Raw genomic sequence first — 57671 nt, 5'->3', positions numbered from 1 at the left:
TATATAGATACTGTCCTCAAGCATACTATAACAAGTTTTACGGAAAACGTACAGTACAATGTACTGTGATTTTTCATTAAGCTATGTGCGATTTGCTCACAATATTTGCGAATTTTCATGCTTTATCTGCGAATTTCCCTAAGATATCTGCGCTTTCTCACGAGTTATCTGCGAATTTCTCAGGATATCTGCGCTTCTCATGAGTTATTTGCGAATTCTCCAAGATATCTGCGCTTTCTCACGGGTTATCTGCGAATTTCTCAGGATATCTGCGCTTCTCATGAGTTATTTGCGAGTTCTCCGAGATATCTGCGCTTTTTCACGAGTTATCTGCGAATTTCTCAGGATATCTGCGCTTCTCATGAGTTATTTGCGAATTCTCCAATATATCTGCGCTTTCTCATGAGTTATCTGCGAATTTCTCAGGATATCTGCGCTTCTCACACTTTATCTGCGAGTTCTCCAAGATATCTACGCTTTTTCACGCTTTATTTGCGAGTTCTCCAGGATATCTGCGCTTTTTCACGATTTATTTGCGCTTTTCTCAGGATATCTGCGCTTTCTCACGAGTTATCTGCGAATTATTGTACCTCTATATCCGCAGAGTAAACACTTTTAATTTCGCCATTTGCTGTGCGAATTTCAAGGACGCCTGTTTCTGTAATACCAACCGCTTCGCCTTCAATCACTTCGCGCAATGTAGTTGCACGTACATGCTTGCCAATTGTGCTAGAAGCTTCCTCCCACAATTTTTTAATTGGCCCGAAGCCTTCCTTAACATATATGTCGCCAAATTGCTCTAAATAGCCAAGGTATTTTGCAACGAATATGGCACGGTCAATTTTTTCTCCTTCTTCAATTGCCATGGATGTCGCAATGCTATGTAGCTCCTCTGGGAAATCAGCTTGCTGCTGGTTAACATTAATTCCTGTACCAATTAACAATGCTTGTATGCGATCTGCCTCTGCCACCATTTCCGTTAAAATACCAGCACATTTTTTGCCGTTAATTAAAATATCATTTGGCCATTTAATGGATGGCTTAAAATTATAACAGACATCACTCATTGCATGAACAAGAGCCACAGCCGTTACAAGTGTGAATTGTGGTGCTTGATGTGGCAATATATTTGGACGAACGATCGTTGTCATCCAAACACCCTGTCCTTGTGCTGAATCCCAAGGACGTTGCATACGTCCACGCCCTGCTGTTTGTGTCTCAGCAATAACAACCGTACCATCTGCTGCACCATTGCGAATTAATTCATGTGCAACAAGCTGTGTCGAGTCTACTTCATCGTAATGATAAATTTTATGCCCATAGCGAGCTGTTGCCAAATGTGTGGCAATTTGCATTTCATCGAGCTTGTTTGATTTGGCAATGAGGCGATAGCCCTTTTTCTTCACTGTATCAAATGTGTAGCCATCTTGCTGAAGTGCTTGCATATGCTTCCAAATAGCCGTTCTGGAAACATGCAGCTCATCCGCTAATTGCTGCCCACTAATCGGCTCACCGTTTGCAGTTAAAAAGCGCTGCAATATTTTATCCTTGATAGATGTCATGAAACCATTCCTTTAATTGGTCTTTATTATTTTCCACTTGCTTCGTTAATACAGCGAGCAGCGCTGCATGTAATGCTTCTTTCAGCCATGCACCGCCCTTTGCCTGTGACCATTGCATCAAGTCATGTCCACTGATTGCAAGCTGCTGTATTGTAGCAATTGGCAATGCTGTCTTGTTAGCTGCAATTTCTTGCTTAGAAAACGCGATATCATCGCCTCGCCATAATGCAATATCATAGGCCGCTTCTAATACTTCAAGCGCACAGTAAAAATAATCTAGCACTTGCCAGCCCTCGTGTAGCTTACGATAAGCCTGTGCTACTTGCTTGGCAAATACCTTTTCCTTATTTGAGCATTTATAATAGGCAAAAAAGGACTCTTCCTCGTTTAAAATATAAAAATAAGCCCAGCCAACGAGCTGATTGTCTGTTTGGAATTGGTTCCAATCACTTGCTGTAAATGAGCCTTGCAAATAATTGCTCAATGTTGTTTGCTCAAGCATCGCAATGCCCTGTGCTGGAAAAGGGCTTACCCACATTTTATTGAATTCTGCGTGAATGCGCTCCTTTGCTACATATTGAATTTGCTGTGCTAACGATTTAATCGCTGCCATCGTGTCAGGCTCAATCGTAAAGCCGAGCTGTGCGCTAAAGCGAATTGCACGAATCATCCGCAGTGCATCCTCTTGGAAGCGCTGCTCTGCATGCCCAACAGCGCGAATTACTTTATGTTGAATATCCTGCTGCCCATTATATAAATCAATAATCTTACCAGTATGTGTCATCGCCATGGCATTCATCGTAAAATCACGACGTGCCAAATCCTCTGCTAAAGTGCGGACAAATTGGACCTCATCTGGTCTACGATGGTCTGTATAAAGCCCGTCTGTTCGATAGGTCGTCACCTCAATTGGCTCACCTTCATCAAGTACCAACACTGTACCATGCTCAATACCTACATCGATTGTCTGCTGAAAAATAGCCTTTACTTCTGCTGGCAAGGCACTTGTCGCTACATCAACATCATTGCTTTGTTTGCCGATTATAAAATCGCGTACGACACCACCTACAAAAACTGCTTCAAAGCCTGCCTGCTCTATTTTTTCAATTACTCTCTTTGCCGCTTGCCACATCATATTGTCATTCCTAATAAACGCGCATATAAGTCCTCATATTGCGCAATAATCTTTTCAGATTGGAATTTGACCTGTGCTGTGGCTATTGCAGCAGTGCGGAATTGCTGTAGCTTATCGTCATCCTGTAATAATGTTAAGGCATACGCAGCGACTGCATCCGTATCATGCAAATCAACGATATAGCCGTTTATACCATGCTCAATAACCTCAGGTATACCACCGATTGCTGTACCAATACCTGGAACACCACATGCCATCGCTTCAAGTAACACTAAGCCAAATGATTCTTTTTCTGATAATAAAAGCTTTAAATCACTAATGGCATATAACTCAGCGATATTTTCCTGCTTCCCTAAAAACAAAATGTCTGCACTATATGGTGAGCATTTTACTCGCTCCATTACGCGATGCTTTTCAGGACCATCCCCTACAAGAATCAGCTTTGCTTCCATTTGTGCACGCACCTTCATAAATGAATCGATGACATCTGGCAAATTTTTAATCTTTCTAAAGTTTGACACATGAATCAATACTTTTTCATGTGGCTGGATGCCAAACTGTGCCTTTAAGTATTCAGCATTTAATGGCTTAAAAACTGCCTCGTCAACAAAGTTATACACCGTTTCAATCGGCTTTGTCGTCTCAATTAGCTCATACGTTTGCTCTTTTAATGCATCAGAAACAGCCGTGACAATATCCGATTGCTCAATGCCATATTTAATTGCCTGTGTTAAGCCAGAATCTTGCCCTAAAACTGTTATGTCCGTTCCATGCAATGTTGTAATAATGCGTACATCTCTTTTTGACATCGCTTTTGCTAGCACTGCACAAACCGCATGTGGAACAGCATAATGGACATGTAAAATATCCAATTCTTCATTTTGTATGACATCAGCCATTTTACTTGCTAATGCAATATCATATGGTGGATATTGAAAAACAGAGTAATTGCTTACTTCCACTTCATGAAAGAAAATATTTGAATAAATTTTATTTAAACGAAAAGGTACGCTCGATGTAATAAAATGAATTTCATGGCCACGCTCCGCTAACATTTTCCCAAGCTCTGTTGCGATAACACCAGAACCACCGACTGTCGGATAACATGTAATACCAATTTTTAGCTTTTTCATTGTACCCCTCCATAACTTCTTTACTGCCTGCGCTCCGCAATCAAGCGCCAATCAACTAGACCTTCTTGCAAGCCCTTTAATAAAATTTCAGCAGTGCCCATATTCGTTGCGAGTGGAATATGATAGACATCACATAAGCGAACGAGTGCTGTTACATCAGGTTCATGTGGCTGTGCTGTTAATGGATCACGGAAGAAAAACACCATATCCATATCATTATTTGCAATCATCGCCCCTATTTGTTGGTCGCCACCTAAAGGACCTGAGCGAAAGCGTGTAATCGCTAAACCTGTTGCCTCCTCTACGCGTGAGCCTGTTGTTCCAGTCGCGTATAAATCGTGCTGTGCGAATATATCTTGGTAAGCAATAGCAAACTGAACTAAATCGTCCTTTTTACGGTCATGCGCAATTAATGCTATTTTCATCACATGTCAGTCCATTTCTAAAGTATATTTTCAAGTCCATACACAAGATGCTCAATACCGACTACCGTTTCTATACAAAATACAATACCGCTCATAAATGATTCTCGATTTAATGAGTCATGACGAATTGTCAAAAGCTGTCCTTCCCCACCAAATAGCACTTGCTGATGTGCTACAAGGCCTGGCAAGCGGACAGAGTGAATACGCATCCCGTCGAAGTCGCCTCCACGTGAGCCTGTAATTGTTTCATGCTCCTCTGGATGGCCTTGCCCTTTTGCTTGGCGTACTTCCGCTATCATCTGCGCTGTTTTCACACCTGTACCACTCGGTGCATCCAATTTTTTATCATGATGCATTTCGATAATTTCAACATCGCTAAAGTATTTCGCTGCCTCCTTCGCAAATTTCATCATCAACACAGCACCTAACGCAAAGTTTGGTGCGATAATGCAGCCAATTTGTTGTTCCTGTGCAAGCTGTGTTAACTCCTCTAGTTGCTCCTCTGTAAAGCCTGTCGTTCCAATAACCGGTCGTACTTTATGTAATAATGCTTGCTTAGTATGCTCATATACGGATTGTGGGTTCGTTAAATCAATTAAAACATCTGGCTGTGTTTGTGCAACAAGCTCATCAAAGCTTGTAAAAATAGGCACTTGATAATCGTTAGGAAATTGTTCTAGCTCGCCCAGTGTTGCAGCTATTTCCTTATAATCAAGCACTGCTACAAGCGCTAAGCCTTCACGCTTCATTACGGTATGTACAGCCTCAATTCCCATTTTTCCACGTGCACCTGCAATTGCTACTTTAATCATCCTTCCCCGTCCTTTCTCGTCCAGCGATCTTTATCGCGTGTTTCGAATTTCTGAAGCACGCGTAAAAGTGCTTCGTCTAGCTTAATCCCTTGTGCATTGGCAAAGCATACAAGCACGAAGAAAAAGTCTCCAAGCTCTTCTTCAATGCTACCTATATCCTCTGTTGCTTTCTTCTTTTTCTGTCCGTAAACATCTTGGACTTCGCGTGATAGCTCACCTAATTCCTCTGTTAATCGCGCTAATAGCTCAAAAGGAGGGAAATAGCCTTCCTTGAATTGTCCAATATAATCGTCCACACGTTGCTGCAATTGCTGCATTGTTATTTCTGTTGTCATCCTATCACTCCTTATCTTTAATTTATAGATTTCACTGCGTATTGTCAAAACATCAAAAATGAAACATAATAAAAGGCGTGGAGAAAATGCAAATTTTTGTGCGTGAAGTAGAAAATTCACGCATGTAATGGAGGAACAGGATGAAAGGCATCAAAATTCGCAACATCATCGGTATACTAATTGGAACAGCTATTTTTAGCTTCGGCTTTGTCCACTTTAATATGCAAAACCAATTAGGTGAGGGTGGCTTTAGCGGTATTACACTTATTTTATATTTTACACTACATTGGGACCCAGCCTTATTAAACTTGCTATTAAACATTCCGATGTTTATTATTGGCTGGCGCTTACTCGGAAAAAAATCTTTAATTTATACGTTAATCGGAACTACATCTGTTTCGCTGTTTCTAAAGATTTTCCAGCTATATGAATTTCAAATGAATTTGCAGGATGATTTACTGCTCGTCTCACTTTTTGCGGGAGTATTTGTTGGGCTTGGATTAGGAATTGTTTTTCGTTTCGGTGGGACAACAGGAGGCGTCGATATTGTCGCAAGGCTACTTCATAAATATGTTGGCTGGTCTATGGGAAAAACGATGTTCGCCTTTGATGCAGTCGTTATTTTATTATCATGGCTGACGTTTTTAGATGCTCGCTCTATGATGTATACGCTTGTAGCAGTTTATGTCGGTGGACGAGTTATTGATTTTGTGCAGGACGGCGCCTATTCGGCAAAAGGGGCAATCATTATTTCTCCTCATACAAATGCGATTGCAGCAATTATTGCGGAAAAAATGGAGCGTGGCATTACGCTTCTTGAAGGGCATGGCTATTTCACAAAAGAGCAAAAGGATGTAATTTATTGTGTCGTTGGGCGCAATGAAATTGTGCGTTTAAAATCGATTATTCATGAAGTCGACCCACACGCATTCGTTTCCATTTTAGATGTACGTGATGTGGCTGGTGAAGGCTTTACTTTAGATGATAAAAAGCAGCCGATTCATTAACGATAAAGGCTAATGGTAAGTTTGGCAATGTTATCAGATACTTGCTATTAAAACATAAAAAATGTAGGTGCAAAAACGCACCTACATTTTTTACTAATCATCTGAGCGCATACCTGTGTAAATTAATACTAAACGTAATAGCTCTAACACTGCTACAGCTGCTGCTGCTACGTATGTCATAGCGGCTGCATTTAATACTTTTTTCGCAGAGCGTTCTTCGTTATTTCCGATAATACCAAGTGAAACGACTTCATTCATTGCGCGCTTCGATGCATCAAACTCTACTGGTAATGTTATGATTTGGAACACAACACCAGCAGCTAATAATACGATCCCCAATAATAATAAATTTGGTTGTGATGCGATAACACCAATTAATACAAATATCCATGAAGCATTTGAAGAAATATTTGCTACTGGTACTAGCTTTGAACGCAATGTTAAAAATGAATAAGCTTCTTTATGTTGAATTGCGTGACCTACTTCGTGTGCCGCAACTGCTGTACCAGCAATTGACGTATTGTAGTAGTTATCCTCAGATAATGCTACTGTTTTTGTTGCTGGGTTATAATGGTCAGATAAAAACCCTTGCGTTGGTACAACACGAACATCAGTCAATCCATGCTGATCTAAAATCATACGTGCTACTTGAGCACCAGACATTCCTTTAGCAGCTGGTACTTGCGCAAACTTTTTATAGGTGCTTTTTACTTTCATTTGTGCATAGATTGGTAAAATTAACACAATCGCAAAATAAATAATGTACATTGCCATATTTTCTGCTCTCTTCCCCTCTATCTTTAGTTCCAACTACTATTTTAAATAGTTTTGACAACTCATGCAAACAATTACCTCTTTTTATTACACATTGGCTCATCACCATCAGTTGCGGTTGACAAGCTAAATGGCGTATGGTGGTGTCTAATCTTTATAAAAGACTGAAAATATCGCTGATTTCCGCTATGGGGAGCTTTTCACAGGCGCGGGCTCCGCTATAATCAACTTAGATTCAATAAAAGCAGCTACATTGAAAATAAGCCTTAAAAATCCGATTCCCTTATTGGTTGAAGCTTCCCTTTATATGTAAAGTAAGCAATTACAATACATACTATAGATAACCAAAATGTGAAATAACCGATTTGGCTAGCAAATTGATCTAAAATACGGTAGTAAGGCATTTGACCAAATACATAATCAATGACATCATTATGCAATGTCCAAATTGCTGCTACAGCAACATGCCAAAATTGGAAGCGATACTTTGGTATGTACAGCACAGCTTGTACCGCCATCATGAAATGTGAAAACACAAGCATCCAGCCCATCCAGCCAATATAGCCTGTTTCAACAAGCGTTAATAAATTCATTACAACCGCCCACAGACCATATTTCACTAATGTCACCAAGGCTAATACTTCCATCAATTTAAAATGCTTGCCTAATAACCAGCCAATAATAGCAAAGCAGAAAAATAAGCTAGCGGTTGGACTATCAGGAACAAAAATATAAAAAATAGGCTCCGTTGTTGCTAGCTGAGCGCCATACCAATAGTATCCGTAAATTGTTCCAAGAATATTAATAATCAGCAATAAAATTAAAAATGCTTTATTTGTCAGTATATGCCAACATTGAAAAATTAGTTGCTGCATAGCAAATTCCTTTCTTCTATCACATTGAAAAAAAGAGAGTCAGTACACTGACTCTCTTTTAAAATTATTCCGCTTCTTTTAGGCTAGCAATAAACTCTGCTAACTGATCAAGTTCTTCTTCTGTACCGTCAAATGCGCCACCTGGCATACCGCCACGACCATTTATTACGATCTCTTTTACTTCCTCAGCTGTTAATTCATTACCTAAAAGCATAGGTGCACCTGTTCCACCAGTTAAGTCACCACCGTGACAACCAATACAAGATGCTTGCGATTGGAAAATTTCATAACCTGGAGAGCTTTCATCAATCTCTACATCAGGTAGTAATCCTAAATCTTTATCCGTAATCACACCTTGAGCTTTAGCAGCTTCCCAGTCATGATTTGCAACAGATTCCCAAGTTAAATAAATCATTGAAGCGATAGCTAATAACATGAATGCTGTTGGCAATGGACGTTTAATCGGACGACGCTCTGGCGTTGTATCTAAGAATGGTACAAGCGCTAAAGCACCAAACGCTAAACCTGGAATAACGATAGCTCCAATCACATTATATGGACCTGAAGCAAAAGTATATTTTAATAATTGGTACATGAATAAGAAGTACCAGTCCGGTAACGGAATATAAGAAGCATTTGTTGGATCTGCCGGACCTTCAAGTGGTGAAGGGTGAGCGACAGTTAATAATAGGTACCCGATTAAGAATAAAGCACCTACCATCCATTCTTTTAATAAGAAATCAGGCCAAAAGGCTTCTGTTTTTCCTGGATACTCGGAATAATCTTTAGGCTTGTTCGGCATACGGTTAGTCGCTTTAATACGCGAATCGCCTACGAACTTCATACCTTTTCCGCGTTGCATAGTGTCCCCTCCTTAAAAAATCATTCAAACATTGTTAAATCAAAGTGGTCCTGAAATACCTTGACGACGAATCATGATAAAGTGTGCTGCAAGTAAAGCAAATAATGCAGCTGGTAAGAAGAATACATGAATCGCGAAGAAACGTGTTAACGTTGCTGCACCTAGAATTTCAGCATCACCTGCTAATAAAACTTTAATCATTTCACCAATAAATGGTACAGATGCTGCGATTTCAATACCTACTTTTGTTGCAAACAATGCTTTCATGTCCCAAGGAAGTAAATAACCTGTGAAACCTAACCCAAGCATTACACCAAAAATACCTACACCAACAATCCAGTTTAGTTCACGAGGCTTTTTATAAGAGCCTGTGAAGAATACACGAAGCGTATGTAAGAACATCATTACGATAACTAATGAAGCTCCCCAGTGGTGCATACCACGAACGATTTCACCAAATGCTACTTCGTTTTGTAAATAATAAACTGATTTCCATGCATTTTCTACGTCCGGTACATAATACATTGTTAAGAACATACCAGATAAAACTTGAATTACTGTAATGAAGAAAGTTAATCCACCGAAACAGTAAACAAATGCTGAAAAGTGATGGGCAGGGTTTACGTGCTCTGGCACTTCGTGGTCGGCAATATCACGCCAAATAGGTGTAATATCTAAGCGCTCATCGACCCAATCATAAATTTTATTTAGCACTTGATTAGTACCCCCTAACTAAATTAACTAAAAGTATTCGGGACTTTTTTCCCGATCATTAAGAAACCATCTTTTTCTGCCACTTCATATTGGTCTAATGGGCCAAGAGGTGGTGTACCTGCTACGTTTTGACCGTTCTTCTCATAACGGCCAAGGTGACATGGACAGAAGAACTGCTCCGGATGCTCTGAATCTCCAGCCCAGTTTACAGTACAGCCTAAATGCTTACATACAGGTGAAAGTGCGACAATTTGATCACCGCTCTTATATACCCATGCTGCTTCTGTTACATCCGATTTATACCAAGCATCCACCTGCTCGAATGTAAAGTTTACGCTAATAGGTTCTTCTGTAATATCTGCAACCTTTTGACTTGTTAAAATAAAGTCGCCTTCTGCTTTTGTTTGTAATACTGGATCAATAGCAAAACGCACCATTGGCATTAACATTCCCGCCGCCATAAATCCACCAACACCAGTTAAAGTGTAGTTTAAAAATTGACGTCGCGTTACTCGATTATTACTCACTCTTTTCCCCCCTCTAACTAAAAGGTCAATACTTTTACAAATAGTAATACTAGGACATATCTATGATATATCAATAAAATAAGTTGGTCAATACGACATTCGGTCGTTTTCGACACTTTGTGAACATTTCATGAAGCTATTTGACTACTTTGCCCATTGCGCTGTTAACTTTGGAATAATCATCTTTAATTGGTCTTCTAAAATTTTTTGCTTCATGCTTGCATCCATGGATTCTAATGGAATTGCTGGAAGCCAAATGATATTGTAGTCTGCCTCAAAGCTTGTCCAATGATGATCGCAAGTGACAAAGAAAATATGTTTGAAGCCTGCGTTTGTTAGCGCCTCTGTCCAAGCAGCAAGGTCAACTTGCTGTGGCGTTTGCTCCAAATAGGCAATTGGCGGAACGAGCATTAGTCTGCCTCGAAATTGCTGTTCAATAAAGGAAGTTAACGACATTAAAAACTCTACTTGTGAACTACTATGCCTTATTTTTGGCTGCTCTAAACCTATATTTAATAATGGGACAACTGCTGTATCAATAAATTGCTGCTGCGCTTGAAATTGTTCTACATCTTTTGCATTAAAAAACATGATGCTTCCTCCTAAATTGAATCATGATAAAGAGCTGTCGGAAAAGTCATCTCTTTTCCGACAGCTAAGGCCCTACAAGTGAAACATGTACTGTTTCCTATTTTTGCACATGCTGTAATGCCTGTAATAAGCTCGATAGCTCAAAAAAGCGAGTTTTATCGCCTTGATCTAACGCCTCATCAATTTCCTTCAACAGCTTCTCCTCTTGAAAGGCGCGCATGCTATCTTTTAACAATTGCTCGGCTAAAATTCGATCTTTTTCGCTAATATGCAAATATTTCGGCATATAAGGGTTTTCCTCCAACACCGCTAAATATACTTGGTTCGGTGGTATATTTGGAAAGTTTATTTGAATATACATCATTTCATCTGGGTTTAACCTTAAATCGTGAAATGATTTTTCCGCATCTGCCGTCATAATATTGCCTTTATAAAAGCGAAATGGTACACCATTACTTTCAACAGAGGACATGACAATTGCGCGCGGGCAGTAATGTGCTTCTTCTACAAAGCATACATTTTCTAGCAACTTTTCATCGCTTAATAGGTAATTTAAAATCCATACACATTCCCTACGCTTCAATTGGTAATTTTTCAAAAACCATCGCACAAATATCTTTTTCTCTGCAATTGGGACGGATGATGCCATGCTACAATGCCCCCTTTACTCAAAGCTCTCGTATAAATCAATCCATTGTTGCTCTGTCGGCTGTAGTGTCATTAACCTCTTCACAACTTCCTTCGCTTCATCACGTTTGCCATCTTCAATTAGAAAATAACTATACGCTTCTAAAAATACTTCATCATCCTTAAAATCATTATATGCTTTCTTGTAAATAACGTATGCTTTTTCGAACTGTTCATCCTGATTATACGCTTCTGCAACAAATGGCGCTAAAGCCGTCCAACCAAATTGCTCCTTCTCCAGCTGCTCATACAATTCAATAATTGCCTCATATTGTTCTTCTTTACTGTAAATCGACATCAGCACTAAAATTGCTTCCATATACTCAGGGTCCAGCGCAACCGCTTGCTGCAAATGTTCAACTGCCTCATTTGGCAAGTTATTTTTCAACGCCATTTTTCCTGCAAATAAATACAGCGCCTTGTCATATTCGTCGCGTGCTAGCCCTTCCTGAATCGCTTGATACGCGCGCTTATTATCTTCCAGCATCGCATAGCTTTCTGCGAGCAATAAATAGGCAGAAAAATAATCGGGATCCAGCTCTTTTAAATCTTCAAGCTGCTTTGTGGCAAGCTCATATTTTTCGGTTTGAAATGCTGCATATGCTGAACCAAATAACATATCTGGCGACACTTCATCCTCTAACGCTTCCATATAATAGTCAAGCGCTTTTTCATAGCCTGCCCCTGCACGATACACTTCAGCTAAGCGCGCAGCTAATGAAACACCTGCAAAATTTTTATCGAGCGTATATAATTCATCATAAATGCGCGCTGCCTCTGTAAAGCGTCCCGTTTCAAACAAAAGCTCTGCCTTGGCAAATTGCAATAACGGTTCATTCGGCAAAAGCTCTACCGCCTCATTGATACGCTTTTCTGCTACTTCAAATAAGCCTTGCATTTGATAATAATCTGCTAATGCGAGCAATGCTTGCGGGTATTCTGGCGACTCTGTATCAACGGATAAAAGTAGCTCTAATGCCTCATCCTCCTCACCAATTTCCATCATCACATTTGCTCGATCGATGATGAGCTGCGCTTCTTCCGGAAATAGGAACTGCAAATGCTCTAACGTTCTGTTAGCTTGCTGTAAATAGCCATAATGCATAAACGACTCCGCTATTTCATATTGTGCATTCGGCTCTGCATTCATTAAAAACGGCTCCAACAGCTGGTCTATTTTTTGCAAATCTCCATCCTGCATTGCTTGTTGTAATTGTTTGATATTTGCCACAATATTTCACCTTTTCTTTCTTAAGTCATTCCCTATGCTACATGACAACTAGCTATCTAACAAGAAAAAATGCTTACGATAAAGAAAGAAATGCAGCAAGCTTTCAAAACCTTTTCCTATAGCATTCCCATTCCTTGTGGTTTCTAAAAAACTTTCAAGAAATAACAACAAAACAGCAACAGCTGCCTGAAAAGTAGTATGTTCGCCTACTTTCCAGACAGCTGCTTCGTTTATTTTTGGCTTAATGTTTCTACATGCTCAAAAAACGTTGGATAGGATACCGCAATACACTCGGCATCATCTAGCACTACTTCACCTTCTGTAATCAGTGCAGCAATAGCTGCCATCATGCCGATGCGATGGTCACCATAGGATTGTAAAGCCGCCCCATGTAGCACTGTTGGCCCGTGAATAATCATGCCATCATCCGTTGCCTCAATATTTGCACCAAGCTTTTTCAACTCTGTTACAACCGCTGTAATGCGATCTGTTTCTTTTACTTTTAGTTCCTCGGCATTTTTAATGATTGTTGTTCCTTGGGCCTGTGTTGCAAGCAAAGCTATAATGGGAATTTCGTCAATTAAACGCGGAATAAGTGCACCTTCAATTGTAATTCCTTTTAGCGCAGAACTTTGAATCGTTACTTCTGCAGTTGGCTCTGCTGCTAATTCATCTTCTACCTTGAGCGTCATATTTGCACCCATTTCTGCTAAAACGCTAATAATGCCATCACGTGTTGGGTTAATGCCAACATTTTTCAGCACAATATGGCTATCTTTTGTAATAGCTCCTGCTACAAGGAAAAAGGCTGCTGAGGAAATATCGCCAGGCACTTTGACATGTGTTGCTGTCAGCTTTTGTCCACCAGCAAATGATACAACGCCATCCTCTACATCCACTTGTGCACCAAATTGACGCAACATGCGCTCTGTATGGTCGCGAGAAACCTCACTTTCTCGTACAACTGTTGTGCCTTGTGCACGCAAGCCAGCTAATAAGATAGCAGATTTTACTTGGGCACTTGCAACAGGCATCGTGTAATCAATAGCTGTCAGCTCCTTGCCTTGAATAGCAACTGGTGTGTATTGTCCATTTTCACGCCCTGTAATGTGTGCACCCATTAAGCGCAACGGATCTGCCACACGGCGCATTGGACGCTTTGCAATAGAAGCATCGCCTGTCATCACTGTATGTAGCTTTGTCCCTGCTAATAAACCAATCATCAGACGAGTTGTTGTACCTGAATTGCCTGTGTACAACACTTCTGTCGGCTCCTGCCATGCATCGATGCCATTGCTTGTAATCGTTACATTTGTGCCATCTACATCGATTTGTACACCAAGCTTACGGAAGCAATCAATCGTGCTTAAGCAATCTTCTCCTAATAAAAAGCCTTCAACCGTTGTCGTTCCCTCTGCAATTGCTCCAAACATCACAGAGCGATGTGATACCGACTTATCGCCCGGTACAGTAATTGTTCCTTGTAGGCTTGGCTTTTTATAATGTAATTTTGTTGCCTCCATATAAAGCACTCCTTTATTTTTCATTTATTTGAAAAAGGCAAAAAGTGCATATTGCACTTTTTGCTTATGAAATATACGTTTCAAAGCTTGCCTTGCGGGCAATGCATTTTACTGCACGCTCACGGTCTTCAGCATTTTGAAAGCTAATCACTAAAATACCGAATAAATCTTCACGTGCCTCAACGATACGAATATTTGTAATGCTAATATTGTCCTCTGCTAAATAGCCAGTGATTTCAGAAATAACCCCTGGATAGTCTGGCACATCAACATATAAGTCAAAGGATGTGTAAAAGGCGCCTGCTGAAATTGGCAGCTCATCACGCACTTCCTTCGCCATTGCAAAATATTGCTCAATTAAAGAAATATCTCCATCTTGCAACAAGCTTTTCACCGCATCCATTTCCTTTAACCATTGCTCAAGCTGTCCAATTAGCTCCTCGCGATTTTGCACAGTAATATCACGCCATAGCAACGGATTGCTTGAAGCAATGCGGGTAATATCACGGAAACCTCCCGCCGCAATAGAGCTTGTCATTGGAAACTGCGCATTTTCCTGATAAAGCTGATGTACAAGTGAAGCTGCAACAATATGCGGAAAATGGCTGACAACAGCTGTCATATGATCATGCTCCTGCGCATCTACTCGCGTTAATTTGCCGTGTGTATATTTTAATAAAGCTTCAAGCTTTTCAATATTCACCTCTAGCTCTTCAGCATGTGGTGTGAGCATATAATACGCATTTTCAAATAAATGTGGCTTTGCTGCTGTAATACCACTTTTATGCGAGCCTGCCATCGGATGTCCACCGATAAATGTAATGCCCTTTGCTCGTAGCTCTTCAGCTTTTGCCATAATCATGCTTTTCGTACTACCCGTATCTGTCACAATAACGTCTTTTTTCAGCGCCCATGCTTGCATCTTGTCCATCCAGTCAAGCGTTGCGTTGACTGGTGTGCCAAAAATAATGAAATCAGCCTTTTCTGCTGCAGCTTCTGGATGATCCACGACCTCATGAACAACTTGCAGTGTTTTTGCCATTGCGCGTGTTTGAATAAAGGCATCATAGCCAATGACTTTTACTTGCGGCGCTTTTTGCAGCGCTAATGCTACAGAGCCACCAATCAACCCAAGTCCAATCACTAATACATTTTTTGTCACACTAATACACCTTGCTCTTGTAAAACTTCCTCAAGCAATGCTAAAAATTTGGCGTTTTGCTCCTCCGTGCCAATTGTTACACGAATATAGCCTGGTGCGCCAAGCGCTGCCCCACTACGAATAATAAAGCCTCGCTTCATCATTTCTTGGAATATAACGTTACTATCGACCTTCACCTCAAATAAAATAAAGTTCGTTTGTGTTGGGTAATAATTTAAATTATGGCGCTCGCAAAACGCTACATATTGTGCCTTGCCTTTTTCATTTGCCACTCGACATTGTTCAATGAATGCTTGATCTTGTAAAGCGATTGCTGCTACCTCTTGGCTGAGCACAGTATTATTAAACGGTCCACGCACTGCATCTAGCTTTGCAATAATATCCGCCTGCGCAATACCATAGCCAACACGGAATGCAGCCAAACCATAAGCCTTTGAAAATGTGCGCAGCAAAATGACATTATCATATTGACGGAAATAAGGTAAAGTATCTTTATGCGCTGGATCTGTTATATATTCAATATATGCCTCATCTAGCACAACAAGCACATGTGCTGGTACTTGTGCTAAAAACTGCTGCAATTCCTCGTCTGTCACAAGCGTTCCTGTTGGATTATTTGGGCTACAAATCCAAACAACCGATGTTTGTTCATCAATTTGGGCAAGCATTGCAGGCAAATCGTGGCGACCATTTACAGTAGGTACTTTGCGCACTTCAGCACCTTCAATATCCGCATTATGCCAATATTGCGAGAACGATGGGTCTGCCATTACTGTATTCACACCTGGATATAATAAGGCACGTGTAATAATGGCAATTAAATCATCTGAGCCATTACCAAAAATTAGTTCTGTTTCCTCAACGCCTAAATGTTTTGCAACAGCCGTACGCAAATTTTGCGCATAACCGTCTGGATAAATAGCATAGTTTGTATTTGTTGCCTTCAAAAATTCTGCTACTTTCGGTGAGCTTCCAAATGGATTTTCATTGGAGGCTAGCTTCACTACTTCCTCTAACCCAAACTCTCTTTGCACTTCATCTATTGGCTTACCTGGTTGGTATGCCTTCATACTATAAATTTGCTGTTTCCACTTCATCCTAATAGTGCCCCTTTCTATCGTACTAAATCTGGACGTAAACTCACTGCATCATTCAAATAAATATGCTGTACATCGGCTTGCTTCACATCTGTATTCACAAGCATGAGCACACGAATGCATAACGGTAATGCCCCCGCTACATTCATTTCGTGTGTACACATAATAGGCACATATTGCCAGCCCTCTAATGTACGTACGGCTTTTGCTGGAAAAGCTGACGTTATATCTGGTGTTGTTGATACAGTAACAGAGGCAATATGCTCAATCTCAATATTGTTAGCCTTTACCATTTCCTGTACGAGCTGTGCTGTAGCTCCCCATACAAGCTCCTGCTCATCTACTGCAATTGTTGTTGCTCCTCTTACTCCACGAATCATGAGACTACCTCCGCTATTAAATTTCTCAACTCTGCATCTACCTCTTGGCAAACAGCTAACTCTACTTTTTGTACGAATGGCTCACCAATTGCTTTTAATAAAACAAATTGTAGCTCGCCATATTCGGCCTTTTTATCTTTTACTAAATATGTTGTTAACTCATCAAATGAATAATCGTTTACGGCGGAGAATGGATAACCATTTGCTACAACGAAATGGAAAAAGCGCTTCGTAAATCCACGCGTTATTTGACCATAGCGCTCACTAAGCAATAAAGAATAAACTAAGCCAATCATTACCGCTTCGCCATGCGCTAATCGCCCATAGCCTGCTGCTGCTTCAATTGCATGACCATATGTGTGACCTAAGTTTAAATATTTGCGAACAGATTGCTCCGTTTCATCCTGCTCTACAATATTCGCTTTAACACGTATACCTAAAGCTAAATACTGTGCTAACAATTGCTCAGGAAGATGAACTAAATTTCCTTGTAGTATTTCCTCAAGCCACTGCGCATCCGAAATCATCGCATGCTTCACTACTTCTGCCATTCCTGATAGCACTTCACGCTCCGGCAAGCTTGCAAGCAGTACTGTATCATAGAGCACTGCTTGCGGCTGGTAAAATGAACCAATCATATTTTTACCTAGTTTATGATTGATAGCTGTTTTACCACCAACAGCTGAATCATGTGCTAATATTGTTGTTGGCACTTGGATAAATGGAATACCACGCATATATGTTGCGGCTACAAAGCCTGCTAAATCGCCAACAGCTCCGCCACCAAATGCGATAATAAGCGATTTTCTTGTACATTGCTGTTCAAGCAAAAATGTTTGTACTGCCTCATAGTTTTCAAAGCTTTTACAGCTTTCACCCGCTGGCATAATAAACGTTTTAAATGCAAAGAAGCTACTATCTGTAAAATATGTTGCCTGTGCCTGCCAAACATGCTCATCCGTTAAAACAATAATTTGATCCGCTTTTTCGAACAATGGCGCATAGTTCGTAAAGGCCTGTGCTAAAATACCTTGCCCAATCATGACTTCATACGTATGTGATGCTGTTTTGACAGAAATATTCATCTTAAAACTCCTTTGTATAACGGCGCATTTCATCAAGCTGTGCTTGTAATTGTGGTAGCTGATCACTATGGAATTGCTCTACAATTACCTTCGCTATTTCCCAAGCAATAACATGCTCTGCTACAATGGAAGCAGCGGGTACAGCACAGCTGTCCGAACGCTCAACGCTCGCTTTAAATGGCTCTTTTGTTTCTATATCTACACTTTGCAGTGGTTTATATAAAGTTGGAATTGGCTTCATCACACCGCGCACTACGATTGGCATTCCTGTTGACATACCACCCTCTAAGCCACCTAAGCGGTTTGTTGCACGCGTATAACCATTGTCCTCATCCCATAAAATTTCATCATGCACTTGTGAGCCAGGTAATCGAGCAGCCTCAAAGCCTATGCCGAACTCTACACCTTTAAAGGCATTAATTGATAGCATTGCAGCAGCTAGTTTCCCATCGAGCTTACGGTCATAATGTACATAAGAGCCAATGCCTGCTGGTAAGCCCTCAACGATAACTTCAACAACGCCACCAATTGAATCGCCCGCTTTTTTTGTCTCATCAATGATTTCCACCATTTTTGCTGATGCTACTGGGTCTATACAATAGCAAGCATCCACTTCAACGATTGTGCGAATTTCATCAGCTGTTTTGCCTTCAAGTAAGGAAGTATCTGCTTTAATACCTGCAATTTCTGTTACATGGGCAACAATGGAGATGCCTAATTCCTTTAATAGCGCTTTTGCCACAGAGCCTGCTGCTACACGTACAGTTGTTTCACGTGCGCTTGAACGCTCTAAAACATTGCGTAAGTCGCGATGACCATATTTCATACCTCCAACTAAATCAGCATGTCCTGGACGTGGACGTGAAATTTGACGCTTAATTTCATCTGGATCAACATCTTCTGCTAATGGCTCTGCCCCCATAATTTTCGTCCAATGCTTCCAATCATCATTTGTTACAATTAATGCTACTGGTGAACCAAGCGTTTTACCGTGACGTACACCTGCAACAATTTCCACTGTATCTGTTTCAATTTGCATGCGACGACCGCGACCATGCCCACCTTGACGTCGTTTTAAATCATGGTTAATTTGCTCTGCTGTCAATGGCAACAATGATGGCAACCCTTCAATAATTGTTGTTAATTGTGGTCCATGTGACTCTCCTGCTGTTAAATAACGCATAACACACTTTCTCCCTTCAACTCGCTAAAGTATATGTATTTTTCACTATAACATATTTTTCATAAAAAAAAAGGCCGTTTTCCGAAGTAAGCCTTTTCATTGAAAATTCGGAATGTTTTTTTGGCACGAATATGTCTTTTTTGACCATTCATTGCATCACCTATAGTGGTGGGCGTTTTCTACTGAATCATCATACAAAAATACGCTTTTCGCTTAATGCACGAAAAGCGTTGTCTTTCACTCTAATTGGTTACGCTAGTACATTATCAAGCTACAGTCCCCATATGTACCTTCACCTGATTGCTATTTTTTACGATAAAAGAATGTGTCCTCAACCTCAAAATCATAACGTGCTGGATTAAATATTTGCTCTGTTGAGCCGACAAATAAAATACCACCTGGACGCAATGCTTTACTAAAGTTCATATAAATCTCATCTTTTGCTTCTTCAGTGAAATAAATCATGACATTGCGGCAAACAATCAAATCAAAATTTGCATCGTACTTGTCCTTCAGCAAATTATGCTTCTTAAATGTGACTGTTCGCTTAATTTCATCTTTTACTTTATAGAATTGACCTTCTTTTTCAAAATATTTTGCTTGTACATCTTTGGGTACCTCTGCTAATGAACGCTCTGGATATAGGCCTAGCTTCGCCTTTTGTATAACATTTTCATCTAAGTCTGTCGCTAATATACCAATTTGTGATAATGGGATATGATGTGATAATACCATTGCTAAGCTATAAGGTTCTTCACCTGTTGAACAGGCAGCACTCCATACTTTTGGACGCTTGCTCGTTTGTAGGAGCATTGGGAAAATTTTATTTTGCAATACTTCCCAGCGTTTCCCGTTGCGGTAAAATTCAGAAACATTAATCGTCATACGATCCAAAAACTCATTCATTAAATCTCGGTCTTTTTCTAATGCTTGGAAAAATTCCACAAAATTGCGATATCCTTTTTTCTCATATAAAGATGTGAGACGACGCTTCATTTGCGCTTCTTTATAAAGCGCTAAATCAATACCTGTCTTTCGCTTCACTCCATCTATAAATTGCTCATAATCCGTCATCGCTGCATCGCCCTCCAAAAACCTTTGTGCACTATATTATAGCTGAATTTTTATACAACTGAAATAGAAATTGTAAAACTATTTAGAACTATGCTGTGAAAGGCGATGATTTTGTTCCATTTCAAGTAAAGCCTGCTTTTCCTGTGCCAATTCTAAACGGAGCTTTTCCGTTTCGATTGCATAGCTTTCCACTTTCAGTTTTTCAAGCTCCGCTTCTGTTTCCATCATTTTAATTTGTAGTTTCATCGAAGAACGCTTATGCGCTGTAAGAATGGCAGCTAATGGGATTGACGTTAGTAACCCCATCGTTCCTAATGTAATAATAATCGCTATCATAAAGCATTCACTTACCTTTCCTTATTTTCCATTTCTAATAATACTTGCTTTTCTTGTTGTAGCTCTAAACGAAGCTTTTGCGTTTCAATTTCATAGCTTTCCATTTTTAATTTTTCGAGCTCTGTTTCCTTTTCAATCATTTGGATTTGCAGTTTCATGGCAGCTCGTTTATGTGCTGTTAAAATAGCAGTTATTGGAATTGCAAGACCTCCCCCAACAGCCAAAAAACCAATGAGCAATCGCATTTCTTCAACCAAACTTATACCTCCTTATTTTTTTCGTATTGCATTTCTAAAAGCGCTTGTTTTTCTTGCTGCAATTCTAGCTTTAATTTTTCCGTTTCTCTTTCAAATGTTTCAAGACGTAATTTTTCAAGCTCTATTTCCTTGTCGATTCTTTTTAAATCCATTTTTTTATTTTTTAAAAATGTATCTGTTAATATTCCTATTCCAACGATGATCACAATTCCAAGCCACATAGTTGCCCTCTCCTTCTTCCTAATTCTATTCCTAAGAAAATCTCTTTATTTGATTATACGTTATTTTCGCAATAACGTTTCATTTTTACAGAAATTTGTTAGATTTGCGCAAACATTATGAACAAATATATCGAAAAAAATAGCTGACATCAAAAGCATGAGGAAATCCCCCTACTTTTAATGCCAGCTGTTGCTTGGTTAGATTATACTAACTCACCGTCAAACCAAAGCTCGATTTCGCGCTCTGCTGAAGCAAGTGAGTCTGAACCGTGAATTACGTTGTGTGATACTGTTACTGCGTAGTCACCACGGATTGTACCTGGTTGAGATTCAGATGGTTTTGTTGCACCAATCATAATACGTGCTAAAGAAATTACTGACTCGCCTTCCCACACCATTGCGAATACTGGACCAGAAGTGATGAAGTCTACTAATTCGCCAAAGAATGGGCGCTCTGCATGCTCTGCGTAATGCTTTTCAGCTAACTCACGAGATACATTCATTAATTTAGCGCCTTTTAATTCAAAGCCGCGACGCTCAAAGCGGTCCATAATATCGCCGATTACTTGACGTTCAACGCCATCAGGTTTAACCATTAAAAAAGTTTTTTCGATTGCCATTAATAAAACACTCCTTAAATTTGAGTAAAACAGGTTTGCACCTACCGTAAAAATAGTACCAAAATCAGCTTGTAAACGCAACTATTTCTAGAATTTACGCTTACCAATAAATAAGGCTACATCACGCAGCTTCTTTTTCATCGGATGGTTCGGCAATGCCTCTACTTCCTTCAATGCCTTTTGTAAATATTTATCGCTAATGGCTGTTGCTTCTTTGATGGCAGTTGAGCGACGAACATACTGTAGCATTTTCAGACGCTCTTCCTCAGTTAGTGTGCCTGCAATAACTTTATCAAGATATGGCTGCATAGCTATATCATCTTTTAACAACAGCATCGGCAGCGTTATATTCCCTTGCAATAAATCGCTACCAGCAGGCTTACCAAGCTCTTTATCTGTCGCAGTAAAATCCAAAATATCATCAATAATTTGAAAGCTCATGCCAACAAAATAGCCGTAGCGCTTTAAACGGCGAATATTTTGCTCATCGACACCACCAACAACAGCACCAAGCTCACAGCTCGATTCGATTAATAGCGCTGTTTTTCGTTTAATGCGTTTGAAATAATCTTTTATATGTTGATCCATGCGGAATTTGTCTTCGATTTGAATAATTTCACCGTTACAAATTTCTACCATTGTGCGTGCCAATATTTGATGTGCACGTGGATTGTCAATTACCGTTACATACTCTAGCGCACGGGCAAAAATAAAATCGCCAGTAAACATCGCCACACGATTGTTCCACTGCGCCTTCACAGTATGTCTACCTCTTCTCATATTTGAATCATCGATGACATCATCATGAACAAGTGAGGCCATATGAATTAACTCCAATGGTACAGCGATATGCTTCATCCGCTCAATTTGATAATCGCCAAATTTCGCGCTAAGCAATACAAATACTGGACGGATGCGTTTCCCTCCCGCCTGCAGCAAATGTAGTGAAGCCTCGTTTAACAAGTGAGAAGACGAGTTCAACGCTTTTTCTAATTCTGTTTCGATGATTTCTATATCCGACTTCAAATCAGCATAGAGTAATTTTAACTTCATCTTTTCCACTTGAACAAACCTTCTCCCACTAAATTTCTTTTTTCAAGCCTTTATGCATCGCCGCTGCGCCACCGCTATAGCCTTTGTACTCAATGCGATCAAATCCCGCGCTTCTGAACATGAATGCAAGCTGCCTCATTCCAGGAAAGTCATTTGCGGATTCCTGTAGCCATGAATACTCTTTATAGCTTTTTGCAAATAGCTTGCCGAACATTGGCATAATGTATTTGAAATAGAAACGGAAAAGTTGACGATAACCTGGAATTTCAGGCTGTGAGGTTTCTAAGCAAACCGCCATACCGCCAGGCTTTAAAACGCGATTCATTTCTCGCAACACTTGCATATAGTCAGGTACATTGCGCAGGCCAAAGCCAATTGTTACGTAATCGAATGTATTATCTTCAAATGGTAGCTCCATCGCATTGCCTTGTAGTAGCTCTATTTGTGGATATGGCTTAACCTTTTCAGCACCAACTTTTAGCATATTTTCACTAAAATCTAAGCCTTTGACGATGCCATTTTCTCCAACAGCCTCTGCCAAAGCAATTGTCCAATCCGCTGTCCCACAACAAACGTCTAAGCATTTTGCACTGGGCTTGACGTTCATTCGTCTCATTGTGTCCTTGCGCCAGCTTCTATGCATTTGAAAGCTAATAACAGAGTTCATTTTATCATAGCCATCAGAAATGCTTTCAAAAACTTCGTGTACACGTTCCTCTTTCGATTTTGTCATTTTTTCAAAACCTTCCTATCTCGTTTCAACTTTTACAATACGCCAAATGAATTGCTGTAATTCATCCGATAATTGTAACGTAGCAAGCTCTGCTATTAATGTTTTACGTTGTGCTTCAATTGCCTCTGCCAATAAATGCTTTAGTTCGTCTGCTCCAAAGCATTTTTCCATCGCTCGTCCTACCACTGTTGACACATGCTGAGAGCATCCATCCAGCTCATTTTGCAAGCGCTGAATCGTTAAAATATGCATCATTGTTGCACTGTATTTGTCAAAGCAATGCGCTTCATAAAATTTGCGTATAATCGCCGTTTCAATCACGCATAAATTCTCAACCCATTGCTCCATTGTTCGATATGTATGCTCATATGCAGCAATCTCCTGCTCACAGCGCTCAACAATTCCTTGTGCTAACTTTTGAATGAGCACGATATTTCCTGTGCGAGCTAGTATTTCATAATAGCGTCCGCTGTAATAATCGCCCGATAATACCGTTAATTGCTGCTCCTTGGAAGTTGCTTCTTTTTCTTTAATTTTATCATGCTCAAACAGAGAGGCTTGAATGATACCTACAGTTGTTGCACCTTCCTGTATGCCTTCATTCCATGATTCTCCGTTTAAAAATGGTAAAAGCAAGAAAAATAGCTGATTTTCATCGATGCTTGGGGCCTCTATATATTGCAGTAAGGCTCTATGACGAACACGCACGAAAATAGACTCTTTTAATTGTTGTATTGCTTGTTGAATAGTTGTTGCATGCATAGATCTCTTACTCCATTTCATTAAAGTAACTAAGCCCCGCTCTCGATAAACGGAACCTATTATTTTTTTGAGCCACTCTCAATCGTTCCATGTGCGGAGTGGATTTTTGCTTTCCCTCGAATTTTCATTGCAGACGTATGCTCTGTAAATTGAGCAATCATTACTTCTCCTGCATCAAGCTTTTCTGAATGATGAAACTTTGTATCAGAGCCACGTGTTAAACCAATTACATGAACACCGTCCTCTTGTGCCTCAATCACAATATATTCTGGTTGTGTCATTTGTTTTTCCCCCACCCGAGATTTTCTTTTTCTATCATATCATAAAATGACAGAAATTAAGACATTTGAATAAACGAAATAACCTCTCTACGTTTCACTTCATCTTCCTCATAAATTCCACGTGCAACAGATGTCACTGTTTTTGAGCCTGGTTTTTTTAAGCCACGCATCGTCATACACATATGCTCTGCCTCAATGACAACATACACACCTTTAGGCTCCAGCATTTCCATCATCGTCTCTGCTACTGTTGACGTAATACGCTCTTGTAGCTGCGGTCTGCGAGCAACCGTTTCTACACAACGTCCTAATTTACTAAGCCCCGCTACTTTTCCGTCCTTTGGTATGTATGCAATATGCGCCTTGCCGTAAAATGGTACAAGATGATGCTCACACATTGAGTAAAATGGAATATCCTTTACAAGCACTAGCTCCTCATGCTCCTCATGAAATACAGTGCTAAAATATTCACGCGGATCTTGTTGTAAGCCGCTAAACATTTCTGCATACATTTTTGCTACACGTTTTGGCGTATCAAGAAGCCCTTCACGTTCTACATCTTCTCCAACTGCCTCTAAAATCATTTTTACTGCTTCTTCAATTTTATTTAAATCAACCTTCGACATATATAGCCTCCATCATCAAGTCCATTGAGATTTCTAACAAATGAATCGTAGCATATCCGCACAATAAGTTCAAAGGGCACTTATCGAAATAGATGAATACGATGAAAAAAGAGCAGCCTTCAGTTTAAACTGAAGGCTGCTCTATGTAACTGCAAGACGTGGAAATTATTTCACAGCGTCTTTAAGCGCTTTACCTGGTTTAAACGCAGGCACTTTGCTTGCAGCGATTTCGATTTCTTTACCAGTTTGTGGGTTACGACCTTTACGAGCCGCACGCTCACGTACTTCAAAGTTACCAAAACCGATTAATTGTACTTTGTCACCCTTTGCAAGAGCACCTTGAATTGTATCAAATACAGCTTCAACCGCTTTAGAAGCGTCTTTTTTAGAAAGACCTGCAGCTTCAGCAACAGAGTTTACTAATTCTGTTTTATTCACACCATTCACCTCCTCTCAAAGGGTCATGAACCTAAATCATGTAAAAAGAGTAACACATCGAAAACCGCTACGCAACTTAATTTAGCTATGTTTGTCCGAATAATAGCGTTTTTTTTTAATAAAATGCAAATAACAGGACAAAACGCCTAAAAATAGCGTTGTCCTGTTATAAAAAAGGAGTTTTTTACCACTAAATAATAAATGTAATTAACCCTCTATCGCCTTCATTCACCATACGTTCAATTGTTTGACGCATTCTCTTTTTAGCAGTTTTTGGTACAGTATTCATTTTATAACGAATACTTTCCTTCAATACTTCATGAAGTGGTGTGCCAAATAATTGTGTTTGCCATAAAGCTTCTCGATCATTTTCAAAGGCATACTGTAAATCCTTTAATAATTGCTGACTATGGAATTCTGAGCCAATTAATGGTGCAAACTCCGATTCCATATCAACACGGATAATATGGTAAGATGGCGCTGTTGCCTTCATCCGAACACCATAGAAATTATTTTGCTTAATTAGCTCTGGTTCATTCGGCTCAAATTCATCAATTGTTGGCAGCGTTAAGCCATAGCCTTCAATGCGTGCTTGCTCAATGGCCTCTCGGAAGCGAGCCTGCGCTCTTTTTGCCTCAGACGCCTCTTTAACAAACAATAACCAGTCTTTTTTCGTTTCGATTGGCTGCTCTAACCATTCGTTACATATCGCTTTATAAATGTCATTTTGTATCGTTAAACGCACTGTTACAACGCCGAGACCTGCATCAACACGTTCAACCTCACAATTTTCTACGAAATCTAAGGCCTTCAAAAAATTCGTTGCCTTTTCAACATCGCGAATTTTTTCAACATGCCCAATCATTTCATGTGATGCAACAGCAAGTGATTCATTAACATAGTGTGTACTATCAAGCACATCTACCCAATCAGGCTTTTCTACTTCGATATATTCAATCGGAAACTCATACAATGCCTCCTGCAAAATATAGGCAATATCAGATGTTGTCAGCTGATCAATAGATGTTGCAATAACAGGAACTTCATACGTTTCAAATAATTCATTGCGCAAATTGCGCGTTTCCTCGCGCGCCGGCATTGTGCTATTAATAACGATGACGAAAGGTTTACCAATTTCCTTTAATTGCTCAATAATCGCCCTTTCTGCCACAGCTGCGGCTTGTCGCTCAATTCCATTGACGGTGCCATCTGTCGTCACAACTACACCGATATTGGCATGGTCACGTATTACTTTATCTGTGCCAATTTTCGCAGCATCCTGAAACGGAATCGCTTCTGTATGCCAAGGTGTATGCACATATTTAGGGCCGTTTTCATCCTCATAGCCCTTCGCTCCATCAATAATATAGCCAACGCAATCAGCAAGGCGAATGCGGAAGCTTAAGCCGTCATCACCTATAGAAATGGGTGCAGCATTGGCAGGAACAAACTTCGGCTCTGCCGTCATAATAACGGGACCTGGTGAGCTTTGTGGCAGCTCGTCCAAGGCACGCTTACGATCGTCTTCATTCATAATATTCGGCAAGACAAGCGACTCCATTACTTTTTTGACGAATGTCGATTTTCCTACTCGGACAGGGCCAACAACCCCAATATACACATCACCATTTGTTCGTTCTGCAAGCTGTTGAAAAATTTGTTCGCTAATAGGCGCTCCTCCTTTACTTAATTTAAATCTATGCCTACATGTTTGCAAATATGCGAAGGGGGCGTCCGAAAAGTCATTTTGGGACGCCCCCTTTGCGACGAGGATGGTGACAATTGATTGTGACCACCGCAGGAGCACAGTTTTAATCAAAAATTGACTATGTAAAATAGCGGAGCCGTCCAGAAAGTGAACTTTCTGGACGGCCCCTTAAAATTCGTATGTTATTTTGTTGGCTCATACATAAAAATCGGCTCATTATTTTCATCTACTGTATATGGTAATGAGTATGCAGGAACGACAGGATAATGCTCTGCTAGCAACATGCGAATATCTTCACCTGGCTCTGGCTTTACTTGCTGTTCTTGAATAAATTGATACAAGTCCATTGAATAATCTACATATAATTCTCCAGCCGTCGAAACGATAACAGGTAATTGATTGTTAGAATATGGACTTGCTACTGTAACTTCTTCCTTATAACCGATATTTTTAAAATTAATTGTATAAATATACGGCGTAATACTTTCTTGATATTGCGGATATTTCTTGCTCATAAAGCGTATTTTTACTTCTCTCAGCTTTTCAGGCACACGTAAATCAACCAGCTTTATCGTGGGATTTTCTTCTGGATTCCAAATAACATATTGGAAAATCCCACCTTTTTCAAATGAATTCGCTGGTGGTGAAGCTAAATATTTTGGAATCAGCTTCTCAAAATCAACTAAATATTTAATAAATATATCTGTATCCATATCGCGTGTTTTGATTGGTAAAACACCTGTATCTGCTTGATACTCCGAAATGGCACGCTGTACAGCTGCCAATTGGTCTACATCGGGCACTTGGTTTTCAGCCTTGCGCTCCTCCGGGTACATACATGCTGCTAGAAAGAACGTACAGAAAAAAACTGTAGCAAGCATTGTCCATCTTGTTTTCATCTTCATTTTCTCCTTCTACCTTATTTTAATTCGGCCATGTAGCGACAATGAGCACCATTAAAAATGCGCCAGTAGCTAACATAATATAAGCGATTAGCTTGAATATAAAAGACAAAAAGACATTATTTACCCATTTGCGTGTCGCTGAAATAATAACTACCGAAAAGAATAATAAGCCAATCGCATAAAACGATATCCACATCACATCAAGTGCAGGTATATGTGCTAATGGACCACGCGCTGTATTTAATAATAAGCTGTCCAATATTTGATTGTTCACGAATTAAAACCGCCTTTCTATATAGCTATGTAGTCTTGTTTATACCATTGTAAATTATATAATTTCTACAAACAAAATAATAGGGCTGTTAGATTACCTTACAAGCAATGCATGCGACTGCTTTTCAGATAATCTCAACAACCCATTCTTTTTAGAAGCTTGCGCTATTTGTGGAGAATTTATGACACTTTACTGGAACTCATCAATTTCGGGCTTTTTCATGCGAATCATTAATTCATCCACCGCTTCTTTCGGTGTTTTATCACTAAATAGCACATCATAAAGTGCCGCTGTAATCGGCATTGCCACATCATATTTTTGTGCAAGCTGATGTGCCGCCTTCGTTGTACGTATACCTTCCACAACCATGCCCATTTGCTCTAACACTTCTTCAAGCGGTAAGCCTTTTCCAAGCATATTACCTGCACGCCAGTTACGTGAGTGTACACTTGTACATGTTACGATTAAGTCACCCATTCCTGTTAATCCAGCGAATGTAAATGGATTGCCCCCCATTTTGACACCGAGGCGAGTGATTTCTGCTAAGCCGCGCGTAATTAAGGCTGCCTTCGCATTATCACCATAAGTTAGGCCATCTGTAATACCGGCTGCTAATGCAATGACATTTTTCAATGCCCCACCAATTTCAACACCCGTCACATCCTCGCTTGTATAAACACGCAAATACCCATTCATAAACATGTCTTGTACTTTTTCTGCTGCAGCAATATTTTCACAGGCTGCTGTAACAGTTGTCGGATGCTGCAAAACAACTTCCTCCGCATGGCTTGGACCTGATAATACAACAATGTCCTCAATTAAATCAGTGCCTAGACTTTCTCGCATTAACTCAGAAATACGTAATAAAGTGTCTGGTTCTATCCCTTTTGACACATGGACAAACAACGCTTTTTCTTGTCGTAATTGTGCTAAATTGCCACATACTTCTCTGATTGCCTTTGTCGGCACTGCAACAACAATTGTTGTTGCGTGCTGTGCAGCTTTGGCAAGATTTGCTGTGGCAACAAGATTTGCTGGAAGCGTTGTATCTGGCAAATATTTTTTATTCGTATGCTGGTTATTAATTTCGTCTGCTTGGTTTTGTCGATGTGTCCATAGCAGCGTATCATGCCCGTTTTCTGCAAGCACAATCGCAAGCGCAGTTCCCCAAGAGCCAGCACCTAAAACAGTTATTCTCTCCATCTTTTCCCCTCCATAACTAATCGCGTGCGCGAGTAATTAAGCGAATCGGCGTTCCTTCGAAATCAAATGTTTCACGAATGCGGTTTTCAAGGAAACGCTCATATGAAAAGTGCATTAATTCTGGATCATTGACAAATACAACAAATGTTGGCGGCTGAATTGCCACTTGTGTTGCATAGTAAATACGTAAGCGACGCCCTTTATCAGCAGGTGCTGGATTGCGCGCTACGGAATCTTCAATCACTTCATTTAAAATAGATGATTGAATACGCATTGCATGGTTTTCACTTACACGTTGGACAATTGCTAAAATTTGATGTACACGCTGCTTCGTTTTTGCTGACACGAAAATAATCGGTGCATAATCTAAAAATAAGAAATGCTCACGAATTTGCTGCGTATAGAAATTCATTGTTTTATCGTCTTTTTCAACAGCATCCCATTTATTAACAACGATAATTACTGCCTTACCAGCCTCATGTGCATAGCCTGCAATTTTTTTATCTTGTTCTTGGATACCCTCGTCCGCATTTAACACGACTAAGACAACGTCAGAGCGTTCGATTGCTCGCAGTGCACGAAGTACAGAATATTTTTCCGTCGTTTCATACACCTTTCCTTTTTTACGCATACCTGCTGTATCAATGATGACATATTCCTGCCCATCATACGTATATGGTGTATCAATAGCATCACGTGTTGTGCCTGCAATATCGCTGACAATCACTCGATCATTACCTAAAAAGGCATTTACTAAAGAAGATTTCCCGACATTTGGACGTCCAATTAATGAGAATTTAATCACATCATCGCCGTATTGTGCTTCGTCCTCTTGTGGGAAATGCTTTGCACATTCATCCAGTAAGTCCCCTAAGCCTAAGCCGTGTGAGCCAGAAATTGGCCAAGGCTCACCAAAGCCTAATGAATAAAAATCATAAATCATTTCACGCATATCTGGGTTATCAATTTTATTAACTGCTAATACAACAGGCTTTTTCGTTTTGTATAAAATTTTTGCTACTTGCTCATCAGCCGCTGTAACACCTTCACGTCCATTTGTCATGAAAATAATAACGTCTGCCTCATCAATGGCGATTTCTGCTTGCTGACGAATTTGCTCTAAAAAAGGCTCATCGCCAATATCAATACCACCTGTATCAATAATATTAAAATCATGCGTTAGCCATTCAGCCGAACTATAAATACGATCACGTGTAACACCTGGAATATCTTCCACAATGGAAACACGTTCTCCAACAATACGGTTAAAAATTGTTGATTTCCCTACGTTCGGACGTCCTACAATGGCGATTACTGGTTTTGTCATTTTGTACTTCATCCTTCCAACTTTCGAATCTCTACGTAATTATACACGAATTTTTTCATTATAGCATGTAATGCGGTAAAGTGATGATTTTTCTTCACTGCATTGATTTTAATGACATAAAAAATAAAACGAATAATTCCAACAAAATGTAGGAATTACTCGTTCAATTTTCATCATTATTTTGTTAAATTATAGTCAACTGAAATTTCCCCTGCTAAGAAATCTTCAAAATTCATGGAGATTGTATAATCGCCATCTGTATATGTGTGTGTGCCGAAATCTTCATCTAAAGCTTTGTCAGATTCCGCTTCATATAAATCGATATTTAGGCCCAATACTTCTATAAGTGCTGCTATAGCAGTAAAGACCTCTACTAAATCATCCCCTTCTTCACTTAGCATGTTTAGTCCTTCTGCTTTTAAGCTGTACCCCGTAATCCTTTTCTCTGCATCATATTTACTATTAATCACATAGTGCCCGTCATATCCTAAAACATCTGCATCTAGCAGCGTTTGAGAAAATCCGTTGTCTTCCACTGTTAATTCATTTGTAAGTGGCTCTGACATGCTTGCAATTTCGATAGGCTCTTCTTCATCTTGCTTCATGAATTCAACCATTGTATTGTACTTTTTCACAAGTTTTTCTACAGTTGCTTTCGAGCCAGCATCGATATTTTCAAATGTGACAACTTCCTCAGTCTCCTGTTCTTGAACAGCTTCTTTTTCTACTGGTTCTTCTTTTGGCTTTTCCACTTTGCCGCTACATCCTGCTAATAACAGGGCACCAAAGCAAGCTGATAGTAATAACTTTTTCATTGTAATACCTCTTTCGTCTATTAAATTATGTAATTACACAAGACCCAATAATATATTCATTTTACTTAAAAGTCAATAGTTTACAGGTAAAAAATACTTTAAATAATCGCTACTTACTTTTAAGCTAATTTAACCAATTATTTGATTTATCATCCTAATTTTGAGGTAGCAAAATGGAAAATTATTTTTTGAAGGAGATGAATAGCCTTGCTAGTTGATTGAAATGGAGGAAGCATTCACTTATCTGAATAAAATCAAAAACGATAGGAAGAGCAGTTACCTACTTTTCCTATCGTTTTGCAAGCTTATTCTTTTGTAAAGCCTTTTAATTGATCGCCAATCACATCGCTAAACGAAAAGCCTGTGTTTTCTTCTGGTAATTCGTAATCGAATTCTTCCTCTTTATCTGGGTTTTCCACAAGGTCTTTAATGCTTAATGATAAACGCTTCTCGGCAGCGTTCACATCCAGCACCTTCACCTGCACCTCTTGCCCTTCTTTTAACGCTTCATGAGGTGTGTTAATATGCTTATGCGAAATTTGTGAAATATGCACAAGTCCTTCTACATTCGGGAATACCTCCACGAAAGCACCGAACGTTACAAGACGGCGAACAGTTCCTGTTAACACAGCGCCTTTTGCTGCACGTTCCTCAATATTTTCCCACGGTCCAGGTAACGTGTCTTTAATTGATAATGAAATACGCTCATTATCCGGATCAACAGAAAGCACTTTTACTTTCACTGCTTGCCCTTCTGTTAGTACAGATGATACATCCTCTACATGGTCATGTGACACTTGCGAAATATGCACAAGTCCATCAACACCACCAAGGTCAATAAATGCACCGAATGTTGCTAAGCGCTGTACTTTGCCTTCTAACACATCACCTTGCTTTATATTGCCAATCACTTGCTTTTTTTGCTCTGCCTTTTCTTGCTCTACAACGGCTCTGTGCGATAAAATTAAACGGCCCTTTTCTTGATCTAGCTCCGTAATTTTAAAGAGCATCGTTTTGCCACGATAGTCTTCGAAATCTTCAACGAAATGATCCTCTACTAGCGATGCTGGCACAAAGCCGCGCACGCCTAAATCTACAACTAGACCGCCTTTAACAACATCCTTCACTTCGGCTTCAAACACTTCGCCTGATTCAAATTTTGCGATTAAACCATCCCATGCTTTCAATGCATCAACTTTACGTTTCGATAACACATATGCTTCATCTTCTACTTTCGTAATCATTAGCTCAAGCACATCGCCCACTGAAACGGCATCAGACGCCTTCTCAATGTGTAGACTAGAAAGCTCACTAATTGGGATAATCCCTTCAAATGGAGCTCCCTCAATTGAAACAGTTACAGATTTATCATCAACCTGCTCCGCGGTACCTTTCACAATATCTCCTTCATGAAATTCCTTTTCTAATCCTAAGTTCATTTCTTCAGACATATGTAACCCTCCTTCGCATGTTCCACTTTTATTTTATTCGAAATAATGAATAAAAACAAAAATTTCCCCTTTTGTCATAAAAAAATCTTTTGCATACTGCTTACATAACGTCATATGCTAACTTCAAAATTGCCTCTGCTGCTTCATCAATCGTTAAATTCGTCGTATCTAAATATACCGCATCTGCAGCCTGAATTAACGGTGAAGCCTCTCGCTCGCTATCCAACTTGTCACGAAGCGCAATTTCCTCTTGTAAACGCTCGATGGATGATTGAATACCACGACGTTCATTATCAAGATAACGACGACGAGCACGCTCCTCTACAGAAGCGGACATAAATACTTTTAATTCTGCATTTGTTAAAACATGTGTCGCAATATCTCGTCCATCCATTACGACAGCACCACCTGCCGCTAATTGCTGCTGCATTGCCACTAACACTTCACGTATATTCGCATGTGCTGCTACTTGTGAAACATTTGCCGTTACTTCATTTGAACGGATGACCTCCGAAACATTCACACCATCTACATAAACAAGTTGTCCATTAATAGACGGTTCTAACTCGATTTTTGTTGCATGCAACATTTTTTCAAGCGCTTCTCTATCATCTAATTGTATGCCTAGTTGCATCGCTTTATGCGTAACAGCACGATACATCGCACCAGTATCGATGTATGTAAAATTTAACTTTTCTGCAACGATTTTTGCAATTGTACTTTTCCCCGCTCCGGCAGGACCATCAATTGCAATTTGAATTTGCTTTGCCATTATTTATCCCTACTTTCCTTACCACTACATTATATATGAAAAATGAGCGAGGTAGTTAACTAAATCACTCAAAAATAGGCTGTAAAGAAAGGCAATGATTATCACGCTTTCCTTACAGCCTTCACTTTATCCTACATGAATCTACATTTGTTAAATGACCGCATCTTTTACAATTCATTCAGCTCTTTTTTACGTTGTAATAATTGACGCTCAAAGCATAGACGTACAATATGCTGTTTATCCACATCATCAGTATCTGTCAATTGCATGGAAGCGATTGTTCGTTCATTTTCATCGAATATGCGAACGATGCGTGCGTCTGTTTGAACATATTTAATCTCACTATTCACAAAAGGAAGAACAATTGTTAGCTGAACCGTATCGCCCTCTTTAAAGTTAACCGCCCCTATTAAACGTACAGACAGCCCTCCTGCACTGATATCCTGTGCAATAAATTGGTAGATAGAGCCATTAAATTCAATAGCTACATCAATCGATGTTTCGACACGAACAAACTCCCTGCGCTGAATTTTTATAAATTGGTCTTCTGGCGGACATGATAGCACCACCATCGGTATACGGTCATTTTTACGCCCGAGTACTTGCGTTATAAAGCTGTAACTATTTCCATCTGTGTAGAACACTGCATGCAGCTCTGTTCCATCAAGCAAAAATGCTGTTTTTTTCGTGAAATCATTAATTGGATAATCCACATAAATGACGCCATCTTCTTTTTCTACGACTTTACATCTAAACTTTTCCATGCCATCTGTGCCTTCTGGCTCTAACATTAACATCGTTCCAATTTTCAATTCCATGATTTTCTCCTCGTGCATTGAAATTTTCTATGTCTATTATCGCACGGAGGTTATAATTTATCTATAACTATTATCAGGCTAATGTATCAATTTGAATCACATCATGGGTCGTTGCATCGACAACTACACGGAATGTATCATATTGTTTATCCGGTAGCCTTGCCATTACCTCATAGCATAAGCGCAGTTCATAGGCATCATTTTCTGTATAAATTTTCTTTTCATCCTCTATGACAACACCTTCGCCAAAAAATGTTGACCAATCAATCGGCTTTAGCTCCTGCTCTTTAATCGTTTCCTTTTGAATGTATTCCATCGCATTAATACCTAACACCTCGCCGCTATCCTTGGCAACTTTCACTTGAATACTATCAGGATAAACGAGTGCATCGTTTACTTTACGTGTAAAAACAAAATGCCATGCAATATGATTTTCACGCATTTCTGTCATAACCGTATCGTCATAGCCAGCATCTGCCATAATCTTTTCAGCTGCTTGTAACACTTCCTCATGTGGCAGCGCTGTTTTTTTCATCGGTCGCTCTAGCAGGAATGACAAAATATGCCCACCTTTCTCCGTAATATCTGCATAGCCAATACGCGAGCCACGAACAAATTGAATGTGATAAAACGGATACGGCGCATCGTCTCTACTTTTCGTTACCGTCATTGTTGCATCACTAATTAAAGGGAATACGGTTTGCAGGCGCTGCAATGCTTGTGCCTTCGTTAATGGCTCGTCCATTAAATGTTGCAATTCTCGCTTTTTTTGGTAGTCGCTCTCACTCGCTGTTAAAGGAAAATCCGTTTCATTAAAGCTTTTTAAATCTGCCGATACTTTCGCAAAGGATGAATCCCCTACCTCGTCAGCTGTTATTTTTGACCATTTTTGATAATCGCCATCTTGTTGAAAATAATTTGTTGTCGCAACAGTCCATTCCTCTGTTAGCGCATGTAAATTGCCATTGACTGTCTCCATTTTATCTTGCCATTCTGTCGCATCTTGAGAAGCCGCAGCACGCTTTGCCTCATCACCTATACGACCTAAATAACGCATCCAATCATTTGCTACCTCTTGATGTAAAGGCAGACGTGACACTGCATTACGCATATCGCTACTCACGCGCCAAATCGTATCCAGCTCTTTATGCAATGCTTTCTCATCTTGAAATAGCATCGATTTAGCAATGGATGAATGTAATAAGGATAGCTTTTCCGAGGCATTTGTTAGCTCGTTTGTATAATGGGCATGTACTGCCCTTTCCATTGAACGCTGTTTTGTCGTCACATCATACGCATAAACAGCTAAAATCAACACAACAATGCTTAATAAATATACTGCATTTTTCATAGTTCACCTCTAATAGCAGAAAATATGCTGCCCAATCTGCTTTATTTGTGGACGTGTCCAAATCCATTTGCTTGTTGCTGTTTTAGGGTTGAAATAATATAGCGCGTTCTCTGTTGGATCCCAGCCATTCATCGCATCCAAAACAGCTTGCTTTGCTCGTTCATTTGGCGTCAACCAAATTTGACCATCGGCTACTGCTGTAAACGCAAGTGGCTGGAAAATAATATCGGAAATCGAATTTGGAAAATCAGGTGACTCCAATCGATTTAAAATAACCGCCGCTACTGCTACTTGTCCCTCATACGGTTCACCGCGCGCCTCACCATAAACAGCGTTAGCCATTATTTGTAAATCTCGCTCCGTATAATTTGCTGGCAGCTGCATTGAGCCACTATTTTTACTACTTCCTCCACCCTTTACTTGATGCTCAAGCGCCATCCCACCATAGTGCGTAAACTGGCTGCCTTTCGCAATTTGCTCCTTAACGAAGCTTTCATTATAATTAGATTGCGCTACTAGCTTTTTTTTCGTCGTATCGCCCGCGATCCCATCTACCTCTAAGCCATAGCTTTGTTGAAATTCACGCAAAGCCCAGTAAGTGCCATAACCAAATTTGCCATCAATTTTTCCATGATAGTAGCCTAAATATTGCAGGCGAGCCTGTAACTCAATTACATCATCGCCAAACGCACCTCGCTGAATCACTTGCGCGGAAAAGGCATCGGATTGCTGTGGCTGTATAAGAAATACGCTAAGTAGCAACACAATGAATAATTTTTTCTTCATGTACACCTCTCCTTTTTTCATAGCATGCGAAGTGTGCCTTGATTTATACATCATTTATAAAATATAAATAGCCGTTGGAAAAAATATATTTTTCCAACGGCTAAGAATGTTTGTTATTTTCAATCAAATGTTCAATTAAATGTTGGTGAGCAAGCTTCACTTTACGCAAGCCAAACCACCATAAAAACAGCATAAACGGCACCATTAAGTAAATGAAATTACCACCTAGCGTCCAAATTAAGTTATAGCTGAAATGTAACGCAATTGGAATGAAAATGGATAAAAATAAATATTCCTTCCATTTATCATTGTTAGAGAATTTACTTTTCCCAAAATAATAGCCCATGACAACGCCGAATAATGCATGGCTCGAAACGGGCAACAACGCTCTTACAAAAGCGGTATTCAAGCCAAAGGACAATAAATATAAAACATTTTCAACTGTCGCAAAGCCTAAAGAGACGGCTGCTCCATATAAAATGCCATCATATGGGTCATCAAATTCAATATGGCGAAAAATCAGCACAAAAATAATTAACCATTTAAAAAATTCCTCAATGCCGCTTGTAAATACAACATTTGTCATAAACGGATTCGTCATTGTACCCTCTTGCTCCATTACATATTGAATAAACAAAATAGGGAATGTAATAACCGCCCCATATAAAAATGCTTGAATTAATGTTCTACGTGGCTCTGTTGCCATTTGATTGCGCATATAAAAATAGCCTAAAAGAGCTAATGCTGGAGCTATTGCTGCTGATAATAATATGAACATAGTATAAGCTCCTTTTCTCTATATATAAAAACGTTTCTTAACAATTGATTTAGTTATTGTTATTATATCATTAAATGCTTCCATTCTGATTTTAAAAGGGGATTTTTATGTCAAAAAAAACAATTTTATTAATTCATACAGGTGGTACAATTTCGATGAAAATGAGCGCTGAAACAGGGGCGGTTGTGCAAAATGAGCAAAACCCACTAACAGCAGAAAAGCATACGCTAGCAACATATGCCAATATCATTGAGGTAGAAGCGTTCAATTTACCATCGCCACATATTACACCAAATGAAATGCTGCGCTTACGCAATTGTATTGCAGAGCATGTTGATAAATACGCAATTGATGGCGTTGTTATTACACATGGTACAGATACATTGGAAGAAACAGCATACTTTTTAGATTTAACAACACGCTATAACTTCCCGATTGTGTTAACAGGGGCAATGCGTTCATCTAATGAGCTTGGAGCAGATGGTGTTTATAATTTAGTTGAGGCTGTACGTGTCGCTTGCTCACAAGAAGCACGTGGAAAAGGGGTACTTGTTGTTATGAATGATGAAATACATCATGCTTTCAACATTACGAAAACATCGACATCTAGTGTTAATACATTCCAAAGCCCACAATATGGGCCTATCGGCTTGATTACAAAGAAAACTGTCCATATCCACCATATGCCTGTCCAACGCCAATTTGTCGAAGTGGAAAAAATCGAAAAGCGTGTCGCTTTATTAAAGGCCTATGCAGGAATGGAAGCCGATTTAATCGATGCGGTGGCAACATTGCAATATGATGGGCTTGTCTTAGAAGGCTTTGGACAAGGCAACGTCACACCTGCTGTCGCACAGCGTTTAAAAGCACTTGTCGCAAATGGTATGCCGGTCATCCTTGTTTCGCGCTGCTTTAACGGCATTGCAGAAGGCGTTTACGGCTATGAGGGCGGTGGCAAGCAGCTAGAAGATGCTGGGGTCATTTTCGCCACAGGCATTAACGGACAAAAGGCACGCTTAAAGCTATTAATTGGCTTAAATCAAGTGCATCATCCTGTTGAGCTGAGAGCTTTTTTCTCATAACTGTAAACCAGCTAGCTGGTTTACAGTTCTATCAGCATGTTTTGTAATTCTATTGGTAACTTTTCATTTTCTATCAGCATGTTTTATCAATTTATCGGTAACTTTAGCGTTTCTATCAGAAACTTCAACATATATCGAAAGAAACCATCACAATTAAATATGCTCCCAATAAGATAGATGAAAATTCATCAAATCAAATTGGGAGCATATTAAGATTAAGGGCGGCGTGGTACTTTAAATTTTTCCTGAATCGCCTGCGCAATCATACCACCATGAAATCGTCCATTTTCAATAAAAATTTCATTGGCATTGTTGCCTGCTGCAATGACACCTGCAATAAATAAATTCGGAACATTGGTTTCCATCGTTTCTTCGTTAAAAAATGGACGACCCGTTGTTTCATCAATATTTACGCCCATTGCACGAATAAAGTCGTGATCAGGGTGATAGCCTGTCATCGCAAAAACGAAATCGTTCGCAATATGTAGCTGTTGTCCTGCTTTGCGAATGACCACTTCGTCTTCAAAAATAGCTTCTACTGCACTTTCAAAATGCATCGTAATTTCACCGGAGCGGACTAACCCTTCAAACTCAGGCAGTACCCATGGCTTAATGCTTGGTGAATAGTCGCTACCACGATAGACGACTGTGACATATGCACCGGCTTTATTTAATTCCAATGCTGCATCAATAGCTGAGTTTTTGCCACCAATCACTAAGACGTTCGTATCGAAAAATGGGTGACCTTCTTTAAAATAATGATACACCTTTGGTAGCTGCTCGCCTTCAATGCCCATATAATTCGGATGATCATAATAGCCTGTGGCAATGATAACATATGGTGTTTCATACTGTTCTTTGCTCGTTGTTACAGTGAATATAGCGCCGTTTTTTTCGACTTTTTCAACCTTTTCAAAACGATGAATGTCGATTTTTTTTGTGCGCACAACTTCGCGATAATAGACTAAGGCTTGATTGCGACGAGGCTTGCGCTCCTCTACAATAAATGGCACATCGCTAATTGCTAGCTTTTCACTCGTACTAAAAAATGTTTGATGTGTCGGGTAATTGTAAATTGAATTGACGATATTTCCTTTTTCAATGACAACAGGCTGCAATCCAATCGCCTGCAATTCAATTGCGGCCGCTAAGCCACAAGGTCCTCCTCCAACAATTAAAGCATCAACTTTTTGCATTATCATAATCTCCTCTTTCAACTTACTCAATCATAACATCAATTACATGGCATTCTGGCTTTGCGCCTAAACGTAGCGGTAGCAACGTTGTGCCATAGCCATTACTAATCAAGGTCGGGATACCATCACGTACAGAATACGAGCCTTGTGGGTGTAAACCAAACTTCCAAAAGCGAAGCTGCCCTCCATGTAAATGTCCCCCCATCATTAAATTTGGCTTAAAATAGCGAGGGACACGATAAAAAACTTGTGGGTTATGTGAAATAAAAAATGTAATATCATCCTTTTGGCATTTCGCAAAGGCCTGTTCAAAGCTATATTTTTTTGTAGAGGTATCCAAAATGGCACTTAGCCATATGCGATTAGGACCTGCGAGCAATTCCGCATTATTTTCAAGTAACGTTACATGCATTTCTGCAAATAACTGACGCAAACGCTCTTCCCCCACTTCATGGTCATTATTTCCCCAAACAAAATAGATAGGTCCAAGCTCTTGCAGTCGCTCAATATTGCGGCGTATACGCTCAAATGGCGTTCGCTTATCACATAAATCACCACCGATAATGACTGCCTCTACCTTGCCAATCGACCGTAACATGCGTTCATCCACTGTGCGTAAATGGATATCTGATATAAAAAAAATACGCAAGCTTTGCGATATTTGCCCTTGCAATTGCAATGTATGATAGCGCACATTATTTTCAAAGGCTTGACGCCACATATGCAAAATGCCTGCGCTCGCTATCCCTACCCCTGTTAACAGTAACTTCTTCACACTTAAACCTCATTTCTTAAGGAAAACAGAGGCTGTATGAAAAGATCTCCTCTTTTCATACAGCCCCTTTAGTATATGACAAAATGCATTTTTTTCATCAAAATTTGCTTCGCTTTTTATTACTTTTATTGAGGAATGATTAATGTTTGTCCTACAACAATATTTTCAGAGCTTAAATTATTCGCCTGCATAATTTTTTGTATCCCATTTCCATCGCTATAATACTTTAACGAGATGCGATACAAATTTTCGTTTGGCTGCACAACATGTGTTTTCGCTGCTGCTAATCTCTCAGCATCTTCCTTCGCCTTCTTCTCAGCTTGCGCTTTTGCTGCCGCTTCCTTTTCTGCTTGTGCCTTTGCTGCTGCCTCTTTCTCAGCCTGCGCCTTCGCTACCGCTTCCTTCTCGGCTTGTGCTTTTGCCGCAGCTTCCTTTTCTGCCTGAGCTTTCTCCGCAGCTTCTGTCTCCGCCTTTTCCTTTGCCGCTGCCTGCTCTTCCTTCTCTTTTTCTGCCGCTGCTATTTGCTCCTCATTATTTTCAATGGATGGCTTGTTCGGCTCCACTGTTACGGAATCGTCTGCTTTCTCCGCTAAGCTTTTTGGCTCATAAAAGAAATGGACATAGCCCAGTAACAGTAAAGGTATAAATATAAATAATATCGTCATATTTCGAATTAGTCGGCTTTTTCGCTGTTTAGGTTTTTTACTTGTGCGTGACTTTCGCTCTAACGGTCCATCAAATTCAATTTCTTGACGGTGCTCTTCAATTTTCTCACGATAATTTTCTTGGGCCACTACACACCCCTCCTTATACTGCTAATCTATAAACATATTATGACGAAATTCTACAAAAAAATCAATCTTAGCTCAGGTCATTCAGCTAACAATATTCGCCGTAGCCTCGCCTGCCATGTTAATGACTGCTCGGTTGCTTCCTCATGTTGCTTCGCCGCTAATATTTCTTCAAAAACAAGCCCACAATTTTGACAACAATTTGATATTTTCTCTGTTAACTGCTGAGCGAAATAATGGACAATTTGCTCTCGCATGCAAGTAGTTGATTGAATAATTTGGAGCATCTCATGCACGGCTTTATATTTGTTTACTTCCATTTGCTGCAAGCGCTGTTGGACTTCCTCGTTGCTTTCCTGTTGCATCCAATAATGCAACACGCGAAAAGCTGTTTCAGAAATGCTTCCATCCTCTAGCATGCGCATCGGCTTGTCGCGATTCCGTAAATATTGTTCTATATGAAGCGCTTTCGGCAAATCCTCCGTTACAATAAACTGTGCAAATTGCTCGTCTCCCTCCGCATATAAAAGGCTCGCAACTGCTGGCTGTCCATCTCTACCTGCCCGCCCGATTTCCTGCATATAATTCGCAATATTAGCAGGCATAAATTCATGAATGACTTGTCGTATGTTTCCTTTATGTACGCCCATGCCAAAAGCATTTGTTGCAACAATCCAATCAAGCTTTCCTACTAAAAATTGCTGCTGAATAAATTGACGGTCCTCCGCTTCCTTCCCCGCATGATATGCCGCTGCTGCAATGCCTCGCTCAAGCAGGGCCAGACTAATAGACTCTGCTTTACTGCGTGACTGTGTATAAATAATGCCTGGTCCCGCTGTCGTCTGTACATGCTCCAATATCCAATTAATTTTATCGTCCTTATGTTGAAAGAAATGCTTCGCTAAATGAATATTTGGGCGATTTACTGAATGTAAAAAATAAAATGGTGACCGCATATGTAAATATGTTTCAATATCGTGCAATACACTTTTCGTCGCTGTTGCTGATAAAGCTAGAATTGGTGGCTTATGCTGCATTGGAATAATTTCACCTAAACGCAAATAGTCAGGGCGAAAGTCGAAGCCCCATTGTGAAATACAGTGCGCCTCATCTGCGACGATAAGCCCTAATTTCATTTGCTGTAAGCGCTCCTTCACTTGTGGCTGCATAAGCATTTCTGGCGAAGCAAAAATAAAGCGGTATTCATGCAAATAATGGAGGGCATAACGCTTTTGCTGGACAGTTAAAAATGAATTCAAGGCAACAACACGCTTTTCACCAAACTGTCGTAATTGGTCAACTTGATCCTGCATCAATGATAAAAGTGGTGAAACGATAAGCACAGGAGCGTCCAACAAATACGCTGGTAGCTGGTAGCATAATGATTTACCCATACCTGTCGGGAGCAATGCAATCACATCACGCCCTGCTAAAAGCTGCTCAATCACTTCCTTTTGTCCCGTCCGAAAGGCACTATAACCAAAATGCTTGTGCAATGCTTGTTCCAACATTTAATTGCCCCCTTTCGTTAATGCTAGACGTAATTGGAAATAAGAAAGGTGCGGTAACACCTCACGCAATACTTTTAGTTTTTTCGTACGCTGTGTCAAAATCGCTTGCTGTACTTGCATGAGCTCCTCTTGCTGTATAAAATGCTCAATTGGAAATGCAGCATCATTCATTGCCATCTCAACAAAATGATCTTCAATTGTGCTTTGCTTTAAATTTCGTTTATATGCGATTTGTTCAAGTGAAAAGCCTTGCGCAAAAAGCTTGGCCGTTTGAGATGCAGAGTCTGTCAATGGCATCTGAATGCGGACACCTTGCGCAATATCAGCTAAATAAGGGTAATGTGAAATATGCTGAAGCCATTGATGTAATGCAGAAATATAGAGCAGCTGCATGTCCATTTCTGTACGCCCTGCCTGATAAGCAAGCTGTTGCCATGTAAAGCCTGGCAAATCAACACCTGTTAAACGATGAATCAATAGGTAACGTTGCTCCTCCGTTACAGCTAAAGCCTCAAGGCTATTTGTTATTTCCTGCAATAGTATTACTTGCAACGCACCTGACTGATATTGATGACGCATTAAAAATTGACGAACGAATGATTGAATACTTTCATCTCGTTGAATCGGAATAAATGCTTTTATTTGCGCAGATTGATATGACAACACTTGAACAATCAACGACAGACGCCCATAAAAAATATGCTCATTGCCACGATAATGCCAGCCATCAAATGTACATGGCACACCCTGTCGTGCCTGTGCTATACCCTTTGCCGTCAAAGTATAATAGCCTGTCTCCTGCACCTGCAAGTAGCCCGCCTCTACTAACTGCCCTACAAATTCATCGAAGCGTTGCCTTGAAAGCTTTGGCAGCACGCTAAAATAAACATGCAATGAAAAAATGCCAACATCCTGTATCGTTTGCCCTGACCTTTTGCCACGCAATAAATGATAGGCAGAGGATACCGTTCTTTCATTATTTAATTTTAGGAAAATATCCAACAAAATTTGCTGAAAAATCATGATATACCTCCTCGTTTTCATTTAAAAAGATACATTCTCATCATTTTGAAAAATTCATAAAATTTCAACATTTATAGACAAGCACCCATGCTATAATTTAAGTGTACTACATTACTAGGAGGTTTTGTAAATGAAAGCAGCACGTTGGCATAACGCACGAGATATTCGAGTAGAAAATATTGACGAGCCTGTTATTGCGCCAGGTAAAGTAAAAATTAAAGTGCATTGGACAGGAATTTGTGGCAGTGATTTACATGAGTATGCAGCAGGTCCAATTTTCATCCCTGTTGAGCAACCTCACTATGTTAGTAAAGATATCGCCCCAATTGTTATGGGTCATGAGTTTTCTGGGGAAGTCGTTGAAATTGGAGAAGGCGTAACACGCGTTCAAATAGGCGACCCTGTTGTAGTAGAACCAATTCTTTCATGTGGCGAATGCGCAGCATGTAAAAAAGGAAAGTATAATTTATGTAAACATTTGGGCTTCCATGGGCTTGCTGGCGGCGGTGGCGGCTTCTCTGAATATACTATGGTGGACGAGCATATGGTTCACAAAATGCCAGAAGGCTTATCCTATGAGCAAGGCGCATTAGTAGAGCCTGCGGCGGTAGCATTACATGCAGTTCGCCTAAGCAAGCTAAAGGCTGGAGATAAAGCTGCTGTATTCGGTACAGGTCCAATTGGTTTACTTGTTATCGAAGCATTGCGTGCAGCTGGAGCATCTGAAATTTATGCAGTGGAATTATCACCCGAGCGTGCGGCAAAAGCATTAGAGCTGGGTGCAAAAGCAGTGATTAACCCTGCCGAAGAAGATGTTATAAGCCGCTTACATGAGCTAACAAATGGCGGTGTGGATGTTGCATTTGAAGTAACAGGCGTTCCTGTTGTGTTACAGCAAGCCATTGATTCAACAGCCTTCGAAGGGGAAACAATTATCGTGTCAATTTGGGAAACACCGGCGTCTGTTCAACCAAACAATATCGTATTGGCAGAGCGTACAGTAAAAGGTATTATCGCATATCGCGATATTTTCCCTGCAGTTATGGAATTAATGACACAGGGCTACTTCTCAGCAGAGCAGCTTGTAACAAAACGCATCGGCTTAGATGACGTTGTAACAGAAGGCTTTGAAGCGTTAATGAAAGAGAAAAACCATATTAAAATTCTTGTCAATTCACAAGCTTAATTGTACTGTGATAAAAGGCCTGCTCGGAAAGATGTAATATCTTTTTAAGCAGGCCTAATTTAATTGAGCGAATCAATTAAACTCCTCACTCCGTTAAGCGAAACGCTTCTCACGCAAAGTTTGTCCTTGAATAATAATAAATACCCCAAGTATTTGCATGATCGTTTTCACAAGTATTTGCCCCACAATTGCTGCTGGCACGGCTGCCCATGGAATAAAGCCTGCTCCAAGTGGGCTTAAACCAACAATAACGAAAACGGTTGAATCAAGCAATCCACCCACAATGCCACTGTAAAGCACACGCCAAGCCATCGATAGCTTTAAACGTGTATAAATTTCTGTATCTGCCGTTTCGGAAATGATAAATGACAACGCAGAAGCTGCTACAATCATTAATGTATCGCCTAATGAAAAAGATACTGCCGCAGATAACAATAAGGCAATAAAAATAAATAAATACGTTTTTTTACGCCCATATTTATTTTGCACAAGGTCACGGAAAATAAATGTTGCTCCAACAAAAAATGTCCCCATCGGTACGATAAACATGCCAATTTCAAATGGTGCAAAGCGTGCTGTTATAACGTTGGCAATAACAATTGAGGCTAAGTAACATAAAATTCTCATGCTAGTTGCCCCACTTTCGTTGCTAAATACGTTTGCAATCCATTTTGGCGTAGCTTACATGCAGAGCACTCACCGCAGCCATCTGCCATAATACCGTTATAGCAAGTAAGCGTCTGCTCTCGCACAAAATCGAATGCATTAAGCTCATCTGCTAATGCCCATGCCTGTGCTTTATCTAACCACATTAACGGCGTATGTAAAACAAATGTATCATCCATTGCTAAATTTAACGTTACATTCAACGATTTTACAAAGCTATCTCGACAGTCAGGATAGCCGCTAAAATCAGTTTCACAAACACCTGTGACGATATGCTTCGCACCAACTTGGCTTGCTAAAATACCAGCGAATGATAAAAACAGCAAATTGCGCCCAGGCACAAAAGTGGATGGTAGCCCCTTATCTCGCCCTTCTTCAATTGCGATATCCTCACGCGTTAATGCGCTAGCTGCAAGCTGATTTAACAATGCCATATTTAAAATATGGTGCTTAACACCAAGCTGCTGTGCAATTTTTGTGGCGCAGTCAATTTCTAAACGATGTTTTTGTCCGTAATCAAATGTTACAGCCTCCACCTCACTAAATTGCTGCAATGCCCAAAATAAACAAGTTGTACTATCCTGCCCGCCGCTAAATACGACGATGGCTTTTTCTTTTTTCATTGAGAAGCCTCTCTTCTTAGTTTTTTTCAGAGGGTTGCTAAAAACCTCTTTGTCTTAACGATTATCAATTTTCTCAGGATACAAATCGTGATTCATTAAGCGATAATCCGCTATTTTTTCATACTTTGTTCCAGGGCGACCATAGTTGCACCATGGGTCAATTGAAATGCCCCCACGCGGCGTAAATTTGCCCCATACTTCGATATAGCGCGGATCTAATAATTGAATTAAATCGTTCATAATGATGTTGACGCAATCCTCATGAAAATCACCATGGTTGCGGAAGCTGAACAAATAAAGCTTCAACGACTTGCTCTCCACCAATTTTTTATCTGGAATATAGGAAATATAGATTGTGGCAAAATCAGGCTGCTGTGTAATTGGACATAAGCTCGTAAATTCTGGACAATTAAATTTCACAAAATAATCTCGCTCTGTATGTAAGCTATCCACAGCCTCCAACACTTCTGGCGCATATTGCGTCGGATATTTCACCTGCTGATTGCCTAACAGTGTTAAATCTCCTAAACCTTCTTGCTCCGTACGACTAGACATAAAAAAGCCTCCTTTAAAGTTATGTACGACAAAACTTTTAAAAGAGGCTCAGCTAGTTTCTATATCACATGTAAGATGAATAAACATTTTATCCATAGTTTTTTATAGAGGGTATTAGCTATGAACCTCTGATATGAAAGTTTTATATACAAAAGCCTATCAAACAATTGGAAACACGTCAACGAAAAAAATAATTATCCATTTTTCACAAGAAGCTGCTCATTAAATAGCTCAATAAATACATCGACAACTGCTGGGTCGAAATGCTTTCCTCTTTGCGCTTTAATTTCAGCAAGCGTTTCCTCAGGTGTCCACGCTCTCTTGTATGGACGTTCATGTGTTAATGCATCATAAAAATCAGCTAATGCAACGATGCGTGCCTCAATCGGAATATCCTCACCTGAAATCCCGTTCGGATAGCCTGTCCCATCCCATTTTTCATGATGCGCAATAGCAATTTTTCGTGCCATTTTCAGCGTAGTGAAAACGCTATTTGCTAAAATATCCGCACCGATTGTCGTATGGGTTTTCATCCGTTCAAATTCATCTGCTTCAAAGCGACCAGGCTTTAATAAAATTTGATCTGGGATGCCAATTTTTCCAATGTCATGTAAAGGAGCTGCTAAACGAATTAGCTCTACTTCTGCTTTTGGCAAATTCAATCGCTCAGCAATTAAGCCTGATAAATGCCCTACTCGCTGCGTATGCTCACCTGTTTCATCATCGCGATACTCTGAAGCTTTCGCCAATAAGTTTAAAATTTCTAGTTTTGCTTGCTGTAACTCTTCCGTTCGTTGCTGCACCTTTTCTTCTAACCATTGATTTTGCTCGCGTAATTGTCCATATAATACACGTGTTTGCAATAAGTTTGTGATACGTAACACGAGCTCAATGCGATCAATCGGCTTCGTTAAAAAGTCGCTAATGCCCTCTTGAAATGCCTGCTTCTTCGCCTCTGGGGTTAAATCAGCCGTTAACATTAAAACAGGTAAAATGGCATCTTTGCTGCGAATATACTGCAATATTTGAATGCCATCCCTCCCAGGCATATGCAAATCAGTTAAAACGATATCTGGCTTGACCTCCTCAAAAAGAGGCTGTGCTTGGAAAGGGTCCATCGTGCTATATAAATATTCAAATCCTGCTCGTCGCAAAATGCGCTCCAACAAGCTCACATTATATTCTTGATCATCAACAATTAAAATTTTCGCTTGCTTTATTCCTTCCATTTTTTACGCTCCATTCATTCACTTGTTAACGCTTTTGCCATTTTTTCAAGTAAACGCTCTAGCATAACAGGCTTCGTATCAAAGTCATCGCAGCCAGCTTGAAAGGCCTTCTCTTCATCTGCTTTCATCGCATGCGCTGTTAATACAATAATCGGAATATGCTTCGTTGCAATATTTGCTTTCAATTGCCTCGTTGCCTCCCAGCCATCTACAACAGGTAAGCTTAAATCCATCAAAATAAGGGCAGGCTGCTGCTCGATGGCATAGTCAATTCCTTGCTGCCCATCCTCTGCTGTTATAACTGAAAAGCCTTTTCTCGTCAATCTTCTTGCTAGCATATCGCGATTCATTTCATTATCTTCCACGAGCAAAATTGTTTGCATTTTCTCAAAACCTCTTTAGTCTTTGATTAAAATTTCCCCGATTTTTTCCAATAACATTTTATGCTTAAACATCCCTTTTTGTACGATACTTTCAACATAGCTACTTAGCTTGGCTTGCTCTTCCCCTGTTAGCGTTTTAGCTGTCACGACGACAACTGGAATATCGCGCCATTCCGCTGTTTCTCTTAATTCGTTAATAAATTGAAAGCCATCCATTTCAGGCATCATTAAATCGAGCAATATTAATTCAGGCTTTTCGTTTTTCACACAGTCAATTGCATGTTGGCCATTGCGTGCCTGTGTCACAACATAGCCTTCTTTATTTAATAATTTCGTCATCAATTCGCTTGTCGTCGCATCATCTTCTACAATAAGCACTTGCACTTGCTGCTTTTCCGTTACATAACGCTCCAGCGTACTTACTAATGACTCTTTATTACTTGGCTTCGTTAAATATTCTGATGCCCCTAGCGTATAACCTAAATGCTCATCTTTCACCATAGACCAAATAATGACAGGTATATGCTGTAGCTCTTCATCATTTTTCAACACTGTCAAGACACTCCAACCATCCATGCTCGGCATTAAAATATCTAAACAAATCACTTCAGGCTGTAATTTTCTCGCCATTTCTAATCCTTCTTGTCCACTTGAAGCATAGGCTAACGACCAGCCTTCCTTCGCTAAATAATGCTTCATTAATTGATGATTTAATGGCTCATCATCAATATGTAAAATATTCACTTTACTCTTTTTCTCATGCTTTGATATTTCCCTATGTTCCTCTGTAGAAAGCTCCTCTTCTGCTGCGATTGGAAGCCAGCATGTAAATGTGCTACCAACACCTATTTCACTTTCAACGCTAATGTATCCGCCTAGTATTTCGCTAAAGCTTTGGCTAATCGCAAGACCAAGCCCTGTTCCACCATATTTTCTCGTAGTGGAAGCATCTGCCTGTGTAAACGGCTGGAATAGCTTATCCATCTGCTCCTTCGTCATGCCAATGCCCGTATCTTGAATGCGGAAGCTGAAGCCAAGTTGTTCCATACGAGCTTCTTGCGCAACGGTTAACGTTACGGTGCCATCTTGCGTAAACTTGCTCGCATTGCTAATTAAGTTAATTAAAATTTGCCGTAGCTTTGTAATATCCGTGGACATTTCTCCATCGGTAATATGCGTTATTAATTTATTATTATTTTGATCGACAAGCGGTTTGACTGTTGCTAGGACATCCTGCACAAGCTGCTGAATTGCTATTTGCTCAAAATGCACTTCCATTTTGCCAGCTTCGATTTTGGAGATGTCTAATATATCATTAATTAACGATAGCAAATGTCTTCCTGCATTGCGGATTTTATTCAAGTCCTCCACAAAGATGGGTTCACCAATCTCCTCTGCTTCCTCAGCCAACATTTCACTATAGCCAATAATAGCGTTTAATGGTGTTCTTAACTCATGACTCATATTAGCTAAGAATTTACTTTTCACCATATTTGCTTTAATCGCTTCATCATGCGCTTGCTCAAGCTGTGCTGTACGCTCTTTGACAATTAGCTCTAAGTTGCTATTCAGCTCTTTTAACTCCTTATTCATCTCATAAATTTCTTGCGTTTTTCTTTCAATCTCTGAATCTTTAAATGAAATTTTATTTGACAAATAAATACCGAACAAGGAAATAATCAAGGTAAATAGCGTTCCTCCTGAAATAAAGTAGCCTAAAAATTGCTGATTGAACACAATACCTGCACTATATTGCGTATTTGCATCTATGTAAAAATTCGCCGCATACATGCCCACATAATGCATCCCTGCAATTGCTGCTCCCATCACTAAACCGCTACCTAGCTTCGCATAAAAATTTCTATTCCCTCTCTCACTCTTTAAGGAAAAGGCCAGCCATAGCGCCACAAAAGAGGCTAAAAGTGCAATAACCACTGAGAGCAGTACATAACCAATATTGTACATAATGCCAATTTGCATTGCTTCCATACCGATATAATGCATTGCTACTACACCAATCGCCAAAGAAATACTTGCGCTGACTAAGCGTGGCATCGTTAGACGGTCTATACGGCTGACTAAGTGTAGAGCAAAAAATGAGCCAACCATTGCAGCGCCAACCGACACAATAACAATGACAAGATTATATGCAACTGGTATAGGTAATGAAAAGGCTAGCATTGCGACAAAATGCATCGACCAAATTCCCATCCCCATTGTACCTGCACCAAATAACAGCCAAAGGAATCTTGATTTGCCTTTGACATTGCTAATTCTACCTACTAAATCGAGTACAGTATAAGATGCTGCCACTGCCACAATATAGGAGAAAATAACTAATAAAGTGTCGTGTGAACCATGCATATGCTCCATATGTTCCATCCGCATTCTCCTTTTTTCGACATTTAGTCTTATTTTTATATTATCAACTAAAATCTCTTTTTACTCAATATTAAAAGTTCGTAGTATTTTAAAAAAGAGCTTTTCAAATGAACGTAAGAAACTCTAGTCGTTGCCGTACACTTGTTTCTCTTATCATAGCTTTCTACACATAACAAATTCTAAAATAGGCAGTAGATAAGACATTTGTATGAAAAACAAGCATTGCCTGTTGAAAAGTATAGTGAACCACTATAGAATAAGAAAGAAGCTTAAGAGAAAGCGAACGGAAAAAAGGAGAGAATACAATGCCAAAATATACAATTGTCGATAAAGATACATGTATCGCTTGTGGCGCTTGTGGCGCTGCTGCACCAGATATTTATGATTATGATGATGAAGGAATTGCCTTTGTTATTTTAGATGAAAATATGGGAACATGTGCGGTTCCAGATGATTTATTAGAAGATATGCAAGATGCATTTGAAGGCTGCCCAACAGATTCAATTAAAGTAGCTGATGAATCATTCGATGGCGACGCATTAAAATATGAATAAGTGTAAGTGCGCAGTAGAAAAATCTATTGCGTGCTTTTTTTTATCATGTTATAGTTATTTTTAGTAGTTGGTACTAATAACAGATATTATTGTACTAAGAAGGAGTGCGAATGATGGATATTTTACAATTAAAAGATAAAAATGTAGTCGTAATGGGTGTTGCCAATGAACGTAGCATCGCTTGGGGCATCGCAAAGAAATTATTTGAAGTAGGTGCAAACGTTATTTTCACTTACCGCAAAGAGCGCTCTAAAGGGAAAATTGAAAAAATGCTTGCCGATTACACAGATTACAAATCGGCGGTTGTTGAGTGTGATGTCAACAGCGATGACAGCATTGCACAGGCTTTCGAGCAAATCGGTGCACAGTTCGGCGAAATTCATGGCATCGTGCATTCAGTTGCTTTCGCACATGCTGAAGATTTAAAAAACCGCTTCCATGAAACATCGCGTGAAGGCTATGCCTTTGCCCAAGATACAAGCGCTTATTCATTAGTAGCAGTCAGCAAAGCAGCAAAACCTTATTTAGCAGACGGCGCTTCCATCGTCACAATGAGCTATTTAGGTGCTGAACGTGTCTTAGATGGTTACAATGTCATGGGTGTTGCAAAAGCCGCTTTAGAAGCCGCAATGCGCTATTTAGCTGCTGACTTAGGCGCTGAAAACATCCGTGTCAACGCGATTTCTGCTGGTGCAATCCGCACGTTGGCAGCAAAAGGCGTACCAAGCTTCAATCAAATTTTGCGCCAAATCGAAGAAAAAGCGCCATTAAAGCGCAATACAAACCAAGAGGAAGTAGCTGACATGACAATCGTAATGCTGAGCCACTTATCTCGCGGCGTAACAGGTGAAACGATTTACATCGATTCCGGCTACAATATCATGGGTTAAATTGTGTGAGAATTGTGTGAGTGCCTGGCACCCACACAATTTTTTTATTATATAAACTGAACAAATTCATTGACTGGCTTGCGGTAACCACGCAGCCCTCGACTCTCTACCTTCTCTTTGCCAATCGTAATCATTAAGACAATTTCTTGATTTGTAGGAATTTTTAGCAGCTCGCGTACCTTCTCTTGATCAAAGCCAATCATCGGACATGTATCCCAGCCGTGATTTTTAGCTGCTAGCATAAAGAGCATTGCAGATAATGAGGCATTGCGAATAGCCTCCTCCTTCATAAATTGCTCGCCACGGCTTTCGTAAAACTCTTCATTTTCTTTCACGATATTTTCGAGCTCACAATCATTAATAACACCTAAAGCGCGCATTCCCTCATTTAAAGCTTCTGTTTTTTGGTAAGCATAGCGATCACCTGTAACGATGATAACGGCTGAGGCACTATGCACTTTATATTGTCCATATGCTGCTTCACGCACTTTCTCTTTTTTCGCTTCATTAAGCACTGTAATATAATGCGTATGCTGTAAATTAAAAGCAGATGGCGCATATTTCACATCATCAAAAATTGATTTTAACTCCGCTTCTGTTATCGTTACACCTTGTATAAAGTTACTAGCTGAGCGACGTTGCTCTATCAGTTGTCGAAAATCCATTATTGTAACTCCCTTATTCGTATTCTTTTTCAAATGTTTTCGTGCTACGTACTGTATTGATCGGTCTTACTAAGCTTTCAATTTGCTCACGCTTTGGTTCTAAAAATGGTGGCAATGATAGCTTTTCTCCTAATGTTTCATATGGCTCATCACCCATGAAGCCTGGACCATCTGTCGCCAGCTCAAATAAAATTTGCGGTGCAACACGTGCATAAAGTGATTCAAAGAAATGGCGATTGACATAGCCTGATGTGTGTAAGCCGAAGCTTTCAAAATGATTTTGCCATTCATTTAACATGGCACGATCTTCCACACGGAAGGCAGCATGATGCACTGTACCGAAGCCTTGGCGCGCATTTGGTAACACCGTATTATGCTCCACAATAATTTGAGCACCGTTGCCACCTTCACCTACTTCGAATAAATAGAATGAATCTTCCTTTGCAATTTCGGTAAATAGCATTACTTTTTCTAGCATTTGCTTAAAGAAGTTAAGGTCGCTAATACGAATAAATACTGGACCTAAGCCCGTAATTGCATATTCTACTGGAATCGGTCCCTTTTCCCACGGTGTGCCTGAAGCAACCCCACTATTATGTTCATCAGAAATTAATTGATAATGTTGTTCATCAAAGTCAACAAAGGATAATGTATTTTTACCAAAGTGCTCTTTTATACCCGTATGCTTCACTTGTAGACGGTCAAAGCGCTTTACCCAGTAGTCCAACGCTGCATCTGTCGGTACACGGAATGAGGTTTTTGAAATTTCATTTGTACCATGTACACCTTTTGAAATGCCTGGAAAATCGAAAAATGTCATATCTGTCCCCGCAGAGCCTTTATCATCTGCGAAAAATAAATGATATGTTTGAATATCATCTTGGTTAACAGTTTTCTTTACTAAGCGCATCCCTAATACATTTGTGAAAAATTCATAATTTTTTTCTGCACTGCTTGTAATTGCTGTTACGTGGTGGATTCCTTTTAAATGATTCATTTGTTATGCCTCCAATTATATGTTAAGTTGAAAAATATTTTATCTTGAATTCGAGATAAATTTACCACACATATTTTGTGCTGTCAATTGTTTGTAGTAAATTGTGTCAAAATTGTGTGAGTGCCTGACACTATCTTGACACTATCTTGAATTCGAGATATTTTTCTTGCTTATTGTATTTTTCAGTAGTAAAGTGAGAGACAATAACATATAAGGAGCGACTTTTATGTATACAATCTCAGGACATCATCATATTTCTATGTTATCCAAAAACGCAAAACAAAATAATCACTTTTATCGACATATTTTAGGTTTACGTCGTGTAAAGCTAACAGTCAATCAAGATGACCCATCGATGTATCATCTATTTTATGGTGATACGACAGGTAGTCCTGGCACAGAATTATCCTTTTTTGAAATGCCATTTATTAGGCGTACACATCGTGGCACAAATGCAATTACCCAAATTGGCTTGCTCGTTCCAACTGAGGAAAGCTTAGTTTATTGGCAAAATCGTTTGCAAAGCTTTCATGTGAAGCATGGTGAAATTACAACATATGCAAATCGCCCTGCCTTACACTTTGAAGACGAGGAAGGCTTGCGTATGGTGTTGCTTGTAGCAAATGGCGAACGTATTGACCATTGGCAAACATGGGGAAAATCACCCGTTCCTGCTAAGCATCAAATTTTAGGAATGGGTACTGTCGAAATAACTGTCAAACACCTTAACAAATTAGCTAATACATTGCAAATGTTCAACTATAAAGAAATAAGCCGTACAGCAAATGAAGCTATTTTCCAATCTGTTGAAGGGCAAGTTTTTGGGGAAATCGTTGTAAAAGAGCTGGATGGGCCTAGCGAAAAGCCAGGACTCGGTAGCATTCATCATTTAGCAATCCGCGTGCGCAATGACGAGGAGCTTGCTTATTGGGATGAGCAAGTGAAGGCGCGTGGCTTCCAAACATCTGGTATCGTTGACCGCTACTATTTTAAAAGCCTCTATTTCCGTGAATCGAATGGTATTTTATTCGAAATTGCAACAGATGGACCCGGCTTTACAATTGATGGCGATATCGCAACATTAGGTGAACATTTAGATTTACCGCCATTTTTAGAACAGCGTCGCGCTGAAATTGAAGCACATTTGCAACCAATCGAGGAGGATTAAACATGCAAAACTATCGTATTGATTCAGCACAAGGAATGGAATTTGGTCTCTATTCATTAGGTGACCATATGGCGAACCCATTAACAGGTGAACGCATTTCCGCACAGCAGCGCATTCAGGAGCTAATTGAAGCAAGTCAATTAGCGGAACAAGCGGGCATTGATATCTTTGCTGTTGGCGAAAGCCACCAAACACATTTTACATCACAGGCACATACCGTTATTTTAGGTGCGATTGCGCAAGCAACAAAGCATATTAAAATTGCCAGCTCTGCAACGGTGTTAAGCGTAGCTGACCCTGTGCGCGTCTATGAAGATTTTGCAACACTTGATTTAATTTCGAACGGCCGTGCTGAAATCGTCGCAGGGCGCGGCTCTCGTGTCGGTGCCTATGAGTTGTTTGGCTATGACCTAGCTTATTACGAAGATTTATTTGAAGAAAAGCTAGAGCTGTTAATGCAATTAAATGAAAAAGAAAAAATTACGTGGGAGGGTCAATTTCGCCCGCCATTAATTAATGCGATGATTTATCCACAGCCATTAGAAGGCTCTTTACCAATTTGGCGCGCGGTTGGTGGTCCTCCTGCAAGCGCTATTAAAGCAGGACAGATGGGCATTCCGATGATGCTAACAACATTAGGGGGTCCAGCTATAAACTTTAAAGTGTCAGTTGATGCTTATCGCGAGGCGGCAGCTGAAGGTGGCTTTGACCCAGTTACATTACCAATTGCGACAACAAGCTTATTTTATGTTGCAGAAACAACACAGCAAGCAATTGATGAAATGTATCCACATTTAAATAGCGGCTTCTTAACGATTCGTGGTAGTGGCTATCCAAGACAGCAAATTGAACTTGCAAGTAGTACAACAGATGCATTAATGGTCGGTAGCCCACAGCAAATTATCGAAAAAATGTTGTACCAATATGAGCTATTCGGTCAACAGCGCTTTATGGCACAAATTGATTTTGGTGGTGTACCTTTCAAGCAAGTGATGAAAAATATTGAATTGATTGGCAACGATATTATTCCTGCCATCAAAAAATATACAAAAGGTGGCGCACAATGAGTCAAGAACAATACCCTATAGGACAATTTCAATGTCCTTCAACCATTACACCACAGCAAATCACTGCTTGGATTGAGCAAATGAAAGCTTTACCACAACAATTAGAGACATTAACAGCCAGCTTATCGGATAAGGAGCTCTCCTATCGTTATCGTAAAAATGGCTGGACAATTCGTCAATTAGTACATCATATCGCAGACAGTCATATGAACAGCTATATTCGTTTTAAGCTAGCTCTTACTGAAGATGAGCCAACCATCAAACCATATGCCGAGGATCAATGGGCGAAGCTAGCTGACTCAGCTCTCCCTATCGCCGTTTCACTAGCTTGTTTAGATGCTTTGCATACACGTTGGGCAGCATTGCTGGAAAGTTTAACAGCTGACCAACTCTCAAGATGCTTCATCCATCCTGACACAGGTAAAATACCACTCCAGCAATGTATCGGCTTATATGCTTGGCATGGAGCACACCATGTGGCACATATTGAGCAAGCCCTACAATATAAAATTTAGCTTGAAGCGAAGAAATAAGCCTCCCACAAATTCGAGGGCACTGAAAAACTTACATTTTTTACGATGAATTAGTTATTCAAACAAAAATAAGGCACTTTCCATTCGTTTTTGAATGGAAGGTGCCTTATTTCTTTCTTTTTTCCTACTCTTTTTCACTCAGTAGTTTGAGTATCCGTTTCAGATTGACCGCAAAGATCGTCGTGGCTCCTTGAATTTCCATGCCAAATAAACCCGCCGATTTTGCTGTTTTAAAGCCGTGTGGGTTCTTTAATTCACTATTTTTCGCTTCGATTTTATAGCGTTTGCTGGCAAGTGCTTTGAATTCGGCTGTTTCCTGGAATGCTGCTTGTTCTTGATGTGTATCGGATTGAATCGTTACACTATACGTTTTACTTTTCGCCCCTTCCTTATAACAGCCCTCTCGCATCGGGCAAACTTTACATTTTTCAATATCAAAATGAAACGTTAAACTTTGATTCAGGGTTTTCCTGCCCGTACGTCTTTTGTGAGTTGCCATGTGCCCCGCTGGACAAACAAACATACCCGCATCCTTGTTATAATCAAATTCAATTTTCCGTTGTCCGCTGCCATTTGTGATTACTGGATTTAACTTTGAAATTAACTGAAACTGCTCCGATTTTGCATACACTAAATTCTCTTTCCAGGAATAGGCGGCATCACCAATCACCGTGTCAATTTCCATGCCGGCAGTTCTACTTTTCTC

Annotated in this window: 66 protein-coding genes and 1 riboswitch; of the genes, 8 read left to right on the top strand and 58 right to left on the bottom strand. The window is 39.9% G+C overall.

From position 1 onward, the window contains the following. Positions 1-581: 581 nt before the first annotated feature. The 6 genes from M3Z76_RS03225 to M3Z76_RS03200 are packed head-to-tail and all read right to left on the bottom strand — an operon-like array spanning position 582 to position 5402. On the bottom strand, positions 582-1562 hold the full coding sequence (locus M3Z76_RS03225; RefSeq protein WP_293921019.1) for a biotin--[acetyl-CoA-carboxylase] ligase: 981 nt from the start codon (positions 1560-1562) through the stop codon (positions 582-584). After that, complete coding sequence (locus tag M3Z76_RS03220; protein WP_293921020.1) at positions 1543-2697, bottom strand: CCA tRNA nucleotidyltransferase; 1155 nt, start codon at positions 2695-2697, stop codon at positions 1543-1545. Before M3Z76_RS03220 ends, M3Z76_RS03225 begins: the two co-directional genes overlap by 20 nt. Next, a complete protein-coding gene (gene bshA, locus M3Z76_RS03215) occupies positions 2694-3830 on the bottom strand; it encodes an N-acetyl-alpha-D-glucosaminyl L-malate synthase BshA (protein ID WP_293921022.1) in 1137 nt (378 codons plus the stop codon). The genes M3Z76_RS03220 and bshA overlap by 4 nt, the downstream gene beginning before the upstream one ends. 20 nt (positions 3831-3850) lie before the next feature. Next, positions 3851-4255: a methylglyoxal synthase gene (gene mgsA, locus M3Z76_RS03210; RefSeq protein WP_293921023.1), complete on the bottom strand. Its 405-nt coding sequence runs from the start codon at positions 4253-4255 to the stop codon at positions 3851-3853. Positions 4256-4272: 17 nt separating this feature from the next. Beyond that, entirely contained in the window at positions 4273-5067 is a 795-nt protein-coding gene (gene dapB / locus M3Z76_RS03205) for a 4-hydroxy-tetrahydrodipicolinate reductase (RefSeq protein WP_293921024.1), read from the bottom strand. Continuing rightward, positions 5064-5402: a nucleotide pyrophosphohydrolase gene (locus M3Z76_RS03200; protein WP_293921025.1), complete on the bottom strand. Its 339-nt coding sequence runs from the start codon at positions 5400-5402 to the stop codon at positions 5064-5066. Before M3Z76_RS03200 ends, dapB begins: the two co-directional genes overlap by 4 nt. A 140-nt stretch (positions 5403-5542) precedes the next feature. Here M3Z76_RS03200 and M3Z76_RS03195 point away from each other — a divergent pair, with 140 nt between their 5' ends. Beyond that, a complete protein-coding gene (locus M3Z76_RS03195) occupies positions 5543-6409 on the top strand; it encodes a YitT family protein (protein ID WP_293921026.1) in 867 nt (288 codons plus the stop codon). A gap of 93 nt (positions 6410-6502) precedes the next feature. Here M3Z76_RS03195 and M3Z76_RS03190 read toward each other — a convergent pair whose 3' ends face one another. The 38 genes from M3Z76_RS03190 to prsW all read right to left on the bottom strand — a co-directional run bounded on the left by M3Z76_RS03190 (position 6503) and on the right by prsW (position 37689). Continuing rightward, positions 6503-7183: a zinc metallopeptidase gene (locus M3Z76_RS03190; RefSeq protein WP_293921027.1), complete on the bottom strand. Its 681-nt coding sequence runs from the start codon at positions 7181-7183 to the stop codon at positions 6503-6505. Between the two features lie 266 nt (positions 7184-7449). Further along, positions 7450-8058 carry a lipoprotein heptaprenylglyceryl N-acetyltransferase LhaT gene (gene lhaT / locus M3Z76_RS03185; RefSeq protein WP_293921028.1) on the bottom strand — a complete coding sequence of 203 codons (609 nt, stop codon included), beginning with the start codon at positions 8056-8058 and terminating at the stop codon, positions 7450-7452. 64 nt (positions 8059-8122) lie between these two features. Further along, complete coding sequence (locus M3Z76_RS03180; RefSeq protein ID WP_293921029.1) at positions 8123-8920, bottom strand: menaquinol-cytochrome c reductase cytochrome b/c subunit; 798 nt, start codon at positions 8918-8920, stop codon at positions 8123-8125. Positions 8921-8959: 39 nt separating this feature from the next. After that, positions 8960-9634, bottom strand: a complete 675-nt coding sequence (gene qcrB / locus M3Z76_RS03175) for a menaquinol-cytochrome c reductase cytochrome b subunit (protein WP_293921030.1) — start codon at positions 9632-9634, stop codon at positions 8960-8962. Between the two features lie 23 nt (positions 9635-9657). Continuing rightward, positions 9658-10161 carry a QcrA and Rieske domain-containing protein gene (locus tag M3Z76_RS03170; protein WP_293921031.1) on the bottom strand — a complete coding sequence of 168 codons (504 nt, stop codon included), beginning with the start codon at positions 10159-10161 and terminating at the stop codon, positions 9658-9660. Between the two features lie 144 nt (positions 10162-10305). Then, the gene (locus tag M3Z76_RS03165; RefSeq protein ID WP_293921033.1) at positions 10306-10752 is read right to left on the bottom strand and encodes a DUF2487 family protein; all 447 of its coding nucleotides are present in this window, start codon (positions 10750-10752) and stop codon (positions 10306-10308) included. Positions 10753-10849: 97 nt separating this feature from the next. Continuing rightward, positions 10850-11401, bottom strand: a complete 552-nt coding sequence (locus tag M3Z76_RS03160) for a ReoY family proteolytic degradation factor (RefSeq protein WP_293921034.1) — start codon at positions 11399-11401, stop codon at positions 10850-10852. 15 nt (positions 11402-11416) lie between these two features. Further along, complete coding sequence (locus tag M3Z76_RS03155) at positions 11417-12670, bottom strand: tetratricopeptide repeat protein (protein ID WP_483310138.1); 1254 nt, start codon at positions 12668-12670, stop codon at positions 11417-11419. A 230-nt stretch (positions 12671-12900) separates the two neighbouring features. Further along, positions 12901-14193, bottom strand: coding sequence for a 3-phosphoshikimate 1-carboxyvinyltransferase (aroA, locus tag M3Z76_RS03150; RefSeq protein ID WP_293921036.1), 1293 nt, complete (start codon positions 14191-14193; stop codon positions 12901-12903). 64 nt (positions 14194-14257) lie between these two features. Next, entirely contained in the window at positions 14258-15355 is a 1098-nt protein-coding gene (locus M3Z76_RS03145; RefSeq protein WP_293921037.1) for a prephenate dehydrogenase, read from the bottom strand. Continuing rightward, on the bottom strand, positions 15352-16452 hold the full coding sequence (gene hisC / locus M3Z76_RS03140) for a histidinol-phosphate transaminase (RefSeq protein WP_293921038.1): 1101 nt from the start codon (positions 16450-16452) through the stop codon (positions 15352-15354). The genes M3Z76_RS03145 and hisC overlap by 4 nt, the downstream gene beginning before the upstream one ends. Positions 16453-16469: 17 nt before the next feature. Beyond that, a complete protein-coding gene (gene aroH / locus M3Z76_RS03135) occupies positions 16470-16832 on the bottom strand; it encodes a chorismate mutase (RefSeq protein WP_293921040.1) in 363 nt (120 codons plus the stop codon). Next, positions 16829-17917: a 3-dehydroquinate synthase gene (gene aroB / locus M3Z76_RS03130; protein ID WP_293921041.1), complete on the bottom strand. Its 1089-nt coding sequence runs from the start codon at positions 17915-17917 to the stop codon at positions 16829-16831. The genes aroH and aroB overlap by 4 nt, the downstream gene beginning before the upstream one ends. Before the next feature lies 1 nt (position 17918). Then, complete coding sequence (gene aroC, locus M3Z76_RS03125; RefSeq protein WP_293921042.1) at positions 17919-19100, bottom strand: chorismate synthase; 1182 nt, start codon at positions 19098-19100, stop codon at positions 17919-17921. Between the two features lie 303 nt (positions 19101-19403). Next, positions 19404-20174: a CheR family methyltransferase gene (locus M3Z76_RS03120; protein ID WP_293921043.1), complete on the bottom strand. Its 771-nt coding sequence runs from the start codon at positions 20172-20174 to the stop codon at positions 19404-19406. A 78-nt stretch (positions 20175-20252) separates the two neighbouring features. Beyond that, a complete protein-coding gene (locus M3Z76_RS03115; RefSeq protein WP_293921045.1) occupies positions 20253-20510 on the bottom strand; it encodes a hypothetical protein in 258 nt (85 codons plus the stop codon). Positions 20511-20521: 11 nt separating this feature from the next. Beyond that, positions 20522-20767 carry a hypothetical protein gene (locus M3Z76_RS03110; protein ID WP_293921046.1) on the bottom strand — a complete coding sequence of 82 codons (246 nt, stop codon included), beginning with the start codon at positions 20765-20767 and terminating at the stop codon, positions 20522-20524. A gap of 2 nt (positions 20768-20769) precedes the next feature. Then, positions 20770-20988: a hypothetical protein gene (locus M3Z76_RS03105; protein ID WP_293921047.1), complete on the bottom strand. Its 219-nt coding sequence runs from the start codon at positions 20986-20988 to the stop codon at positions 20770-20772. Positions 20989-21191: 203 nt separating this feature from the next. After that, positions 21192-21608, bottom strand: coding sequence for a nucleoside-diphosphate kinase (gene ndk, locus M3Z76_RS03100; protein ID WP_293921049.1), 417 nt, complete (start codon positions 21606-21608; stop codon positions 21192-21194). A gap of 87 nt (positions 21609-21695) precedes the next feature. Beyond that, positions 21696-22670 (bottom strand): heptaprenyl diphosphate synthase component II, encoded by a 975-nt coding sequence (gene hepT, locus M3Z76_RS03095; RefSeq protein ID WP_293921051.1) that lies wholly within the window; start codon positions 22668-22670, stop codon positions 21696-21698. 19 nt (positions 22671-22689) lie between these two features. Next, positions 22690-23394, bottom strand: a complete 705-nt coding sequence (locus M3Z76_RS03090) for a demethylmenaquinone methyltransferase (protein WP_293921053.1) — start codon at positions 23392-23394, stop codon at positions 22690-22692. Positions 23395-23409: 15 nt separating this feature from the next. Next, positions 23410-24156: a heptaprenyl diphosphate synthase component 1 gene (locus tag M3Z76_RS03085; protein WP_293921054.1), complete on the bottom strand. Its 747-nt coding sequence runs from the start codon at positions 24154-24156 to the stop codon at positions 23410-23412. Positions 24157-24215: 59 nt separating this feature from the next. Continuing rightward, positions 24216-24437 carry a trp RNA-binding attenuation protein MtrB gene (mtrB, locus tag M3Z76_RS03080; RefSeq protein ID WP_107838557.1) on the bottom strand — a complete coding sequence of 74 codons (222 nt, stop codon included), beginning with the start codon at positions 24435-24437 and terminating at the stop codon, positions 24216-24218. Between the two features lie 56 nt (positions 24438-24493). Continuing rightward, complete coding sequence (gene folE / locus M3Z76_RS03075; RefSeq protein WP_293921056.1) at positions 24494-25063, bottom strand: GTP cyclohydrolase I FolE; 570 nt, start codon at positions 25061-25063, stop codon at positions 24494-24496. Between the two features lie 165 nt (positions 25064-25228). Continuing rightward, positions 25229-25501 (bottom strand): HU family DNA-binding protein, encoded by a 273-nt coding sequence (locus M3Z76_RS03070; protein WP_042477970.1) that lies wholly within the window; start codon positions 25499-25501, stop codon positions 25229-25231. A gap of 190 nt (positions 25502-25691) precedes the next feature. Next, positions 25692-27170: a stage IV sporulation protein A gene (gene spoIVA, locus M3Z76_RS03065; RefSeq protein ID WP_293921138.1), complete on the bottom strand. Its 1479-nt coding sequence runs from the start codon at positions 27168-27170 to the stop codon at positions 25692-25694. A 221-nt stretch (positions 27171-27391) separates the two neighbouring features. Next, positions 27392-28108: a hypothetical protein gene (locus M3Z76_RS03060; protein WP_293921059.1), complete on the bottom strand. Its 717-nt coding sequence runs from the start codon at positions 28106-28108 to the stop codon at positions 27392-27394. Positions 28109-28133: 25 nt separating this feature from the next. Continuing rightward, on the bottom strand, positions 28134-28388 hold the full coding sequence (locus M3Z76_RS03055; protein ID WP_293921061.1) for a DUF2768 domain-containing protein: 255 nt from the start codon (positions 28386-28388) through the stop codon (positions 28134-28136). Positions 28389-28577: 189 nt separating this feature from the next. Next, a complete protein-coding gene (locus M3Z76_RS03050) occupies positions 28578-29591 on the bottom strand; it encodes an NAD(P)H-dependent glycerol-3-phosphate dehydrogenase (protein ID WP_293921063.1) in 1014 nt (337 codons plus the stop codon). Between the two features lie 16 nt (positions 29592-29607). After that, positions 29608-30918, bottom strand: coding sequence for a ribosome biogenesis GTPase Der (der, locus tag M3Z76_RS03045; RefSeq protein ID WP_293921065.1), 1311 nt, complete (start codon positions 30916-30918; stop codon positions 29608-29610). Positions 30919-31094: 176 nt separating this feature from the next. Further along, the gene (locus M3Z76_RS03040) at positions 31095-31733 is read right to left on the bottom strand and encodes a hypothetical protein (RefSeq protein WP_293921067.1); all 639 of its coding nucleotides are present in this window, start codon (positions 31731-31733) and stop codon (positions 31095-31097) included. 305 nt (positions 31734-32038) lie between these two features. After that, positions 32039-33184, bottom strand: coding sequence for a 30S ribosomal protein S1 (gene rpsA / locus M3Z76_RS03035; protein ID WP_293921069.1), 1146 nt, complete (start codon positions 33182-33184; stop codon positions 32039-32041). A 100-nt stretch (positions 33185-33284) separates the two neighbouring features. Next, entirely contained in the window at positions 33285-33956 is a 672-nt protein-coding gene (cmk, locus tag M3Z76_RS03030) for a (d)CMP kinase (RefSeq protein ID WP_293921071.1), read from the bottom strand. Positions 33957-34077: 121 nt separating this feature from the next. Continuing rightward, on the bottom strand, positions 34078-34134 hold the full coding sequence (locus M3Z76_RS19810) for a hypothetical protein (RefSeq protein ID WP_406601114.1): 57 nt from the start codon (positions 34132-34134) through the stop codon (positions 34078-34080). Then, complete coding sequence (locus tag M3Z76_RS03025; protein ID WP_293921073.1) at positions 34124-34774, bottom strand: flagellar brake protein; 651 nt, start codon at positions 34772-34774, stop codon at positions 34124-34126. The genes M3Z76_RS19810 and M3Z76_RS03025 overlap by 11 nt, the downstream gene beginning before the upstream one ends. Before the next feature lie 73 nt (positions 34775-34847). Further along, a complete protein-coding gene (locus tag M3Z76_RS03020; RefSeq protein ID WP_293921075.1) occupies positions 34848-36125 on the bottom strand; it encodes a PepSY1/2 domain-containing protein in 1278 nt (425 codons plus the stop codon). 9 nt (positions 36126-36134) lie between these two features. Further along, positions 36135-36911 carry a spore cortex-lytic enzyme gene (gene sleB / locus M3Z76_RS03015; protein ID WP_293921077.1) on the bottom strand — a complete coding sequence of 259 codons (777 nt, stop codon included), beginning with the start codon at positions 36909-36911 and terminating at the stop codon, positions 36135-36137. Between the two features lie 100 nt (positions 36912-37011). After that, a complete protein-coding gene (gene prsW / locus M3Z76_RS03010) occupies positions 37012-37689 on the bottom strand; it encodes a glutamic-type intramembrane protease PrsW (protein ID WP_293921079.1) in 678 nt (225 codons plus the stop codon). A gap of 107 nt (positions 37690-37796) precedes the next feature. Here prsW and M3Z76_RS03005 point away from each other — a divergent pair, with 107 nt between their 5' ends. Further along, positions 37797-38771 (top strand): asparaginase, encoded by a 975-nt coding sequence (locus M3Z76_RS03005; protein ID WP_293921081.1) that lies wholly within the window; start codon positions 37797-37799, stop codon positions 38769-38771. A 215-nt stretch (positions 38772-38986) separates the two neighbouring features. Here M3Z76_RS03005 and M3Z76_RS03000 read toward each other — a convergent pair whose 3' ends face one another. From M3Z76_RS03000 to M3Z76_RS02980, 5 genes are all read right to left on the bottom strand, one after another. Continuing rightward, complete coding sequence (locus M3Z76_RS03000) at positions 38987-39967, bottom strand: YpdA family putative bacillithiol disulfide reductase (RefSeq protein WP_293921083.1); 981 nt, start codon at positions 39965-39967, stop codon at positions 38987-38989. Between the two features lie 22 nt (positions 39968-39989). Then, on the bottom strand, positions 39990-40742 hold the full coding sequence (locus M3Z76_RS02995; RefSeq protein ID WP_293921085.1) for a metallophosphoesterase: 753 nt from the start codon (positions 40740-40742) through the stop codon (positions 39990-39992). 125 nt (positions 40743-40867) lie between these two features. Next, a complete protein-coding gene (locus M3Z76_RS02990) occupies positions 40868-41536 on the bottom strand; it encodes a LysM peptidoglycan-binding domain-containing protein (RefSeq protein ID WP_293921087.1) in 669 nt (222 codons plus the stop codon). A 77-nt stretch (positions 41537-41613) separates the two neighbouring features. Next, on the bottom strand, positions 41614-43044 hold the full coding sequence (locus M3Z76_RS02985; protein WP_293921089.1) for a RecQ family ATP-dependent DNA helicase: 1431 nt from the start codon (positions 43042-43044) through the stop codon (positions 41614-41616). Then, complete coding sequence (locus M3Z76_RS02980; RefSeq protein ID WP_293921090.1) at positions 43045-44067, bottom strand: YpbB family protein; 1023 nt, start codon at positions 44065-44067, stop codon at positions 43045-43047. It lies immediately after the preceding gene. Positions 44068-44197: 130 nt separating this feature from the next. On the opposite strand from M3Z76_RS02980, the gene M3Z76_RS02975 reads away from it, so the two are divergent. Next, entirely contained in the window at positions 44198-45253 is a 1056-nt protein-coding gene (locus M3Z76_RS02975) for a 2,3-butanediol dehydrogenase (protein ID WP_293921092.1), read from the top strand. 93 nt (positions 45254-45346) lie between these two features. On the opposite strand, the gene M3Z76_RS02970 is transcribed toward M3Z76_RS02975, so the two are convergent. The 6 genes from M3Z76_RS02970 to M3Z76_RS02945 all read right to left on the bottom strand — a co-directional run bounded on the left by M3Z76_RS02970 (position 45347) and on the right by M3Z76_RS02945 (position 51091). Continuing rightward, positions 45347-45880: a VUT family protein gene (locus tag M3Z76_RS02970; RefSeq protein WP_293921094.1), complete on the bottom strand. Its 534-nt coding sequence runs from the start codon at positions 45878-45880 to the stop codon at positions 45347-45349. Next, the gene (queC, locus tag M3Z76_RS02965) at positions 45877-46542 is read right to left on the bottom strand and encodes a 7-cyano-7-deazaguanine synthase QueC (RefSeq protein WP_293921096.1); all 666 of its coding nucleotides are present in this window, start codon (positions 46540-46542) and stop codon (positions 45877-45879) included. Before queC ends, M3Z76_RS02970 begins: the two co-directional genes overlap by 4 nt. Before the next feature lie 54 nt (positions 46543-46596). Beyond that, positions 46597-47097 (bottom strand): preQ(1) synthase, encoded by a 501-nt coding sequence (queF, locus tag M3Z76_RS02960; RefSeq protein ID WP_293921098.1) that lies wholly within the window; start codon positions 47095-47097, stop codon positions 46597-46599. 88 nt (positions 47098-47185) lie between these two features. After that, positions 47186-47232: riboswitch (PreQ1 riboswitch) on the bottom strand. Positions 47233-47291: 59 nt separating this feature from the next. Continuing rightward, positions 47292-48326 carry an HD domain-containing phosphohydrolase gene (locus M3Z76_RS02955; RefSeq protein WP_293921100.1) on the bottom strand — a complete coding sequence of 345 codons (1035 nt, stop codon included), beginning with the start codon at positions 48324-48326 and terminating at the stop codon, positions 47292-47294. 14 nt (positions 48327-48340) lie between these two features. Next, complete coding sequence (locus M3Z76_RS02950; protein WP_293921102.1) at positions 48341-48709, bottom strand: response regulator; 369 nt, start codon at positions 48707-48709, stop codon at positions 48341-48343. A 15-nt stretch (positions 48710-48724) separates the two neighbouring features. Further along, positions 48725-51091 (bottom strand): response regulator, encoded by a 2367-nt coding sequence (locus M3Z76_RS02945; RefSeq protein ID WP_293921104.1) that lies wholly within the window; start codon positions 51089-51091, stop codon positions 48725-48727. A 305-nt stretch (positions 51092-51396) separates the two neighbouring features. Between M3Z76_RS02945 and M3Z76_RS02940 the strand changes: the two genes are divergently transcribed. Together M3Z76_RS02940 and M3Z76_RS02935 are read left to right on the top strand one after the other, a co-directional pair. Next, positions 51397-51645 (top strand): ferredoxin, encoded by a 249-nt coding sequence (locus tag M3Z76_RS02940; RefSeq protein ID WP_293921106.1) that lies wholly within the window; start codon positions 51397-51399, stop codon positions 51643-51645. A gap of 110 nt (positions 51646-51755) precedes the next feature. Beyond that, entirely contained in the window at positions 51756-52535 is a 780-nt protein-coding gene (locus tag M3Z76_RS02935; protein WP_293921108.1) for an enoyl-ACP reductase FabI, read from the top strand. 47 nt (positions 52536-52582) lie between these two features. On the opposite strand, the gene M3Z76_RS02930 is transcribed toward M3Z76_RS02935, so the two are convergent. Beyond that, the gene (locus M3Z76_RS02930) at positions 52583-53200 is read right to left on the bottom strand and encodes a nitroreductase family protein (RefSeq protein ID WP_293921110.1); all 618 of its coding nucleotides are present in this window, start codon (positions 53198-53200) and stop codon (positions 52583-52585) included. A gap of 13 nt (positions 53201-53213) precedes the next feature. Beyond that, positions 53214-54197 carry a ring-cleaving dioxygenase gene (locus tag M3Z76_RS02925; RefSeq protein WP_293921112.1) on the bottom strand — a complete coding sequence of 328 codons (984 nt, stop codon included), beginning with the start codon at positions 54195-54197 and terminating at the stop codon, positions 53214-53216. A 226-nt stretch (positions 54198-54423) separates the two neighbouring features. Here M3Z76_RS02925 and M3Z76_RS02920 point away from each other — a divergent pair, with 226 nt between their 5' ends. The 3 genes from M3Z76_RS02920 to M3Z76_RS02910 are packed head-to-tail and all read left to right on the top strand — an operon-like array spanning position 54424 to position 56947. Beyond that, positions 54424-55365: a ring-cleaving dioxygenase gene (locus M3Z76_RS02920; protein WP_293921114.1), complete on the top strand. Its 942-nt coding sequence runs from the start codon at positions 54424-54426 to the stop codon at positions 55363-55365. A 2-nt stretch (positions 55366-55367) separates the two neighbouring features. Further along, on the top strand, positions 55368-56432 hold the full coding sequence (locus tag M3Z76_RS02915) for an LLM class flavin-dependent oxidoreductase (protein WP_293921116.1): 1065 nt from the start codon (positions 55368-55370) through the stop codon (positions 56430-56432). Beyond that, entirely contained in the window at positions 56429-56947 is a 519-nt protein-coding gene (locus M3Z76_RS02910; RefSeq protein ID WP_293921118.1) for a YfiT family bacillithiol transferase, read from the top strand. Before M3Z76_RS02915 ends, M3Z76_RS02910 begins: the two co-directional genes overlap by 4 nt. Positions 56948-57089: 142 nt before the next feature. Here the strand turns inward: M3Z76_RS02910 and M3Z76_RS02905 are convergent. Then, positions 57090-57671, bottom strand: a 582-nt coding sequence (locus M3Z76_RS02905; RefSeq protein WP_295655764.1) for a transposase, incomplete at its 5' end; no start/stop codon positions are given.

Origin of the sequence: Metasolibacillus sp., from assembly GCF_025291715.1 — a bacterium.
In the GTDB taxonomy this organism is placed as follows: Bacteria; Bacillota; Bacilli; order Bacillales_A; family Planococcaceae; genus Metasolibacillus; species Metasolibacillus louembei.
Note: the sequence above shows the minus strand (reverse complement) of the source record. Positions and strands in the feature narration are given on the sequence as shown.

Coding starts and splice junctions, on each gene's coding strand:
- M3Z76_RS03225 (WP_293921019.1), bottom strand. CDS start 1,562: ATGACATCTATCAAGGATAAAATATTGCAGCGCTTTTTAACTGCAAAC.
- M3Z76_RS03220 (WP_293921020.1), bottom strand. CDS start 2,697: ATGATGTGGCAAGCGGCAAAGAGAGTAATTGAAAAAATAGAGCAGGCA.
- bshA (WP_293921022.1), bottom strand. CDS start 3,830: ATGAAAAAGCTAAAAATTGGTATTACATGTTATCCGACAGTCGGTGGT.
- mgsA (WP_293921023.1), bottom strand. CDS start 4,255: ATGAAAATAGCATTAATTGCGCATGACCGTAAAAAGGACGATTTAGTT.
- dapB (WP_293921024.1), bottom strand. CDS start 5,067: ATGATTAAAGTAGCAATTGCAGGTGCACGTGGAAAAATGGGAATTGAG.
- M3Z76_RS03200 (WP_293921025.1), bottom strand. CDS start 5,402: ATGACAACAGAAATAACAATGCAGCAATTGCAGCAACGTGTGGACGAT.
- M3Z76_RS03195 (WP_293921026.1), top strand. CDS start 5,543: ATGAAAGGCATCAAAATTCGCAACATCATCGGTATACTAATTGGAACA.
- M3Z76_RS03190 (WP_293921027.1), bottom strand. CDS start 7,183: ATGGCAATGTACATTATTTATTTTGCGATTGTGTTAATTTTACCAATC.
- lhaT (WP_293921028.1), bottom strand. CDS start 8,058: ATGCAGCAACTAATTTTTCAATGTTGGCATATACTGACAAATAAAGCA.
- M3Z76_RS03180 (WP_293921029.1), bottom strand. CDS start 8,920: ATGCAACGCGGAAAAGGTATGAAGTTCGTAGGCGATTCGCGTATTAAA.
- M3Z76_RS03165 (WP_293921033.1), bottom strand. CDS start 10,752: ATGTTTTTTAATGCAAAAGATGTAGAACAATTTCAAGCGCAGCAGCAA.
- M3Z76_RS03160 (WP_293921034.1), bottom strand. CDS start 11,401: ATGGCATCATCCGTCCCAATTGCAGAGAAAAAGATATTTGTGCGATGG.
- aroA (WP_293921036.1), bottom strand. CDS start 14,193: ATGGAGGCAACAAAATTACATTATAAAAAGCCAAGCCTACAAGGAACA.
- hisC (WP_293921038.1), bottom strand. CDS start 16,452: ATGAAGTGGAAACAGCAAATTTATAGTATGAAGGCATACCAACCAGGT.
- aroH (WP_293921040.1), bottom strand. CDS start 16,832: ATGATTCGTGGAGTAAGAGGAGCAACAACAATTGCAGTAGATGAGCAG.
- aroB (WP_293921041.1), bottom strand. CDS start 17,917: ATGAATATTTCTGTCAAAACAGCATCACATACGTATGAAGTCATGATT.
- aroC (WP_293921042.1), bottom strand. CDS start 19,100: ATGCGTTATTTAACAGCAGGAGAGTCACATGGACCACAATTAACAACA.
- M3Z76_RS03120 (WP_293921043.1), bottom strand. CDS start 20,174: ATGACGGATTATGAGCAATTTATAGATGGAGTGAAGCGAAAGACAGGT.
- M3Z76_RS03115 (WP_293921045.1), bottom strand. CDS start 20,510: ATGATAGCGATTATTATTACATTAGGAACGATGGGGTTACTAACGTCA.
- M3Z76_RS03105 (WP_293921047.1), bottom strand. CDS start 20,988: ATGTGGCTTGGAATTGTGATCATCGTTGGAATAGGAATATTAACAGAT.
- ndk (WP_293921049.1), bottom strand. CDS start 21,608: ATGGCAATCGAAAAAACTTTTTTAATGGTTAAACCTGATGGCGTTGAA.
- M3Z76_RS03090 (WP_293921053.1), bottom strand. CDS start 23,394: ATGACAAAATCGAAAGAGGAACGTGTACACGAAGTTTTTGAAAGCATT.
- M3Z76_RS03085 (WP_293921054.1), bottom strand. CDS start 24,156: ATGCATGCAACAACTATTCAACAAGCAATACAACAATTAAAAGAGTCT.
- mtrB (WP_107838557.1), bottom strand. CDS start 24,437: ATGACACAACCAGAATATATTGTGATTGAGGCACAAGAGGACGGTGTT.
- folE (WP_293921056.1), bottom strand. CDS start 25,063: ATGTCGAAGGTTGATTTAAATAAAATTGAAGAAGCAGTAAAAATGATT.
- M3Z76_RS03060 (WP_293921059.1), bottom strand. CDS start 28,108: ATGAAAACAAGATGGACAATGCTTGCTACAGTTTTTTTCTGTACGTTC.
- M3Z76_RS03050 (WP_293921063.1), bottom strand. CDS start 29,591: ATGGAGAGAATAACTGTTTTAGGTGCTGGCTCTTGGGGAACTGCGCTT.
- der (WP_293921065.1), bottom strand. CDS start 30,918: ATGACAAAACCAGTAATCGCCATTGTAGGACGTCCGAACGTAGGGAAA.
- M3Z76_RS03040 (WP_293921067.1), bottom strand. CDS start 31,733: ATGAAAAAGTTATTACTATCAGCTTGCTTTGGTGCCCTGTTATTAGCA.
- rpsA (WP_293921069.1), bottom strand. CDS start 33,184: ATGTCTGAAGAAATGAACTTAGGATTAGAAAAGGAATTTCATGAAGGA.
- cmk (WP_293921071.1), bottom strand. CDS start 33,956: ATGGCAAAGCAAATTCAAATTGCAATTGATGGTCCTGCCGGAGCGGGG.
- M3Z76_RS03025 (WP_293921073.1), bottom strand. CDS start 34,774: ATGGAATTGAAAATTGGAACGATGTTAATGTTAGAGCCAGAAGGCACA.
- M3Z76_RS03020 (WP_293921075.1), bottom strand. CDS start 36,125: ATGAAAAATGCAGTATATTTATTAAGCATTGTTGTGTTGATTTTAGCT.
- sleB (WP_293921077.1), bottom strand. CDS start 36,911: ATGAAGAAAAAATTATTCATTGTGTTGCTACTTAGCGTATTTCTTATA.
- prsW (WP_293921079.1), bottom strand. CDS start 37,689: ATGTTCATATTATTATCAGCAGCAATAGCTCCAGCATTAGCTCTTTTA.
- M3Z76_RS03005 (WP_293921081.1), top strand. CDS start 37,797: ATGTCAAAAAAAACAATTTTATTAATTCATACAGGTGGTACAATTTCG.
- M3Z76_RS03000 (WP_293921083.1), bottom strand. CDS start 39,967: ATGCAAAAAGTTGATGCTTTAATTGTTGGAGGAGGACCTTGTGGCTTA.
- M3Z76_RS02985 (WP_293921089.1), bottom strand. CDS start 43,044: ATGTTGGAACAAGCATTGCACAAGCATTTTGGTTATAGTGCCTTTCGG.
- M3Z76_RS02980 (WP_293921090.1), bottom strand. CDS start 44,067: ATGATTTTTCAGCAAATTTTGTTGGATATTTTCCTAAAATTAAATAAT.
- M3Z76_RS02975 (WP_293921092.1), top strand. CDS start 44,198: ATGAAAGCAGCACGTTGGCATAACGCACGAGATATTCGAGTAGAAAAT.
- M3Z76_RS02970 (WP_293921094.1), bottom strand. CDS start 45,880: ATGAGAATTTTATGTTACTTAGCCTCAATTGTTATTGCCAACGTTATA.
- queC (WP_293921096.1), bottom strand. CDS start 46,542: ATGAAAAAAGAAAAAGCCATCGTCGTATTTAGCGGCGGGCAGGATAGT.
- queF (WP_293921098.1), bottom strand. CDS start 47,097: ATGTCTAGTCGTACGGAGCAAGAAGGTTTAGGAGATTTAACACTGTTA.
- M3Z76_RS02955 (WP_293921100.1), bottom strand. CDS start 48,326: ATGGAAGGAATAAAGCAAGCGAAAATTTTAATTGTTGATGATCAAGAA.
- M3Z76_RS02950 (WP_293921102.1), bottom strand. CDS start 48,709: ATGCAAACAATTTTGCTCGTGGAAGATAATGAAATGAATCGCGATATG.
- M3Z76_RS02945 (WP_293921104.1), bottom strand. CDS start 51,091: ATGGAACATATGGAGCATATGCATGGTTCACACGACACTTTATTAGTT.
- M3Z76_RS02940 (WP_293921106.1), top strand. CDS start 51,397: ATGCCAAAATATACAATTGTCGATAAAGATACATGTATCGCTTGTGGC.
- M3Z76_RS02935 (WP_293921108.1), top strand. CDS start 51,756: ATGATGGATATTTTACAATTAAAAGATAAAAATGTAGTCGTAATGGGT.
- M3Z76_RS02930 (WP_293921110.1), bottom strand. CDS start 53,200: ATGGATTTTCGACAACTGATAGAGCAACGTCGCTCAGCTAGTAACTTT.
- M3Z76_RS02925 (WP_293921112.1), bottom strand. CDS start 54,197: ATGAATCATTTAAAAGGAATCCACCACGTAACAGCAATTACAAGCAGT.
- M3Z76_RS02920 (WP_293921114.1), top strand. CDS start 54,424: ATGTATACAATCTCAGGACATCATCATATTTCTATGTTATCCAAAAAC.
- M3Z76_RS02915 (WP_293921116.1), top strand. CDS start 55,368: ATGCAAAACTATCGTATTGATTCAGCACAAGGAATGGAATTTGGTCTC.
- M3Z76_RS02910 (WP_293921118.1), top strand. CDS start 56,429: ATGAGTCAAGAACAATACCCTATAGGACAATTTCAATGTCCTTCAACC.